The organism is Stenotrophomonas sp. UBA7606, from assembly GCF_002477705.1.
GTDB lineage: Bacteria > Pseudomonadota > Gammaproteobacteria > Xanthomonadales > Xanthomonadaceae > Stenotrophomonas.
This window is the reverse complement of record NZ_DLJW01000004.1, coordinates 1-40996: the sequence shown is the minus strand read 5'-3', so window position 1 is coordinate 40996 and position 40996 is coordinate 1. Positions and strand designations below refer to the sequence as shown.

30 protein-coding genes and 1 pseudogene are annotated in these 40996 nt (G+C 64.9%); 22 read left to right on the top strand and 9 right to left on the bottom strand.

Features of this window, described 5'->3' with window-relative positions:
• The 4 genes and pseudogenes from B2527_RS01220 to B2527_RS01205 all read right to left on the bottom strand — a co-directional run.
• Window positions 1-410: pseudogene (locus B2527_RS01220) on the bottom strand (hypothetical protein); the annotation flags it as partial.
• A gap of 16 nt (window positions 411-426) precedes the next feature.
• Entirely contained in the window at window positions 427-1275 is an 849-nt protein-coding gene (locus B2527_RS01215) for a MurR/RpiR family transcriptional regulator (protein ID WP_293705657.1), read from the bottom strand.
• Between the two features lie 559 nt (window positions 1276-1834).
• Entirely contained in the window at window positions 1835-2932 is a 1098-nt protein-coding gene (locus B2527_RS01210; protein WP_293705656.1) for a dipeptide epimerase, read from the bottom strand.
• Window positions 2929-4365, bottom strand: a complete 1437-nt coding sequence (locus B2527_RS01205) for an SH3 domain-containing protein (RefSeq protein WP_293705655.1) — start codon at window positions 4363-4365, stop codon at window positions 2929-2931. The genes B2527_RS01210 and B2527_RS01205 overlap by 4 nt, the downstream gene beginning before the upstream one ends.
• 138 nt (window positions 4366-4503) lie before the next feature.
• Here B2527_RS01205 and B2527_RS01200 point away from each other — a divergent pair, with 138 nt between their 5' ends.
• The 10 genes from B2527_RS01200 to B2527_RS01155 all read left to right on the top strand — a co-directional run bounded on the left by B2527_RS01200 (window position 4504) and on the right by B2527_RS01155 (window position 17043).
• The gene (locus B2527_RS01200) at window positions 4504-6003 is read left to right on the top strand and encodes a transglutaminase-like domain-containing protein (RefSeq protein ID WP_414716956.1); all 1500 of its coding nucleotides are present in this window, start codon (window positions 4504-4506) and stop codon (window positions 6001-6003) included.
• Between the two features lie 58 nt (window positions 6004-6061).
• Window positions 6062-9064 carry a TonB-dependent receptor gene (locus tag B2527_RS01195; protein WP_293705654.1) on the top strand — a complete coding sequence of 1001 codons (3003 nt, stop codon included), beginning with the start codon at window positions 6062-6064 and terminating at the stop codon, window positions 9062-9064.
• 61 nt (window positions 9065-9125) lie between these two features.
• Window positions 9126-10679 carry a serine hydrolase domain-containing protein gene (locus tag B2527_RS01190; protein WP_293705653.1) on the top strand — a complete coding sequence of 518 codons (1554 nt, stop codon included), beginning with the start codon at window positions 9126-9128 and terminating at the stop codon, window positions 10677-10679.
• A complete protein-coding gene (locus B2527_RS01185; RefSeq protein ID WP_293705652.1) occupies window positions 10663-11376 on the top strand; it encodes a M15 family metallopeptidase in 714 nt (237 codons plus the stop codon). Before B2527_RS01190 ends, B2527_RS01185 begins: the two co-directional genes overlap by 17 nt.
• Before the next feature lie 53 nt (window positions 11377-11429).
• Window positions 11430-11810: a hypothetical protein gene (locus B2527_RS01180; RefSeq protein WP_293705651.1), complete on the top strand. Its 381-nt coding sequence runs from the start codon at window positions 11430-11432 to the stop codon at window positions 11808-11810.
• 222 nt (window positions 11811-12032) lie between these two features.
• Complete coding sequence (locus tag B2527_RS01175) at window positions 12033-12395, top strand: EF-hand domain-containing protein (RefSeq protein WP_293705650.1); 363 nt, start codon at window positions 12033-12035, stop codon at window positions 12393-12395.
• 174 nt (window positions 12396-12569) lie between these two features.
• Window positions 12570-13316 carry an HAD family hydrolase gene (locus B2527_RS01170; protein ID WP_293705649.1) on the top strand — a complete coding sequence of 249 codons (747 nt, stop codon included), beginning with the start codon at window positions 12570-12572 and terminating at the stop codon, window positions 13314-13316.
• 1 nt (window position 13317) lies between these two features.
• Window positions 13318-13890: a hypothetical protein gene (locus tag B2527_RS01165; RefSeq protein ID WP_293705648.1), complete on the top strand. Its 573-nt coding sequence runs from the start codon at window positions 13318-13320 to the stop codon at window positions 13888-13890.
• 93 nt (window positions 13891-13983) lie between these two features.
• Window positions 13984-15342: a 2-oxoadipate dioxygenase/decarboxylase HglS gene (gene hglS / locus B2527_RS01160; RefSeq protein WP_293705647.1), complete on the top strand. Its 1359-nt coding sequence runs from the start codon at window positions 13984-13986 to the stop codon at window positions 15340-15342.
• 198 nt (window positions 15343-15540) lie between these two features.
• Entirely contained in the window at window positions 15541-17043 is a 1503-nt protein-coding gene (locus B2527_RS01155; protein WP_343124731.1) for a VWA domain-containing protein, read from the top strand.
• A gap of 361 nt (window positions 17044-17404) precedes the next feature.
• Here B2527_RS01155 and B2527_RS01150 read toward each other — a convergent pair whose 3' ends face one another.
• Genes B2527_RS01150 through B2527_RS01140 form a run of 3 tightly spaced genes read right to left on the bottom strand, consistent with a single transcriptional unit; the run spans window position 17405 to window position 25045 of the window.
• Window positions 17405-20524: an efflux RND transporter permease subunit gene (locus B2527_RS01150; protein WP_293705645.1), complete on the bottom strand. Its 3120-nt coding sequence runs from the start codon at window positions 20522-20524 to the stop codon at window positions 17405-17407.
• A 6-nt stretch (window positions 20525-20530) separates the two neighbouring features.
• A complete protein-coding gene (locus tag B2527_RS01145; protein ID WP_293705644.1) occupies window positions 20531-23755 on the bottom strand; it encodes an efflux RND transporter permease subunit in 3225 nt (1074 codons plus the stop codon).
• 48 nt (window positions 23756-23803) lie between these two features.
• Window positions 23804-25045, bottom strand: a complete 1242-nt coding sequence (locus tag B2527_RS01140; RefSeq protein WP_293705643.1) for an efflux RND transporter periplasmic adaptor subunit — start codon at window positions 25043-25045, stop codon at window positions 23804-23806.
• Window positions 25046-25485: 440 nt separating this feature from the next.
• Between B2527_RS01140 and B2527_RS01135 the strand changes: the two genes are divergently transcribed.
• The 11 genes from B2527_RS01135 (at window position 25486) to B2527_RS01085 (ending at window position 37495) form a co-directional block, all read left to right on the top strand.
• Window positions 25486-26805, top strand: coding sequence for an amidohydrolase (locus tag B2527_RS01135; protein ID WP_293705642.1), 1320 nt, complete (start codon window positions 25486-25488; stop codon window positions 26803-26805).
• Between the two features lie 45 nt (window positions 26806-26850).
• The gene (locus tag B2527_RS01130) at window positions 26851-27714 is read left to right on the top strand and encodes a DUF4261 domain-containing protein (RefSeq protein ID WP_293705641.1); all 864 of its coding nucleotides are present in this window, start codon (window positions 26851-26853) and stop codon (window positions 27712-27714) included.
• A gap of 82 nt (window positions 27715-27796) precedes the next feature.
• Entirely contained in the window at window positions 27797-28606 is an 810-nt protein-coding gene (gene queF / locus B2527_RS01125) for an NADPH-dependent 7-cyano-7-deazaguanine reductase QueF (protein WP_293705640.1), read from the top strand.
• A 95-nt stretch (window positions 28607-28701) separates the two neighbouring features.
• A complete protein-coding gene (locus tag B2527_RS01120) occupies window positions 28702-29004 on the top strand; it encodes a LysM peptidoglycan-binding domain-containing protein (protein ID WP_293705639.1) in 303 nt (100 codons plus the stop codon).
• A 50-nt stretch (window positions 29005-29054) separates the two neighbouring features.
• Entirely contained in the window at window positions 29055-29540 is a 486-nt protein-coding gene (locus B2527_RS01115; RefSeq protein ID WP_293705638.1) for a hypothetical protein, read from the top strand.
• 399 nt (window positions 29541-29939) lie between these two features.
• Window positions 29940-32171 (top strand): NADP-dependent isocitrate dehydrogenase, encoded by a 2232-nt coding sequence (locus B2527_RS01110; protein WP_293705637.1) that lies wholly within the window; start codon window positions 29940-29942, stop codon window positions 32169-32171.
• A 302-nt stretch (window positions 32172-32473) separates the two neighbouring features.
• Window positions 32474-33448, top strand: a complete 975-nt coding sequence (locus B2527_RS01105; RefSeq protein ID WP_293705636.1) for a hypothetical protein — start codon at window positions 32474-32476, stop codon at window positions 33446-33448.
• Window positions 33445-33993 carry a GTP-binding protein gene (locus B2527_RS01100; RefSeq protein ID WP_293705635.1) on the top strand — a complete coding sequence of 183 codons (549 nt, stop codon included), beginning with the start codon at window positions 33445-33447 and terminating at the stop codon, window positions 33991-33993. Before B2527_RS01105 ends, B2527_RS01100 begins: the two co-directional genes overlap by 4 nt.
• Window positions 33986-34402, top strand: a complete 417-nt coding sequence (locus B2527_RS01095) for a roadblock/LC7 domain-containing protein (protein WP_293705634.1) — start codon at window positions 33986-33988, stop codon at window positions 34400-34402. Before B2527_RS01100 ends, B2527_RS01095 begins: the two co-directional genes overlap by 8 nt.
• 420 nt (window positions 34403-34822) lie before the next feature.
• Window positions 34823-36553, top strand: a complete 1731-nt coding sequence (gene aceK / locus B2527_RS01090) for a bifunctional isocitrate dehydrogenase kinase/phosphatase (protein ID WP_293705633.1) — start codon at window positions 34823-34825, stop codon at window positions 36551-36553.
• Between the two features lie 60 nt (window positions 36554-36613).
• The gene (locus B2527_RS01085) at window positions 36614-37495 is read left to right on the top strand and encodes a protein tonB (RefSeq protein ID WP_293705631.1); all 882 of its coding nucleotides are present in this window, start codon (window positions 36614-36616) and stop codon (window positions 37493-37495) included.
• A gap of 313 nt (window positions 37496-37808) precedes the next feature.
• Here B2527_RS01085 and rho read toward each other — a convergent pair whose 3' ends face one another.
• Together rho and trxA are read right to left on the bottom strand one after the other, a co-directional pair.
• Window positions 37809-39572: a transcription termination factor Rho gene (rho, locus tag B2527_RS01080; protein ID WP_293705629.1), complete on the bottom strand. Its 1764-nt coding sequence runs from the start codon at window positions 39570-39572 to the stop codon at window positions 37809-37811.
• Window positions 39573-39802: 230 nt separating this feature from the next.
• Window positions 39803-40132, bottom strand: a complete 330-nt coding sequence (gene trxA / locus B2527_RS01075) for a thioredoxin TrxA (RefSeq protein WP_293705627.1) — start codon at window positions 40130-40132, stop codon at window positions 39803-39805.
• A gap of 196 nt (window positions 40133-40328) precedes the next feature.
• On the opposite strand from trxA, the gene B2527_RS01070 reads away from it, so the two are divergent.
• A partial coding sequence (locus B2527_RS01070; RefSeq protein WP_293705625.1) for a DEAD/DEAH box helicase occupies window positions 40329-40996 on the top strand: 668 nt, incomplete at its 3' end.

The window sequence follows — 40996 nt, the reverse complement described above, 5'->3', positions numbered from 1 at the left end:
GCCGGCACATCCATGCAGTAGCTGCTGGCCAGCATCGGCTGGTACGGCATCTGGCTGCGGATGTGGTCGGCATAGCCGAATGCCGGGCCGATGCCGAAGATGCCGGCCGGGCTGCGGCCATCGCCTTCCTGCTTGTGCGGGCCGGTCTGCTGCGCGGCATGCAGGCCGAGGCCCCAGGCACTGCCGTTGCGACCAAGGGCGACGGCGAAGCCCTCGCCATGCGGCTGCCAACCGTGTGCGCCGCGCTCAAAGGCCTGCAGGTTCCCCTGCGTTGCGTCCCAGCCGGGGGCGGTGACGACGATCAGCTGCTGAGCTTCCTGCAGCGGCGTGGTGGCTGCGGCGATGGGCGCGGCGATCAGCAGCAGGCAGCCGAGCAGGTGGCGGGGGTGGCGCTGGAGGAAGCGGGTCATGGCGAAGAGTCCTGGCTCAGTTGTCGATCAGTTGCTGGATGCGTTCCTGGTTCATGGCCAGCTGCCGCTGCCTGTCGGGGTTGGCCTGGCAGAGCAGCACGAACACGAAATCCAGCAGGTATTGCAGCGAGCTGCGGTAGAGCAGCTGGGCAATGGGCGGTTGCGGGTCATGCGCGCAGATGGCCAAGGCGGCATCTGCATGTGCGCGCAGCGGGTTGGCGGTGTGGCGGGTGATGGACACCACCTTGCCGCCCACCTCCTGGAACTGACGGGAGAGCTGCCACAGCTGCGGCAGCTTGCCGAACTCGGAAAACACTAACAGCACATCGCCGGGCCGCGCGGCGGCCAGGTTGGCGGTCATCAGGATGGGGTCGGCGTGCTGCACGGTAAGGATGCCCAGCAGCGACAGGCGCATGGCGAACTCACGGGCGTACAGGCCGTCGTCGCCCAGGCCATAGATGAAGACCTTGGGCGCGGTATCGACCAGGGCGATGACGGCTTCGACGTCGGCCTGCGCATTGGCGGCCATGGTTTCTTCTTCGGCGGCGAGTTTGGCACGGCGCAGGGTTTCGGCGACAAGCAGGTAGCCGCCGGGTTGGTCCTCGGGCGGCCAGCGCGTGCTTTCACCGTTACCGGCGGCGGCAACGGCGGCGCCGACCGAGTACTTCAGGTCGGGATAACCCTTGAAGCCCAGCTTCTGGCTGAACTTGACCACGCTGGACTGGCTGATATCCAGGGCGTTGGCCAGTTGCTGGGAGGAGTAGTCGCGCAGCAGGTGGGCGTTGTCGAGGATGAAATCGGCGATGCGACGTTCGATGGCCGACATCTGTTCGCGTTCAGAGCGGATTTTTACCAGAGGTGGCATGGGCGTAGGGATGGCTATCTGCCGAAGACTTTAAGGGATTGCGCAAGCAAGTGGAGCAGCACTGCTGTTTTCGCCGTTGCTCCATAGCCCCTCTCCTCCGAAGCAGAAGAGGGGTTGGGGTGAGGGCGCTTTGGGCTTTCGCCTGTGCCCGTGTCTTTGCTCCAGCCCCCTCCCTTGCACGAAGTGCAGGGGAGGGTTGGGGAGGGGTAGCTGTTGCCCTTGCCTTTGATCTGCCAGCTCCATCGCTGCGGAAGGGGACCCGGTGGGGCGAGAGCTTGAGCCACAGCAACAGCAACAGCCGAAACTACCTCTCCCCAACGTTCTCCTGCGCTGCGCGCAAGGGAGGGGGCTGGAGCAGAAGCAGAAGACAGAGCGATTCCCGCCTTCGCGGGAATGACGGTTTCTTGCTGCGTGAGAATGGTGGTGTCGTGTCGCGTGAGGTCGCGGGAACGCTTTTTCCAAAAAAAAACAGCACCGGGCTTTGCCGGTGCTGTTGTTTCCACCTGCGCGACCACGGCGGCGGCAACCGGGGAGAGAACGGTTGCCGCCGCCTGCGTGATCACGGCTTGATCATCTCCAGCCCGCGTACCTCGACGATGCCCAGGCCGGGGGCGTCGGTGATGCTGATCTCCGATTCGTTGAAGATCACACCGCCCACCACCGGGTTGAACTGGCTCAGCGAGGGGCCGTCCAGGTCCACCTTGCTGATCGCGCCGGACTTGGCCACGCCCAGGTGTACCGCCGCCGCAACGCTGATGCTGGATTCCAGCATGCAGCCGATCATGCACGGCACGCCGTACAACGAGGCGATATCGGCAATCTTGATCGCATTGGAAATGCCGCCGGTCTTCATCAGCTTGATGTTGATGATGTCGGCTGCGCCCTGCTGGATCAGGTCGAATACCTGGTGCGGACTGAACACGCTCTCATCGGCCATCACCGGCGTGTTGACGCGTTCGGTGACGTACTTCATGCCGGCGATGTCCGCCGCCTTCACGGGCTGTTCCAGCAGCTCCAGCACCACGCCGGCGTTCTCCAGCACGTTCATGGCATACACCGCCTGCTTGGCGGTCCAGCCCTGGTTGGCGTCCAGGCGCAGCAAGGCGCGGCCTTCGACCGCGGCATGGATGGCCTTGACCCGCTCGATGTCCAGGCCGATGTCCTTGCCGACCTTGATCTTCAGCGACTCGAAGCCGCGGTCCAGCGCCGACAGCGAATCGGCCACCATCTTGTCGATGTAGTCCACGCTGATGGTGATATCGGTGGTGATCACCGGGTCGCCACCGCCCAGCATCTGGTACAGCGGTGCCTTGTGCAGCTGCGCCCACAGGTCGTAGATGGCGATCTCCACCGCCGCCTTGGCGCTGGTATTGCGCTCCATCGCGCCCTGGATGAGCCCGCAGATGCGGTTGAGGTTGCTGATGTCCTCGCCAATCAGGCGCGGCTTGATGAAGGTGTTGATGGCTTCGATGATCGAGCCATGGGTGTCACCGGTGATCACCGCGGTGGCCGGCGCCTCGCCGTAGCCGGTATGGCCGGTGTCGGTGCGCACCAGCACCACGATGTCCTCCACCGTTTCCACGGTGCGCAGCGCGGTCTTGAACGGGGTTTTCAGCGGCACGCGGAGCATGCCCAGTTCGATGTCGGTGATCTTCATTTGGTGTCTTGCAGGCGGATGCGCTGGATGTTGGTCATGCGGTCGATGTAGCTGGCGGTGTCGCTGGCCATCATCGGCTGCAGCGGGGTCACCGAGACGCCGTTGAGGCTGGCATGCACGCGCTTGCCGCTGCCGTCGAACCAGCTGCCGCCGGAGGTGTCGTGGATCACCCAGGTCATGCCGTTGGCTTCGCCCAGCATCATCATCACGTGGCCGGGGATGTAGATCAGGTCGCCCACCTGCAGCTTGGCGATGGCCTCGTTGCGCTTGGCCTTGCCGTCCTTGTCGGTGAACGGCAGGCGGTCCAGCGCCGGGCTGATCGCCTGCGCGCTGGTATTGCGCGGCAGCAACACGCCGAAGCTGCGGTAGATCTCGGACACGAAGCCGCTGCAATCGCGGGTGTCATAGGAATGGCCCCAGCCATAGCGTTCGCCAAGGAACTTGAAGGCCTGGGTGATCAGGTTGGCCTGGGTCAGCGGCAGGTAATCGCTGGACGATTCCTGCGAGCGCGGCAGCAGGGCCGGCACCAGCGCCAGGCTGCCATCGTCATTGCGCACCGGCAGCTGGATCACGTGGCCGGCATGCGCCTGCTGGCCGTTGACTGGATCCATCACCGGCCAATCCGCCAGTACCGGTACGCGCACGCCCATTTCCAGCTGCAGGTCGGAGACGCGCGGTTCTTCCGGGGTATGTGCGGTGAACGCCTTGCCGGCGGTGATCACTCGGTACGGGCCGGTGGCACCGTAGCCGAACACCTGCTCGGCACTGCCGACGCCGACAAAGCGCTTTTCCATCCAGGCGGCGTAACGCTCACTGGCAACAAACACCCACTTGCCGTCGGCGCTCTCGTGCAGCACTGCTACCGCGTCACCGGGGAACAGTGCCGACTCCTGGAAACGGTCGATATCGGTATCGCCCTGGCTGCTGAACACGCGCAGCTCGGTGGGGAAGGCGCGCAGCGCGGCGCGGTGGACCACCAGGCCGTACTGGATCGGGCGCGTGGCCGGGATCGCATCCAGGCCCAGGTTGGCGGTCACCGCCTGCAGCTGGGCGGCGCTGACCTGCTTGCCCTGCACGTCGTACAGGGTGCGGGTGGGGGCCTTGGAAATGCCGGCGATGTGCTCGCGGACCAGTACTTGTGGCAGTAGTGCCGGCAAGGCGCGCAGATCGATGATGGAGCCGTCCAGCTGGCGCATGCGCGTGTTCTGCGCCTGGATCGCGGCACGGTCCAGGATCAGCGCGTTGGCATTGGGCAGCTTGGCGATCCAGGGCTGCGGTGCCAGCAGGGCATCTTCCAGGCCAATGATGCCGGCATAGCTGGCAGGTGCCGGGCTGGCCGGCGGGGACAGCGCAAACGCCGGGCCCGCGCACAGCGCGGCGGCGAGGATCAGCGCCCGGGACAACGGCGCTAGGCGCTGGGATGGCGACGGCATGGCAGGCATTGGGTAGCTCCCCTCAGTGATGCTCTGGAATATTTATTCCTTTCTTCCATTAAAGCAAGAATAAATTATTGACCGGGTGCTGGGTGCGTGTTACACAGCTGTAACCACCCTGCACGTGGAAGTGTTGCCGTGGCATCAACCGCCGATTCTGCCTGCTTTGCCCGTGTTCCGTCCGCCCGCAAGGTCCTGTGCGCTGCATTGTGCGTGGGGCTGGCTTGGGCCGTACATGCCGGTGAAGGCCCGTTGAAGCCGTTGCCCGAGCTTGTGGCGCGCGTGGATGGGGGTGACTTTGCTGGTGCCCAGACCGAGATCGACAAGGCGCTGAAGGCCCCCGGACTGGACGCCGATACGCGTGCGGCCTATCTGTTCCAGCAGGAGCGCATGCGTCGCATCCGCCTGGATTTCACTCTCGATGAGGCGCAGGCCAAGGCCGCCGTGCGCAAGTCGGTGCCGGATCTTCGCGAAGAGGAGTTCAAGGCCTGGGATGACGCGGGCCTGATCGAACACCTGGACATCGATGGCCAGCGTCGCTGGTTCAAGCGCGCGCCGAACAATCTGTTCCTGTTCAGTGCCGAGGCCTCCAATCGGCGGCCGCCGGACAAGCGTGTTTCCCGGCCCGGCCCCTACGAGCGACTGGGTTCGCACCATATCGAGGTGATCAAGGCATCCGAGCAGAGTGGCCAGACCAGCATCAGCCCGCGGCGCGTGCGTATCACACAGTCCATCAAGGTGGATGCCGATGCAGTCCCGGCGGGGGAAACGGTACGGGCCTGGCTGCCGTATCCGCGCTCGATACTTGGCCAGCAGGACAACATCCAATGGCTGGGCAGCGTGCCGCAGGGCGCGCGGATTGCGCCGGAAGATACCTTGCAGCGCACGGCCTATCTCGAACGCAAGGCCGTCGCCGGCACGCCGACCGAGTTCTCGGTGAGCTATGAGCTGACGATTTCCGCGCGTCGCTTCATCATCGATCCGGACAAGGTGCAGCCGACACCGCGGGATCCCGCGCTGGCCCCCTACCTGGCCGAGCGCGCCCCGCATGTGGTGTTCACCCCGGCCATGCGCGAATTCTCGCGCAGGGCGGTAGGCAATGAAACCAACCCTTACCGCATCGCCAAGAAGCTGTTCGATGCGGTGGATGCGATCCCGTGGGGCGGTGCCCGCGAATACTCGACGATCAGCAACATCTCCGACTACGCATTGCACGCAGGCCATGCCGATTGCGGGCAGCAGACCTTGCTGCTGATTTCGCTGCTGCGCATGAACGGCATCCCGGCGCGTTGGCAGTCGGGCATGGTGTATTCGGACAACGAGGTTGGCTACAACAACCTGCACGATTGGGGCGCGCTCTATCTTGCGCCCTACGGCTGGGTGCCGATGGATGTAAGCACGGGTGCTTTGGACAGCGATCAACCCGAGCAGCGCAATTTCTATTTCGGCGGGCTGGATGCCTACCGCATCGCGTTCAACGATGACTATTCCCGTGCGTTCGTGCCGGCCAAGCAGCACTTCCGCTCGGAGACCGTTGATCTGCAACGAGGTGAGGTTGAGTGGGAAGGGGGGAACCTTTACTTCAACCAGTGGCAATACGACTTCCAGTCGCAGGTTCTGGCGCCGGAGTCCAAGTAATAGCACGTGGTAACCGTTGTTTTACTTACCGATCTACATCTGCAGGAGAGAGCAGGGGATGAACAGGAAAATGTTGAAAAAGGCGGCGCTGACCGTCGCATTGGGTGCGTGTCTGGGCGTGATGGCGCCGAGCGTGATGGCACAGAGTGCGAGCGGTGCCATCGCCGGCCGCGCCAGTTCCGGTGACCAGATCACCATCGTGAACAAGTCCACCGGCCTGACCCGCAGCGTCACCGTCGGCAGCGATGGTTCCTATCGCTTGAGCCAGTTGCCGGTGGGCGACTACAGCCTGCAGGTGACGCGTGACGGACAGACCGACAAGGAACCGCTGGCCGTCAACGTGTCGCTGGGCGGTACCACCACGGTCAACCTCGGTGGCGGCGACAGCGGCGCGGTAACGCTGGATTCGGTGCAGGTGACCGGCTCCAAGATCGTCAACCGGGTTGATGTTTACTCCACCGAATCCTCGTTCAACATCAAGCGCGAAGAACTGGCGCGCATGCCGGTTGACCAGAGCGTTACAGCGGTCGCATTGCTGGCGCCGGGCGTAGTCGATTCCGGCTCGAGCTTTGGTGGCTTGAGCTTTGGCGGTTCGTCCGTGGCCGAGAACGTGGCCTACATCAACGGCCTGAACGTCACCGATCCGTACCGCCGCCAGGGTTTCTCCGAGGTCCCCTTCAATTTCTATGAAGAGTTCCAGATCAAGACCGGTGGTTACTCGGCCGAGTTCGGCCGCAGCACCGGTGGCGTCATCAATGCCATCACCCGTTCGGGCGGCAATGAATTCAAGGGCGGCGTGCAGGTCACCATGGAGCCGTCGGCATGGGCTTCGGACCGCAAGGATCATTTCCATAGCGATGGCACCATTGACGAGCGTGACCGTACCAGCCGCGATCGCGCCCCGCTGACCAAGACCAATGTGTGGGCGTCTGGTCCGATCATGCAGGACAAGTTGTTCTTCTTTGCGATGTACGAGAACCGCGACAGCAACTCGCAGGACATCGATACCAGTGAGGCGTGGAAGACCAAGAGCAATAACGATTTCTGGGGTACCAAGCTCGATTGGCGCATCAACGACAATCACCTGCTGGAGCTGCTTGCATTCTCCGACAAGACAGATTCGCTAAAAACCAGCTACGGCGGCGAGGAATACGACTGGAACACGCACAATCTGGGTGAGTCCACTGGCGAAAGTATCGGGTCCTCTGGCGGTGATAACTGGTCGTTGACGTATACCGGCCATCTGACTGATAACTTCGTCGCCAAGGCGATGTATGGCGTCAACAAGCGCAGCGTGGGTAACAGCAGCCCCATGGATGGTGAATGCAGCATCTTCACTGTGGCATCCAGCTACACCGAAGTATATGGTGATCAGAAAGGCGTGGGCTGCCATCCGACCAACGAAGCCATCGGCAACCGTGAAGACAAGCGTGAAGCGGCGCGCTTGGACTTTGAATGGACCCTTGGCGATCACCTGATTCGTTTCGGTCTGGACCAGGAGGTAATGGATTCCGTCAGCTCGGCGCGCTACCCGGGCGATGGATTTATGTATCAAGTGCTGCGGGTCGACGCGGGCAGTGCGGTGAACGGAACGGTGCTGCCTCCGGGTGTCACCGATTTCGTCGACGCGCGCTATAAGGTTACCGGTGCGCCGGTCAGCACAAAGGCGCAGGCCTTCTATCTGGAAGACAACTGGAACGTCACCCCGAACCTGTTGTTGAACCTCGGCGTGCGTTTCGACCAGTTCCACAACAAGTTGGCCTCGGGCGCCACCTTCGCCAAGTCCAAGTTCAACGACATGATCTCGCCGCGCCTGGGCTTCAGCTGGGACGTGAAGGGTGACGGTTCGATGAAGGTGTTCGGCAATGCGGGCCGTTATTACACGCCACTGACCAACAAGCTCACCGACTACTTCGGTGGCGGCACCACCGATGAACACACCTACTACGTGCTCGATGGCTGGGAGCAGAGGCAGGACTCCAACGGCAATACCTACAAGGTACCGGTACTCGGCCAGCAGATCGGGCCGGTTAACACCGATAACAATGCGCCGGCACCGACGGATATGCGTACCGCTGTCGCACGTGATCTGAAGCAGGTGTTCCAGGACGAGTACATCCTGGGCTTCCAGCAGGCAATCAACGAGGAATGGTCGTACGGTGTCAACGCAACCTACCGTCGTATGACACGTGCCGTGGAAGATGCTCGCATCAACCATGTGGAAGGCTGCGACTGGTATTCCTCGGGCAAGTGGCCAATCATCAACCCGGGTGAAACCAATGAGCTGTGGTGCCCGAGTACAAACAGCTGGATGACGCTGGACTCGTCCAAGGACGGCTACAAGGCCTCGGGTAGCGGCACCATCATGGGGTACAAGCGACCCAAGCGTACCTACAAGGCGCTTGAGTTCCAGATCGACCGCGCCTGGAATGACAAGTGGTCATTCAATGCCAGCTACCTGCTGTCCAAGAGCGAAGGCAACATCGAAGGGCCGGTCAATTCCGACACCGGCTACAACGACACCAACCTGGTGCAGTACTACGATCACCCGGCGGTCAACGAGCGCTTCGGCGTGACGTTCAATGACGCCCGCCACCAGTTCAAGCTGCGCGGTGCGTACAAGTTGAACGAGCAGTGGTCCTTCGGCAGCACGCTGACGGCCCGGTCGGGTGGCCCGATCACCGCGTTCGGCGTGGTGTGGCCCAACGACAACCGCAATGCCGGTGGCCCGGGTGAATACAGTGGTGGTGGCTCCGGTTGGCTGTGCAAGGCCAATTGTTCGGATTGGGCCAACCGTGAGCTGGAGTATTCCGGGCGGGGTGCATTTGGCCGTATGCCTTGGGTGATCGACCTCGGAGCCAGTGTGATGTGGACGTTGCCGGTGGAAGGTATCGATCTGACGGCGCGCCTGTCGGTCTATAACCTCCTCAACCGGCAGACGGTGGTCAATGTGCACTCCCGCTACGAGAGCACACCGGGTACGAAGATGTCTTACTTCGGTGAAGGCACCAATTGGCAGGCGCCGCGTTACACCAACCTGGTCGTGACCTGGAACTTCTGATGTAGCTTGTAAGGACGGCCCGCCTCGGCGGGCCGTCCGCGTTTGGGAAAGAGGAAACGGTATGAAACTGCGAAGCTTGTGGGTTGCAGCAGGCTTGCTGCTGACCGGCCCGGTCACTGCGGCGGAGGGCGACCAAGCACGCTTTGATGCCCTGCTCGACCAGGCCACGCAGCGCTATCACTTGCCCGGTATTGCCATGGGTGTGATCGACGATGGCAAGGTCATCTATCGCGGCACCCGCGGTGAACTGGCCGCTGGCGAGGGAGCAGCAGTCAACGACGACAGCCTGTTCAAGATCGCCTCCAACACCAAGGCGATGACCGCCGCGGTGCTGGCGCGCCTGGTACAGGCCGGCAAGCTGCGCTGGGAGGACCCGGTCACCAAGCATCTGCCGCAGTTCCGCATGCAGGACCCGTGGGTAACGCGCAACATGCAGGTGCGTGACCTGTTGATCCACAACAGCGGTCTGGGCCTGGGCGCAGGCGACCTGATGCTGTGGCCGGAGCCGAACAATTTTGATCGCAACGACATCATCGCCGGACTGGCCCACCTGAAGCCGGCCGGCAGTTTCCGCAGCGATTACGCCTACGACAATCTGTTGTACGTGGTCGCCGGTGAGGTCGCAGCGGCGGCAGCGGGCAAGCCGTATGCACAGCTGGTGCGCGAGGAGATTTTCCAGCCGCTGGGCATGCAGCGCTGCCAGGTAGGTGCATGGTCACCGGCGGCTGTGGGCAATATCGCCCGGCCGCATCAGCGCGATGGCAACCGCAATATCGCTGCCGAACGCGATCCTGCACAGGTCAGCGATTTCCCCTCGATGGCTGCCGGCGGTGTGCGCTGCAGCCTCAACGACATGTTGCGCTGGATGCAGGTGTTGCTGGACCCGGCGCAGGCCCCCGGCTGGCTGGATGCCACGCAACGCCAGGCACTGTGGACGGCGCATATGCCGATGCCGATCAGCCAACGCCTGCGCGATTGGGACAACACCCACTTCCATGCCTATGGGTATGGCTGGCGGCTGTCCGACATGGATGGCCAGTGGAAGGTGGCCCACACCGGCACACTGTCCGGCATGTACTCCTCGCTGGCGCTGCTGCCGGATATGAAAACCGGCGTGGTGATGTTGATCAATGGCGAAGGCGAGGAAGCCCGCACCGCCTTGATGCAGGCCATGCTCAAGCACTACACGGCGCCAGCGCAGCAGCATGATGTGCTGCACTACGCCGGGCTGATGGAGCAGGCCGCTGTACAACGGCGTTCGGCCGGCCATGTGCGGCCTTCCTTGCCCACGGCCCGTCCGGCAACTGTGGCCGAGTTCGGTGACAGGGCCGGCATCTGGCGCGATCCCTGGTTTGGTGAGGTGACGCTGTGCCCGCGTGATGGCAAGCTGCAGTTCGTGTCAGCCAGATCGCCGCGCATGAGCGGGCAGGTGATGCGTGCGGACGAGCGCTGGTATGTGGCCTGGCAGGGCCTGGGCGAGGATGCCGATGCCTGGCTGGAATTTGCAGGCGATGCACAGCACCCGTTGCTGCACCTTCGTGCTATCGACCCGGATATCGACTTCAGCTATGACTACCCCGACCTGGAATTCCAACGCCATGGCGACTGCCGCTAGCACCCTGCTTGGCCTGCTGGTCGCACTGCCGCTGCCGCTGCCACTGCTGGCGCAGCAGGTGCAGGTGTCGCCTGCAACGTCACCGGCACAGGCCGGCATCGTCGATGTCACCACCTTGGCGCCGGATATCGCGCTGGATATCCGCTATGCGGGCAGCGACAACTTCACCGGACGGGTAGTGCCCGGTTACGAAGCCCCGCGCTGCTACCTGCTGCAGCCGGTGGCGCAGGCATTGGCGCGGGTGCAACGCGGCCTGCGGGCGCAGGGTTACCGGCTGCAGGTGTTTGACTGCTATCGGCCGGTGCACGCGGTGCAGGCCTTCGTGGCCTGGGTGCACGACGCCAACGACCAGATTGCCAAGCCACGCTATTACCCCAACGTCGACAAGCGCCAGCTGCTGGACGGCTACATCGCTGAAACCTCGGGCCACAGCCGTGCGGCAACGGTGGATATTGGCGTGCTGGATTGCCGTGCGGGCAGCTGCACGGCGCTGGACATGGGCACCGGCTTCGACCGTTTCGATCCCATGGCGCATACCGCCAGCCCGCAGATCAGCAGCGTGCAGAAGCAGAATCGGCAGTTGCTGCTGGATGCCATGCAGGCACAGGGGTTTGCCAACTATCCGATGGAGTGGTGGCACTACACGTTCAAACCCGAACCCACGCCCGGTACGTCTTACGATTTCCCCGTGCGCTAGGCAGGGCAGGGGCAGGTAGACTGCGCTGCCCCATCAGGACTTCACCCGCGCCAATGAATCTGGTTCTGCATTACGGCCTGTTGGGCTCGCTGGAAGCGGGCCTCATCGCCTTGGCGATCGGCTTTGCCGTGTTTGCGCTGCTGTGGCAGCTGGGGCGGCGCGCTGGTCTGTCGCATGGCCACGTGATCGGCTTTGCCTGCCTGCTGGGCGCCGCCATCGGTGCCGGAGTGGACAGCTGGAAGCTGTTCTCGCTGGGCATGGTGCGGTTGGAGTCGCCGCTGTATGCGCGGTTGGCCTTGGCCAGCATCCATGATCCGGACCAGTTGGGCACCCGCGTGCTGCTGGAGTTGATCGGCGTGTTGAGTGGTGTCGGCCTGGGTTGGTGGTTGTTCAGTTCCAGGGAAGCAGGAAAAGACACCACCGGTGGTGCTTAATCACCGTTGTTCCTCGCAATAGTGGCGCTGGGCGGAACACTTGAATTCCGTGCTTACGATCACTTCACCCGTGGCTAACTGCCGCCTAGCGGGAGCGGGCGTGCAAGTGGTTAACACCTTGTTTGCCGCCGATCTGCGGCAGATGTGCGATTCAGTTGCAGCTTGTCAGGGTGGGGCCGTGCGGAAAACACCGCGCTTTCCACAACAGACGAGGAAGACCTGATGAGCATTCGTAATCGCACTCCGCTGTTCGCCCTGGTTGCCATTGTGGGTTCTGCCCTGGCCGCACCGGTCATGGCCCAGGACGCAACGGCGCAGGCGCAGGCACAGCAGGCCCAGCAGTCTGCAGCACAGGCGCAGGACGCCGCCGCCGATGCCTCGGCCAGCGCGGCGGAAGCCTCCGCAGCAGCCCAGGGTGGGCAGAGCTGGGCCAGCGTGGACACCGACGGTGACGGCAGCATCAGCAAGACCGAAGCCACTGCCAATGCAGGCCTGGCACAGGTGTTCGACCAGGCAGATGCCGACAAGGACGGCAAGCTGACCGTGGAGGAATACCGCGCCTTCGCGGCCACCCAGCAGAAATAAGCCATCACCGAGCGGGATGGGCGGGGCCGCTTGCCATGGGCCCCTCCCATCCCCTGTGCTCGGGCTGCGCTGCGGCCCTGGCCCAGTCCCGGCTCCCTGGCCTCACACTATCAGCTGCTGCATGACCGGCTCCGGCAATGTGTAAGCGCAGGGCAGGTTGCTATCCTGTGCGGCATGACTACCCAGACCTCCCCCTCCGCCATCGGCCTGGTCGGCTTTGACGGCGATGACACGCTCTGGAAGAGCGAAGACTATTACCAGAAGGCCGAGCACGAGTTTGGCCAGATCCTGGGCAACTACATCGACCTGCACGATGCAGGCACCGCCCAGCACCTGCTCAAGGTGCAGCGGCGCAATCTTGGTGTGTTTGGTTACGGCGCCAAGGGCATGACCCTGTCGATGCTGGAAGCGGCCATCGAGCTCACCGACGAAAAGATCTCCGCCCACGACCTGCGCCAGATCGTCGAGATCGGCCGGCGTACCCTGGAACACCCGGTGGATGTCATCGACGGTGTACGGGACGCGGTGGCCGCCATCGCCGCCGAGTTCCCGGTGGTGTTGATCACCAAGGGCGACCTGTTCCATCAGGAACAGAAGATCGAACGCTCCGGCCTGCTGGATCTATTCCCGCGCATCGAGATCGTCTCGGAGAAGGATCAGAACACCTATGCCAAGGTGCTGGCCGAGTTCAATATCCCGGCCGACCGTTTCATCATGGTGGGCAACTCGCTGCGGTCGGATATCGAGCCGGTGCTGGGCCTCGGCGGCTGGGGCATCCACACCCCCTATGCGATGACCTGGGCGCACGAAGCCGAGCACGGTGTGTCCGACAACGAACCCCGTCTGCACCATGCCGATACGGCCCACCAGTGGCCCGAAGCCGTGCGTGCGGTGGCGGCGCAGGCTGCGCAGGGTCACTGAGATGCCGCACCGGCTGCCGCCCGCGTGTTGCCTGCCGGCACGGCTTGGCCTGTTGGTCGGCGTGCTGCTGGCTGCCGGGCCGCTGCCGCTTGCCGCACAACCCCGGCCCGCTGCGGTGGCGGAAGCGCCGGCGGCAGATGCTGGCACCGGCGATGTCTGGGTGGACCGCCAGCTGGCGGATATCAATGCCTACGCAGCGCGCTACCCGGATGCCTTCATCGATGAGCTGACGCGCTATGCCGGCGCGCGGCCGGGCTATATGCAGGCCTTGATGGACAGCCATGGCTGGACGCCTGCGGACGTCTATTTCGCCTGCTTCTGGGGCCATGTCAGCAAGCAGGGCTGCCGGGCCTTGGTGCGCGCCCGCAGCCAGTTGCCCGGTGCGGGTTGGAAGGCGGTCGTCGACAGCCTGCAGCCACCGGCCGAAAACCTGCAGTGGCGCGCATTGCGCCACGCCATCGTCGCCAGCTACGACCACTGGGACCGGCCGATCAGCCTGGACGCTCTGCTGCAACGCCAGCTGGGCGACCGCGACAAGCGGGACGCAGCCGCGCGCCAGGCCGCTGGCGGCTGAACCCGGCAGGCAATTGCTGGTGATGGATAGGCGAGGCACCGGGTTCCGGGCGAGAATGGCGGCTCCTTCGATTCCGCGCCAGCGCGCCCTGTCATGACCGCCGACCGTTTCGTATCGCCCGACCATATCCGCAGCCTGTTCTCGCAGGCGATGTCGCACATGTACCGCACCGAAGTGCCGCTGTACGGCACCCTGGTGGAACTGGTGGGGGCGATCAACGAACAGGTGCTGGCCGCACAGCCGGCACTGGCCGAGCAGATGCAGCGCAGTGGTGAACGCGATCGCCTGGACGTGGAACGTCACGGCGCCATCCGCGTGGGTACCGCCGAGGAGCTGTCCACCCTGCGTCGCCTGTTCGCGGTGATGGGCATGCAGCCGGTGGGTTATTACGACCTGTCGGTGGCCGGCGTGCCGGTGCATTCCACCGCCTTCCGCCCGGTGGATGGGGAGTCGCTGAACCGCAATCCGTTCCGCGTGTTCACCTCGCTGCTGCGGCTGGAACTGATCGAGGATGCGGCGCTGCGCGCGCAGGCGGCCGAGATCCTGGCCCGGCGCAACATCTTCACCCCGGGCGCGCTGCAGTTGATCGACCAGTGCGAGCGCGAGGGCGGCTTGAGCGAGGACGATGCCTGGCGCTTTGTCGTCGAGTCGCTGGAAACCTTCCGCTGGCACAACGAGGCAACGGTGTCCTTGCAGACCTACCATGCGTTGCATGGCGCGCATCGGCTGGTGGCGGACGTGGTCAGCTTCCGCGGTCCGCACATCAACCACCTCACCCCGCGCACGCTGGACATCGATGCCGCACAGGCGGCAATGCATGAGCGTGGGCTGGCTGCGAAGGCGGTGATTGAAGGCCCGCCGCGCCGTGACTGCGCCATCCTGCTGCGCCAGACCAGCTTCAAGGCATTGGAGGAGATGGTGCACTTCCCCTCCGGCGCCGACAACGAAGCCGGCACCCATACCGCACGCTTTGGTGAGATCGAGCAGCGTGGCCTGGCGCTCACGCCCAAGGGGCGCGCACTGTACGACGCCCTGCTGGCCGAAGCCCGTGGCGGTGCCGGCAGCACCGGGGGCGATTACATGCAACGCCTGCAGGAGGCCTTTGCCGCATTCCCGGACACGCATGCGGTGCTGCGCCGCGAAGGCCTGGGCTACTACCGCTATCGCCTGACCGATGCCGGCCGCGCTGCCACTGCCCAGCAACGTGCGCTGCCTGCCGAGGTATTGATCGAACAGGGCCTGGCCACTGCAGACCCGATCATCTACGAGGACTTCCTGCCGGTCAGTGCCGCAGGCATCTTCCAGTCCAACCTCGGTGGCGATGAGCAGCGCGCCTATGCCGCACGTGCCAACCGCGATGCCTTCGAGCAGGCGCTGGGTGCCACCGTCAGCGATGAGTTCACCATCTACGAGCGCCTGCAGGCCGAGTCGTTGGACAGCCTGCGCGGCTGAGGCCGGCGCTTGCCGCAGGGAGGGGGCGGGGCGTTATGCTCCGCCCATCCCGAGGCAAGGAGTTGGCCCATGCGGTTGCAGGCTTGTGTAGTGCTGGTACTGATAACGGCGGTGTCGGCCGCTTGTTCCCACAAGGTGGCGCAGGCCCCGGCTTACGACTACGTAACACCCCCTTCGCCGCCCGCCCCGCAGGCACCCATGCTGTTTCGCAGTGCGGCCCCGGGGGCGGTGGTCGTCACCGGCAGTGTGTTGGCGCCGGACGTCAATACCGAGGTCTACGAGCGCCCGGCCGATAACCCGGTCAAGCGTACCACCGAGCAGCCGGTTTCAACGTTTTCGGTGGATGTGGATACCGGCAGTTACAGTAATGTGCGTCGCATGCTGGAAGCGGGCGTTCGCCCTCCGGCAGATGCGGTGCGTGCGGAAGAGTTCATCAACTACTTCAATTACGGCTATGCGGTCCCCCCCGACAAGTCGGTGCCGTTCCGTGTGCATACCGAACTTGCCAAGGCACCGTGGGATGCACGCAGGCAGGTGTTGATGATCGGCATCAAGGGCTATGAACAATCGCGCGCCAGTCTGCCCGCGATGAACCTCGTGTTCCTGATCGACACCTCGGGGTCGATGTACTCGCCGGACAAGCTGCCCCTGCTCAAGCGCGCCTTCGCCCAGCTGGTGCCACAGCTGCGCGCGCAGGACAAGGTGGCCATCGTCACCTATGCAGGCTCGGCAGGGCTGGTGCTGGAGCCCACCTCCGGCGACCAGCACGGCAAGATACTGGCGGCGCTGGAGAAGCTGCAGGCCGGTGGCAGCACCAATGGCGGCGCGGGCATCGAACTGGCCTATGCGATGGCGCGGCAATCCTTTGTCGAAGGCGGTGCCAACCGGGTGATTCTGGCCACCGATGGCGATTTCAACGTGGGCGTGGCCAACCGGCAAGCGCTGGAGACGCTGGTGGCGGACCGCCGCAAGAGTGGCATCGCGCTGACCACGCTGGGGTTTGGCGCCGGCAACTACAACGATGCGATGGCTGAGCGTCTGGCCGATGTTGGCGATGGCAACCATGCCTATATCGACAGCCTGTCCGAGGCGCGGCGGGTGCTGGTGCGGGAGATGGGCAGCACCTTGTTCACGATTGCGCGCGACGTGAAGATCCAGGTGGAGTTCAATCCGGCGCGGGTGGCCGAGTACCGTTTGATCGGTTATGAGAACCGTGTGCTCAACAACGAGGATTTCGCCAACGACAAGGTGGACGCCGGTGACATCGGTCCCGGCCATGAAGTGACGGCGTTGTACGAGATCGTGCCGGTGGGCAGCGGTGCCGAGCAGCTGCCGGCCTTGCGCTATGGCGACAAGCCGGCGCCGACGTCGGCCCATGCCGATGAAGTGGCCGATGTGCGCCTGCGCTACAAGCTGCCGGGGCAGGACAACAGTGCGTTGATCCGCCAGCCGGTGCTGGCCAGCACATTGCGGGCGACGCCGGGTGAGTCGTTGAGGTTTGCCTCGGCAGTGGCAGGTTTCGCCGATGCATTGCGTGGCGGTGAGCGGATGCCGGGTTGGAGCTGGGAACAGATCATCCTGACGGCCCGCGACGCGCGCGGTGACGATCCGGAAGGGGAGCGGGCGCAGTTCATCCAGTTGGTGAAGGCAGGGCAGGGACTGGTGGAGTCACCGGCCCGCGATGCATCAGCATTGGATTGATGTGCTGTGATGGGTGCTGCCTGTTCTGACAGCGATGGTCGGCCACGGATGTGATTTCTTCTTCCCCATTGCGATAGGCAAGGGAGGGCGGGTTTAGTACTACCGTGCTCTGCCGAATTCCCTGCCTGTGGCAGAGGAAGGGCGTTCCTGCCTGCTTCGGGGCGCATGTTGTGAGTTGCATGGGCAAGCAGCATCCGCGTAGCCCGGGTAAGCGCAGCGCACCCGGGCGCACGGTAACCGGGATGCTGCCGATTGTGCGCCGACAGCCCCGGGTGCGCTGCGCTTACCCGGGCTACCTGGTGGCCGACGGCATGTCGGCAGAAGTACCGCAAGCACCGACCGCCCCGGCCGGTGCCAGCCGTCAAGCGCGCGCCAGCTTGCGCAGCCGCTTGCGTTCCTTGCTGCGCGCACGCCAGTTGCGCCAATGCTGCTGCAGGCAGGAGAAGATCACGTACAGGGCCGGTGTGCTCAACAGGGTCAGGCTCTGCGAGATCAACAGGCCGCCAATCATCGCGATGCCCAGCGGACGGCGCAGCTCGGAACCTTCGCCCAGGCCGATCGCCAACGGCAAGGCGGCCAGGATCGCCACCATCGTCGTCATCATGATCGGCCGGAAGCGCACCACGCAGGCCTCGCGCGCGGCTTCGGCGGGTGACTTGCCGTGCTCGCGCTGCGCCACCAGCGCGAAGTCGATCATCATGATGGCGTTCTTCTTGACGATGCCGATCAGCAACACCAGCGCGATCATCGAGATCACCGACAGGTCGGTGTTGGTGATCCACAGCGCCAGCAACGCACCCATGCCTGCTGCTGGCAGCGTCGACAGGATCGTCACCGGGTGCACCAGGTTTTCGTACAGCATGCCCAGCACGATATAGACCGTGGCGATCGCGGCGATGATCAGCATCAGCATCGCACTCGGGTCCATTGCCTGGCGGAAGCCACCTGGCGCGGCCTGGCGGATATCGCCGGGCAGGCGCATGCCATCGATCACCGATTTGACGATGGCATCACCCTCGCCACTGCTCACACCCGGTGCCAGGTTGTAGCTCAGGTCCATCACCGTGTACTGGTTCTGGTGCGTCACCTGCGACGGTGCCAGGCCGGGCTCCTGATGCGCCAGCGCGGTGAGCGGGATCATCTGCCCGCTCTTGGAGGGCACGTACAGATCCTCGATCGCCGCCGGGCTGCCGGTCTGGCTTGGCAGGGCATTGACCACCACCCCGTACTGGTTGAGGTCGGCATAGATGGTGGAGATCTGGCGTTGGCCGGAGGCGCCGTACAGCGCGCCGTCGATCGCGCCGATGGTGACGCCCAGGCGCGAAGCCTTCTCGCGGTCGATGACGATCTTCTGCATCAACCCGCCCTTGTCCACGTCCGAGCCCACGTCTCGCAGCTGCGGGTGCTGTTTCAACGCGGTCACCACCTTGGGCAACCACTCGGCCAACTGGCTGGCGTCGTTGCCCTGCAGGGTGACGCGGTTCTGTGCGCCCTGCGAGCCGCCACCGCCGCCATCGGAGGGCAGGTCCTGGATGGCCCGCAGGCGTACGTCCAGGTCGGGGAACTGTGCGGCCTTGGTGCTGAGCCGTGTCACCACCACGTTGGTGGGCTCGCGGCGGCCTTCCTTCTCGGTGCGCAGCTCGATGTTGAACTGGGCGCTGCTGCCCTGGCGGCTGGAGCCCAGCCGCGCGCCCACCATCTTCACCGCCGGGTCGGCCAGGAACATGTCGCTGAGACGGCGCTGGCGCTCGGTCATTTCCTGGAAGGACACGGTGGCGCTGGAGCTGGCACGGCCCCAGATCAGGCCGGTGTCCTGCTCCGGGAACGAGCCCTTGCCCACCGCGCCGGCCAGGAAGAAGGTCGCCACGATCAACAGCAACGGCGTCAGCGACAGCAGCAGCGCGTGCCGCAGCGAGAAATCCAGCGCTACCGTGTAGACCCGCAGCATGCCTTCGTGCAGGCGATCCAGCACGCGGTTGGTGCGGGTGTCGCGGGCGCCTTCGGCATGCGGGTGCAGGAAGCGCGCGCACAATGCCGGGGTAAGGGTCAGCGAAACCACCGCCGACACCACGATTGCCGCCACCAGGGTGAGGGTGAACTCGCGGAAGAACGCACCCAGCATGCCCTGGGCAAAGATGATCGGCAGGAACACCGCGATCAGCGAGGCGGTGATCGAGACGATGGTGAAGCCGATCTCGCGTGCGCCGGCCATCGCCGCCTGCTTGCGCGGCATGCCTTCGTCCAGGTGGCGCATGATGTTCTCGATCACCACGATGGCGTCGTCGACGACGAAGCCAATCGCGATCACCAGCGCCAGCAGGGTGAGGTTGTTGAGGGTGAAGCCCAGCCAGGTCATCACCAGTGCGGCGCCGGCCAGCGACAACGGCACCGTCACCGCCGCGATCAGGGTGGGTGCCAGCCGGCGCAGGAACAGGGCCATGGTCAGGATCACCATGGCCAGGCTGATCACCAGGGTGATCTGCACCTCGGCCAGTGAGGCGCGGATGGTCGGGGTGCGGTCGAAGTACGGGGTCAGCGTGGTGCCGGCATCCAGATAGCCCGACAGCGACGGTATGGCTGCCTTCACCCGGTCCACCGTGGCCACCAGGTTGTCGCCGCTGCGCAGGTAGACATACATCAGCACGCCGCGTTTGCCGTTGAACCAGGCGGCCTGGTAGGCATCCTGCTGGCCGTCATAGACCTCGGCCACATCCTTCAGCCGCACCACCGCGCCATCGTGGGTGGAAATGGCCACGTTGGCGAAATCCGCGGCCTTGCGGATCTGGTCGTTGAGGACGATGGCGGTCTGGCTGCGGCCATCACTGAGGAAACCCAACGGCGAGGCGACATTGGCCGCGCGCATGGCGTTGCGCAGGTCGTCCGGGCTCAGCCCCAAAGCGGTCATCGCGCGCAGGTTGAGGTCCACCCGCACCGCCGGGGTGGAGGCGCCGGCGATATCCACCTGCGACACACCGGGCAGCTGCCGCAGGCGCTGCGCCAGCAGCGAGTCGGCGGTGTTGTACAGCTCGGCCACCGACTGCGTGTCCGAGGTCAGCGCCAGGGCGATGACCGGGTCATCGTTGGGGTTGGCCTTCTGGTAGGTGGGCGTGTTGATGCCCGCTGGCAGATCGGCCATGGCCGCGTTGATCGCGGCCTGCACGTCCTGGGCGGCGGCATCGATGTCGCGGCTGGTGTTGAACATCAGGAACACCATGCTGCGACCGTCACTGCTGCTCGAACGCATGGTGTCGATGCCCGGCACCTGGCCGAGGTGGCGCTCCAGCGGTGCGGTGACCGTGGATGCCATGGTGTCGGCATCGGCACCGGTGTTGGACGCCTGCACGAAGATCACCGGGATCGACAGGTTGGGCAGCGCGGCAACGCCCAGCCGCAGGTAGCAGACCAGGCCGGCGAAGAACAGGCCGATGGCCAGCAGGGTGATGCCGATGGGGCGTTTGATGAAAGGCGCGGAGATGTTCATCCGCGCTTACCGTGCCGTCTGCAGGCGGGCGGCCGCACGTTGCTCGCGGCGCTTGGCCGCCCACTGCGACATGCGCTCGAAGTACAGGTAGATCACCGGCGTGGTGTACAGGGTGACCAGTTGCGACAGCAGCAGGCCGCCGACGATGGCCACGCCCAGCGGCCGCCGCAGTTCCGAGCCAATGCCGGTGCCCAGTGCCAGCGGCAGCGCGCCCAGCATGGCCGCCGCGGTGGTCATCATGATCGGGCGGAAGCGCAGCAGGCAGGCACGGCGGATCGCCTCATGGGCGTTGGCGCCCGCACGCTGCGCATCCAGCGCGAAGTCGATCATCATGATCGCGTTCTTCTTGACGATGCCGATCAGCAGCACGATGCCGACGATGCCGTCCACCGACAGGCTCATGCCACACAGGTACAGCGCCAGCAGCGCGCCCACGCCCGCCGGCGGCAGGGTCGAGATGATGGTCAGCGGGTGGATCCAGCTTTCGTACAGCACGCCCAGCACGATGTAGATCACCGCGATGGCGGCCAGCAGCAACAGGATCACGTCGGTCTGGCTGCTGGAGAACTCGGCTGCCGTGCCGATGAACTGTGCCTGCATCTGATCGGGCAGCTGCAGCTCGGCCACGGCCTTGTTGATGGCGTCCACGCCTTCGGACAGCGAGTAACCCGGGGCCAGGTTGAACGAGATGGTCGCCGACGGCAGCTGCTGCTGGTGGCTGACGATCAACGGTGCGCTGCCCTGGGTGGCGGTGGCGATGGCCGACAGCGGGATGCTGCCGCCACCGCCCAGGGCGATGCCGGTATTGCTGTTGCCGATGCCGGTGGCGGTGGACGAGTTGCTGGAGCTCACCTGGCCCAGAGTGGTGGCATTGCTGCCGCTGAGCGTGCCGCTGCCGTTGCTGCCGATCGCCAGCTGGTTCATCAGCGCATCGGCGGTACGGAACTCCGGTGCCACTTCCAGCACCACGCGGTACTGGTTGAGCTGGGTGAAGATGGTCGAGATCTGGCGCTGCCCATAGGCGTCGTACAGCGTGTCGTCGATGGTCTGCATCGGCACGCCGTAACGGCTGGCCTTGTCGCGGTCCACTTCCACGTGCAGGGCGCGGCCGTGATTTGCCAGGTTGTTGTCGACGTCGGCCAGCTCGGGCAGGCGGCGCAGCGCATCGGTGACGCGCTCGGTCTGCGCGGCCAGCTCGGTGCTGTCCATGTCCGACAGCGAGAACTGGTAGGCGGTGGCGGCCACGCGGGTGTCCAGGGTCACGTCCTGCACCGGTTTCAGGTACAGGGCGATGCCGGGGATATGCGCGGCGGCGGCCTGCAGGCGCGGCAGGATCACGTCCAGCCCGTCGCGATCACCGCGGTCCTTGAGCACGATGCTCAGCTGGCCCTGGTTGAGGGTGGGGTTCATGCTGCCAGCGCCGATATAGGCGGCAATGCCGCTGACCGCGGCGTCGCCCTGCAGTGCGGCGGCTACCGCCTGGGTGCGCTGCTGCATCTGGTCGAAGGCCACGTTCTGGTCGGCGATGACCACGCCGGTGACCATGCCGGTGTCCTGGTCGGGCAGCAGGCCCTTGGGGATCAGCATGTACAGCAGCACGGTCAGCGCGACCGAGGCCAGGGCGATGGTCAAGGTCAGCGGCTGGTGCTCCAGCACCCAGTCCAGGGTGCGCTCGTACAGGTGCACGATGCGCGTCCACAGGTTGCTGCGGCCTTCGGCCGCGGCCCGTTCGTGCGCGTCGTCGCCCTCGGGCAGGGCGTCGGGCTTGAGCAGGTAGGCGCACATCATCGGGGTGAGTGTCAGCGAGATCAGCATCGAGATCGACACGGCGATCGTCAGCACCCAGGCGAATTCGTGGAACAGGCGGCCGGTGACGCCGGGCATCAGGATCAGCGGCAGGAACACCGCGATCAGTGACACGGTCAGCGACAGCACGGTGAAGCCGATCTCGCGCGAGCCGATCTCAGCCGCCTCCGGGCCGTCCTTGCCCTTCTCGATGTAGCGCACGATGTTCTCGATCATCACGATCGCATCGTCGACCACGAAGCCGGTGGCCACGGTCAGTGCCATCAGCGACAGGTTGTCCAGCGACATGCCGGCGAAGGCCATCACCCCGAAGGTGCCCATCAGCGACAACGGCACCGCCACCGACGGGATCACCGTGGCCCACAAGCGGCGCAGGAACACGAAGATCACCGCCACCACCAGGCAGATGGTGAGCACCAGGGTGAACTGCACGTCATGCACCGAGGCGCGGATGGTGACGGTGCGGTCGGAGAACACGTCCAGCTTGACGTCGGCCGGCAGCATGCCCTGCAGGCTGGGCAGCAGCTGGCGGATGTTCTCCACCGTCTTGACGATGTTGGCGCCGGGTTGGCGGCGCACTTCCAGCAGCACCGCCGGCTTGCCATCGGCCCAGGCCGCGATCTGGTCGTTCTCCACGCCGTCAACCACGCTGGCCACATCGCGCAACCGCACCGGCGCGCCGTTCTGGTAGCGCACGATCACATCGTTGTAGTCGGCCGCGTCACTGAGCTGGTCATTGGTGGACAGCGTGTAGCTCTGGGTCTTGCCGTTGAGCGACCCCTTGGGCGCGTTGACGTTGGCCTGGGTGAGCGCGCTGCGCAGGTCTTCCAGGGTCATGCCCATGTTGGCCAGTTGCGCCGGGTTTACCTGGATGCGCACGGCCGGGCGCACGTTGCCGGCAATGGAGACCAGGCCCACACCGTCGGTCTGCGACAGGCGCTGGGCCAGGATCGAATCGGCCAGGTCGTTGACCTCGCGCAGGGCCCGCGTGTCGGAGGACAGCTTGAGGGTCAGGATCGGCGCATCGGCCGGGTTCACCCGGTTGTAGACCGGCTGGTAGGGCAGCGAGCTGGGCAGGGTGGCCTGGCGGATCGCCGCCTGCACGTCCTGCGCGGCGGTGTCGATGTCACGTTCCATCGAGAACTGCAGCACGATGCTGGACAGGCCCGCCGAGGAGTCGGAGGTCATCATGTCCAGGCCCGAGATCTGGCCCAGCTGCCGCTCCAGCGGCGTGGTCACCAGTGACGCCATGGTCTGCGCGCTGGCACCCGGGTACTGGGTGGTCACCACCAGGCTGGGCGCCTCGATCTCGGGCAGGGCCGCTACCGGCAGACGCTGGTAGCCAAGGATGCCCAGCAGCATCAACCCGACCATCAACAGCGAGGTGGCGATCGGGCGGCGGATGAAAAGAGTCGAGAAGCCCACGGTGTATTCCTGGTGCGGGGGGAGGGGAGGCGGGTGGCAGCCTGCGCGTCAGCGCGGCGGGCCACCGCGTCCACCACGGCTGCCCTTCTGGCTGGCCGCCTTGAGCTGTTCCTCGGTCGGTGCCGGCGGTGCCTGACCCGGTGCCAGGGCGTTGACCTTGCTGCCTTCCTTCAACCGGAACTGACCTTCCGTGACCACCTTGTCGCCGGCCTGCAGGCCCTTGCCGATCACCACATGGGTGTCATCCACCTGACCGCTCTGCACCACATCGCGCAGGGTCACGGTGTTGTCGGCTTTGATCAGGTAGACGAAATCACCGTTGCTGCCACGTTGCACGGCTTCGGCCGGTACCACCACGGCGCCGGGCAGCTCGTTGAGCTTCATCCGTACGTTGACGAACTGGCCGGGCCACAATGCCGCGTCGGCATTGGGGAACTCGGCGCGCAGGCGGAAGGTGCCGCTGCTGCTGCTGATCTGGTTGTCCACCACCTGCAGCCTGCCCTCGTCGTTGACCACGCTGCCGCCGGCGCGGTCCAGGGTGGCGGTCTGCAACGGCCCTGCAGCCTGCGCGCTGCGCACGGCATCCAGCTGCTGCTCGGGCAGGTTGAACAGCACGTAGACCGGCTGCAGCTGGGTGATGGTGACGATCTGGCTGCCGGCACTGACCACATTGCCCGGGTCAACCGCGCGGATGCCGGTGGTACCGCTGATCGGCGAGGTGATGCGGGTGTAGTCCAACTGCACCTTGGCCTGGTCGGCCGAGGCCTGTGCCGCGGCGACGGCGGCCTGGTACTGGGTGACCTGGTTGCGCAGGGTGGTCAGGTCGGTCTGTGCCACGAACTGCCGGTACTCGGGCGAGTTGGAACGTTCGTAGTTGGACTGGGCGGTGGCCAGCAGTGCCTGGTTCTGGCGCTTGCTGGCCACGGCCTGGTCATAGGCCGCCTGGAAGGTGCGCGGGTCGATCTGCGCCAGCAGCTCGCCCTTCTTGACGGCCTGCCCTTCGCGGAAGTTGACGCTCAGCAGTTCGCCGCCGACCTGTGGGCTGACGGTGACAGTGTTGAAGGCGGTGACCGTGCCCTGTGCAGTCACATAGACCGGTACATCCTTCTGTTCGGCCGCCACGGCGGTGACCGGTACCGGGTCCTTGTCGGCATCTGCCCCGCGCCCCTGTCCCTGACCACTGGCGGGGTTGCCACCCGCCTGTTTGCCCCCGCCCATCACCCGGTAGCCGATGAGGGCCACAAGCAGCACTGCGATGACCAGCAGTACGATCTTCCAGAAACGCGACATGCGGAAACTCCTGAGCAACCGGTAGGGGAGGGCAAGCAAGGCGCAGAGGATACCTCTGCACCTGTAGTCATGGAGGCATGACCGATGGGCCACGCATACAGACCCGTGCAGGTGATGAACGTTCCATCGACGCATCGGTTGACTCGGTTTCGTAGTGCCGAGCCCTGCTCGGCAAGGGGCGTCCCCGTGACTACATCAACCCACGGGAATGTTGTGGGCGCGGCATCAACCGCGCCGGCAAGCCCGTCGGAACGACCGCCGGCCCCCGCTCCGATGGTGCACGCACATGGGGTGCGGGGACAGCCCTTGCCGAGCATGGCTCGGCACTACCTAAGCGGGCGGTTCCGCTTTACCTGCAGCGCGCCTGTCCACCGCTGCTGGCTGCTTACCCCACGATTGGCCTACATTCTCTCCATCCACGATAGGAAGGAGCGTTGCCGATGGCCCGCAAGACCGTGTTGCTGACTGCCATGCTTTGCGCACTTGCCCCGTTGGCGCAGGGCCAGGATGCCGCACAGCGGCCGGAGGTGGCGGCAGCCGCCACTCGCCTGCAGCAGCAGGTGGTGGATTGGCGTCGCGACTTCCACGCTCATCCGGAACTCTCCAATCGCGAAGAACGCACCGCGGCCAAGGTCGCTGAGCGCCTGCGCGCGATGGGTCTGAGTCCGAAGACCGGCGTGGCGGTGCACGGCGTGGTCGCCATCATCAAGGGCGGCCTGCCCGGCCCGAAGATCGCCCTGCGCGCGGACATGGACGCATTGCCGGTCACCGAACAGACCGGCCTGCCGTTCGCCTCCAAGGCCACCGCCGAATACCGCGGCGAGCAGGTCGGGGTGATGCATGCCTGTGGCCACGATGCGCACACCGCAACCCTGCTGGGCGTGGCCGACGCTTTGGTCGCGATGCGCGACAAGCTGCCCGGGGAAGTGATGCTGATCTTCCAGCCGGCCGAGGAAGGCGCGCCGCCGCCGGAGCAGGGCGGTGCCGACCTGATGCTGAAGGAAGGCCTGTTCAAGGACTTCAAGCCGGAGGCGGTGTTTGGCCTGCACGTGTTCTCCAGTGTGCAGGCGGGCCAGATCGCCGTGCGCGGCGGGCCGCTGATGGCGGCTTCCGATCGCTTCGGCATCACCGTCAACGGTCGCCAGACGCATGGCTCGGCACCGTGGAACGGCGTTGATCCGATTGTTGCGGCCTCCGATCTGATAGGGACCGCGCAGACCATCGTCAGCCGTCGCGCCAACCTGTCCAAGCAGCCGGCAGTGCTGACATTCGGGGCGATCAAGGGTGGTATCCGCTACAACATCATTCCCGATTCGGTGGAGATGGTGGGCACCATCCGCACCTTCGACCCGGACATGCGCAAGCAGATCTTTGCCGACCTGCGCAATGTCGCCGAACACACCGCTGCCGCCCACGGTGCCACCGCCGTCACCGACATCTACGAGAACGATGGCAATCCGGCGACCGTCAACGATCCTGCACTGACTGCGCGCATGCTGCCCAGCCTGCAGGCGGTGGTGGGCAAGACCAATGTCTATGAGCCGCCACTGCAGATGGGCTCGGAGGACTTCTCGCTGTACGCACAGCAGGTGCCGGCGATGTTCTTCTTCGTCGGCTCCACCGGTGCCGGCATCGACCCGGCCACCGCGCCCAGCAACCACTCGCCCAAGTTCCTGCTGGACGAAAAGGCACTGGACGTGGGCTTGCGCGCGCTGCTGCAGGTCTCGCTCGATTACCTGCACGGTGGCAAGGCGGGTTGAGTCCCGGTAGTGTCACGGGCCCCTGCAAGGAAGAAGGACAGCCCCATGGGCGCCAGCTTGGCCATGTTGCTGCAATCGCAGCTCGACCCCGCGTTCACCGCCGAAACCCTGCTGGCGCAGATGCACAGCGACTGGCCCGACCTGGACCCGTCGTTGCTGCGGTTGGGCGACGCACGCGCCGAAGCCGGCACGGCCGCGGATGCCGACGATGACGATTCGCCGATGCAGTGCCTGGAGTACGGGGATTACCTGATCGCATTGATGCCGATCCCGGTGCAGATCGGCGGTGACATTGACCAGATCTGCGCGCATAGCCGGCTATGGCCGGAGGCCACGCCGGCCCCGGTGGATTACGCAGCGCATACCATTGTCACGGTGATGCGGTTCAGTGATGACGGTCAGGACACCGATCTGGTCGCCCAGGCCGCACTGCTCAGCCGCGTGCTGGCCTCGGCGGTGGCCGTGTCCGGCAGCATCCAGGCGGTCTACCTGGGCAGCGCCAACCATGTGGTGTTGCCGGCCCTGTTCCGTGAGTTGGCCCAGGCCAGCCTGCCCGGACCGATGCCGATTGCCTGGGTGGCGATCAACGTGGGTGCACGCCCGGACGGCGTGATGACCGGCCACACCCGCGGCATGGACATGCTGGGGTTGATGGACATCGAAATCCCCGAAACCGCGGACGGTGCGCAGGAGGTGTTCAGCCGCCTCACCGGCATCGTTGATTACCTGATCGAGAACGGCATGGTGATCGCTGATGGCGACACCCTCGGCGCGACCGCTGAAGAGCGGATCCGGGTGGTCTATGGTCGCTCGGCGCTCGATCCGGAACGTCAGGTGATGCGCCTGCAGACGGAAGAATTCCCGCAGGCCAGATCGGGCAGGTCGTGGTGGTCGCGACTGCTGAACTGAAGCCGCCTGCAGCCCCGGCGCACTGTCGAAAGGCAGTTCTGGTATATCCGGCGCTCAAGCAGGGGCAATTACAATTGCCTCGATGAACACTCCCCAAGATTCCAGCCTCGGCCGCGAGGTCGATTACCCCCGCCAGTACGACGCCAGTCTGCTGTTCCCCATTCCCCGCGCCGGCGCCCGCGCCGAGATCGGGCTGGACGGCGAGCTGCCGTTCGTCGGTGAGGACCGCTGGCATGCCTATGAGCTGGGGTGGTTGGACGCGCGCGGCAAGCCCTGCGTGGCGACCGCCACCATCCGGGTGCCGGCGACCTCACCGAACCTGATCGAGTCCAAGTCGCTCAAGCTGTACCTGAATTCGCTCAACAGCAGCCGTTTCAACCGCCCCGAGGCGGTGCGCGAGCGTATCGCCACCGACCTGTCGGCCTGTGCCGGTGCCGATGTAGCGATCGAGTTTGGCCTGCCGCCGATGCTGCCCGCTCCGGGCCAGTCCATCGACCACCTGGACGTGGACATCGACTGTTACGGCCCGCCCGACGCCGGCTATCTGCTGGCCGATGGCGGCGGCGAAGTGGCCGAAACCCTGCATTCGGCCCTGCTCAAGTCCAACTGCCCGGTGACCGGCCAGCCTGACTGGGCCAGCGTCAGCATCCGCTACCGGGGGCCGCGCATCGATCGCGAGGGCCTGCTGCGCTACCTGGTCAGCTACCGAGACCACGCCGAGTTCCACGAGCAGTGCGTGGAGCGGATCTTCAATGAGCTGTTGCAGTGCTGCCGGCCTACCCAGCTGGAGGTGGAGGCGCGTTATACCCGCCGCGGCGGCCTGGACATCAATCCGCGCCGGGCGACCCCGGGTTTCGGCGCCAGCCCGGCAATCCGCGATCTGCGTCAATAAACATTCAGCTGCGTACGCCGGTTTTTACGTTGGCGCGATGAAACCTTAACAGGCGTCGTGCCATCGTTGCTGTCAGCCACGGAGGAGCAACCTGGATGAGCAGTACCGACAAGAAGGCAGATTTTTCGGATGTGACTTCCAAGGTGGATACCACCGCCGAGGTTGCGCCGAAGGCAGATTTTTCCGACGTCACGGCCAAGGTGGATACCACTGCGGAGATCGTCGGCGAACAGCAGTACACGGTGCAGAAGGGCGACAACCTGTCGAAGATCGCCAAGAACCTGCTTGGCGATGCCAATGCGTGGAAGCAGATCTTCGAGGCCAACCGGGATGTGCTCGATGACCCGGACAAGATTTTCCCGGGGCAGAGCCTGAAGATTCCCGCGCGCCAGGGTTGATCCCTTTCGGAAGCTGCGCTGTTCATTCCCAACTTTTACCGGAGCAATCCATGAAGAAGACTTCGCTCAGCAGTGCCCTGATGATCGCCGTAGTGGGCGCCGTCGCCCTGGTCGGCTGCAAGAAGAAGGAAGAGGCGGTGACCACCCCGCCGCCGGCCGCCAGCACCCCGGCCCCGGCCCCGGTTCCGGAGCCGACTCCGGCAGCGCCGGCCGTGACCGTGACCTCGGTGACCGTGGGCAACACTGCCGCCGCCGACAAGACGGTGGCGCCGGTTGCCACCTTGGCTGCCAAGGACAAGATCATCGTTTCGATCAAGACCGATGGCACCGCCACCAATGCGAACGTGGCAGCCAAGCTGACCTATCAGGATGGCCAGGTTGCTGGCGAACAGTCGGTCGCGCTCAACACCACGGCGGCGGAAACCACCAACATCGAATTCACCAAGCCCTCGGGTTGGCCGGCCGGCAAGTACACCGCCGAGGTCACCGTCGACGGCAAGGCGGCTGGCATGCCGCAGCAGTTCGAGGTCAAGTGAGGTAGGGCGTCCACTGGCGCAACTCTCTCCCGCCGGTGAAACGCATGGGCGCAGCCGCGAGGCTGCGCCTTTTTTATGTCTGCTGCGCCGGTTTTGCGCAGTGTCGGGCGGGTGTTGGTGACAGCAGCAACCGTTGCAGTTGAGACTGGCAACGGGCGTGCCGCCGCCAGCCAAGCCAGCACAAGGCCTGCGCCGTTCTGCGGCAGGCTGGCACGCACTGTTCCCTACCTTTGCGTATGGTTTTTTTTGCCCGCCCCGCCTGAAAACGCGACAATGCAGAGGTTTCCCACTCGGCAGCCGGGTAGGGACGAGTGCGCTGGCCCACTGGATGGCCGACTGCCTGCTTCAACGCCGCTGCCATCCTGTCACGCATCCGTCAGCAAGAGAGTTTTTGCCCCCATGTCGAATACGCCGAAGATCATCTACACGCTCACCGACGAAGCTCCGTTCCTGGCCACGCAGTCGCTGCTGCCGATCGTCGATGCCTTTACCGCGACCGCCGGCATTGCCGTCGAAACCCGCGACATCTCGCTGTCCGGTCGCATCCTGTCGCAGTTCCCGGATTTCCTGAAGGACGACCAGAAGATCAGCGATGACCTGGCCGAACTGGGCGAGCTGGCGACCAAGCCGGAAGCCAACATCATCAAGCTGCCGAACGTGTCGGCCTCGGTGCCGCAGCTCAAGGCCGCGATCAAGGAACTGCAGGACCAGGGTTTCATCCTGCCGAACTATCCGGACGCACCCACCGACGACGTCTCGCGCGACATCAAGGCGCGCTACGACAAGATCAAGGGCAGCGCGGTCAACCCGGTGCTGCGCGAAGGCAACTCCGACCGTCGCGCACCGCTGTCGGTGAAGAACTACGCGCGCAAGCACCCGCACCGCATGGGCGCCTGGACCGCCGACTCCAAGTCGCATGTCGCGCACATGGACGGCGGTGACTTCTACGGCAGCGAGAAGTCGGCCACCATCGCCAACGCCGGCAGCCTGAAGATCGCGCTGGTGCAGAACGACGGCAACACCGTCGTGCTGAAGGAAAAGACCGCGGTCAAGGCCGGCGAGATCGTCGATGCCGCGGTGATGAACCGCAAGGCGCTGGCTGCCTTCGTCGATGCACAGATTGCTGATGCCAAGGCGCAGGGCGTGCTGTTCTCGCTGCACCTGAAGGCGACCATGATGAAGGTCTCCGATCCGATCATGTTCGGCGTCGTGGTCGAGGAGTTCTACAAGGACGTGCTGGCCAAGCACGCCGATACGCTCAAGCAGGTGGGTTTTGATGCCAACAACGGCATCGGCGACCTGTACGCACGCCTGTCGCAGCTGCCGGAAGCCGAGCAGGAAGCGATCAAGGCCGACATCGCCGCCGAGTACGCCAAGCGCCCGGCCGTGGCCATGGTCAACTCGGACAAGGGCATCACCAACCTGCACGTGCCGTCGGACGTGATCGTCGACGCCTCGATGCCGGCGATGATCCGTGACTCCGGCAAGATGTGGAACGCCGAAGGCAAGCTGCAGGACACCAAGGCCATCATTCCCGACCGCTGCTACGCCGGCGTGTACCAGGCCGTCATCGACGACTGCAAGGCACACGGCGCGTTCAACCCGGCCACCATGGGCTCGGTGCCGAACGTTGGCCTGATGGCGCAGAAGGCTGAGGAATACGGCTCGCACGACAAGACCTTCCAGATCGCTGCCGATGGCGTGGTCAAGGTCACCGACGAGGCCGGCAATGTCGTGTTCGAACACGCTGTCGAAGCCGGTGACATCTGGCGCATGTGCCAGACCAAGGACGCGCCGATCCAGGACTGGGTGAAGCTGGCCGTCAGCCGCGCCCGCCTGAGCAATACCCCGGCGCTGTTCTGGCTGGACAGCAAGCGCGCCCACGATGCGCAGGTGATCGCCAAGGTCGAGAAGTACCTCAAGGACCACGACACCAACGGCCTGGACATCCGCATCCTGTCGCCGGAAGAAGCTACCGCGGTGTCGCTGGAGCGCATCCGCAAGGGCCAGGACACCATCTCGGTGACCGGCAACGTGCTGCGTGACTACCTCACCGACCTGTTCCCGATCCTGGAGCTGGGCACCAGCGCCAAGATGCTGTCGATCGTGCCGCTGATGGCCGGTGGCGGCCTGTTCGAGACCGGTGCCGGCGGCTCGGCCCCGAAGCACGTGCAGCAGTTCGTCGAAGAGGATTACCTGCGCTGGGATTCGCTGGGTGAGTTCCTGGCCCTGGCCGCCTCGCTGGAGCACCTGGGCCAGCGTTACGACAACAAGGGTGCCAGCGTGCTGGCCAATGCGCTGGACGCGGCCAACGGCAAGTTCCTGGACAACGACAAGTCGCCCTCGCGCAAGCTCGGTGGCATCGACAACCGTGGGAGCCACTTCTACCTGGCCATGTACTGGGCACAGGCGCTGGCCGAGCAGAATGACGATGCCGCGCTGAAGGCCAAGTTCGCACCGCTGGCCGAGGCATTGACCAGCAACGAGCAGAAGATCGTCGACGAGCTGGCGGCGGTGCAGGGCAAGGCCGTGGACATCGGCGGCTACTACCGCCCGGACCTGGCCAAGGCCGGCCCGGCGATGCGCCCGAGCGCCACGCTCAACGCCGCCATTGCCAGCCTGAAGGCCTGAGCAAAGCAAGCAACGGCGTAGCGCTGGACAATCGTCGTTACACAATCAAGCCTGCATCCGGATGACGGATGCAGGCTTTTCTGTTGCAGGGTGAATGGCTGTTACGACCAGGCCGGGGACGACTGGGGAAAACGCCTGTGCTGTTCGCTTACCGCATGCCACTAAGACCAAGGTCGTGTGTGAAAACAGCACTGACAAATCGAACTGTGGGAGCAATCACCCTTTCACAGCGGGCTTCTGGACTAGCCTGATTCGACACGCAGGGAATTGCATGACGCAAGCGCGTCCAAAGGGGAAACGGCATGACCAGAGTGCTGGTAGTAGGCTCGGACACGCGTGAAGAGCAGGTTCTGCTGGGACGTCTGCGGCAGGTTGCCGGGTTGCCACCGGAAGCGTTGCAGCGTTGTGTGGATCTTGACCAGTGCGACCTGCTGCTGGTGCGGGACACGCCCGCACTGCGTAGTGCGGCCCAGCACATGGCCAGCAAACGGCCGGGCATGCGCCTGTGGATGCACGACGATGCCGGCGTCGTACATGATGGCCGCGCCGCCCACCTGGTCTACCTTGATGATGCGCAGATCCAGCGCGCACTGGCGCCGCAACCGCCGGCTCAGGCAGTCACCACCGATGGTCTGTTCCTTGCCAGCGGCGCAAAACAGGTGACCCGCCTGCTGCGCCAGCGGCTGCAGGAGAAGGCCGGCCGTGCGTTGCTCACCCTGCAGGGGCAGCCGCAGCTGCTGATCGATTTCGAGCACGACCAGGCGGTGCCGCTGTACCTGCACCCACAGCAAGGGCCGGGGCTGGCCCAGCAGTTGGGTGAGGTATTCGAACTGCTGGCCTTGCAGGAGTTGTCCATCGCCCGTTTTCAGGCGCTGGCCGAAACCCTGCCGCGGCAGCCGCTGCGGCCCTTGCTGTGGCAGTTGGCGCAGCATGGTGACCATTGGACCGATTTCGATCGGCGCCTGCAGCAACAGGCCACGGTCAGCCTGCTGCGCTGGCCGGACTTCCGCGTGCTGGCGCACCAGCACGATGGTTTCCGGCTGTGCTCGTTGCTGTTGAAAAAGCCCTGCTCCCTGCAGGAATGCACCCGCTTGCTGGAACTGGATGTGGATGCCACGCGTGGGTTCATGCGCTCGGCCTACCTGTGCGGTTATGCCGAAGTGCGGGTGCCGGAGCAGGCGCCTGCGCCGGTAGCAGCTCCCAGCAAACACAATGCCAGCACCCTGCTGGCACGGATGTGGCGCAGCGTGCGCCAACGCACGGGTATCAATGCATGAATGAACACAAGGTCGTGATCCTGGGGGCCATGGGGGCCGGCAAGTCCACGTTGGTAAGGGCGGTGGCGGGTGGCACGGTGGTCGACACCGATGTCGTCAATACCGATGCCAGCTCCTCCAAATTGGCTACCACCGTGGCCATGGACTATGCCGACGTCAACCTGCCCAACGGTGACCGGCTGCGCCTGTATGGCACACCGGGGCAACAGCGTTTTTCCTTCATCTGGCCGGTATTGCTGCAGGGCGCGCGCGGCGTGGTGATCCTGGCCGATGCCTCCAGCCCGGACGTTGTACAGGAACTGCAGAGCTACCTGTTGGCGGTGCGTGAGCATGCCCAGGGCGTGCCTGTCGTGGTGGGCGTGTCCAAGTTCGACATGGCGCCGGAGGTGGATCTGGACAGTTGTCAGCTCAAGGTCCAGGAGATCGCTGGCCGGCCCTTGCCGCTGGTGCCCATCGATGCACGCTCGGAACAGGCGGTGATGCTGTTGATGGATGTGTTGATGGGCGAAGTGGAAGCCGCTGCCTTGGTGGATGACCATGCCTGAAGCAAGGGGGATCGCTGTGCTGGAAGATTGGGAGATAGCGGTGGTGGATGCGCGTCTGCAGGAATTCACCGCATCGGTGGACGCCGTGCGGGCCGCAGTGGTGGCCAGTGTCGATGGTTTTGCGCTGGCGCATTCGGCCACCGAGCAGACCAGTGGCGAACGCCTTGCCGAGATGACCAGCGCGATGCTGGCATTGGCCACCGCGGTGGGCCGCGAGCTTTCGCTGGGCACGATGGAAGTACTGATGCTGGAGGCCAGCGAGGGCAAGGTGTTGATGCAGTCCATACCCTTGCCACGTGGCTCGTTGTTGCTGATGGCCGCCTGCGGCCAGCGCAGCGTGATCGGCCACGTGCTGTGGAGCGCCCGCGAATGCGGGCGCAAGATCCAGGCGGAGTTGTCCGGGCAGTGAGGCGGTTGGCTGTGGCGGAAAAGGCAGAGCCAAAGCCAAAGCCAAAGCCAAAGCCAAAAGCAAAGCCAAAAGCAAAGCCAAAAGCAAAGCACCCCTCCCAACCTTCCCCTGCGCTGCGCGCAAGGGAGAGGGCGAATCATGCCTGCCACCTGCCACCTGCCACCTGCCACCTGCCCGTTACCCGTTACCCGTTACCGGCGAACGCCCGCTTCGCTCCCTCCCTTTTGCGTAGCAAAGGGGAGGGTTGGGGAGGGGGGCCTTTGGCGTGAAGCGCGCAATCCACGTCCAGCGTCGCGTCCAACACTGTCCCGAACCGCAGCCAGTGGCGTATGGTCAGTGCAACTCCCTGGTGATCTCCCGCATGCGCTTGCCCCGTACCTGCATTGATCCAGCATCTCGGCAACATCAGGTCATGCCGTCATGACCGAATCGGCTTCAGACAGCGCATTGGCCGCCAGCCTTGCCAGTTGCATCGCGCAGGGCTTCGAGGATTACCACCATGGCTTCGCCCAGATCAGCCGGCGTGCCCGCGAGCGCTTCCAGCACCGTGATTGGGCCGCCGCCAAAACCGACGCAGTCGCGCGTATTGAACTGTATGACCTCAGCGTGGGCCAGTGCCGTACACGGCTGCAGCAATTGCTGTCCGGCACGGGTGATGCCAGGCTGCTCTGGCCGCAGGTCAAACGCGATTTCGCCGCCTTGATCGATGGCCGTATCGATGGTGAGTTGTACAAGACGTTCTACAACACCCTGACCCGGCGCCTGTTCGCCACCCACGGCGTGGATGACAGCATCGAATTCATGGCGCTGGATATCGAGCCCTCCGACGCCATCACCCATCCGGTGGCGCGGCACGTCTATGCGGTTTCCGAGGCGCGACCGGCCGAGGCGTTCTCGCGTCTGTTGGCGGATTTCGCCTTCGATGTGCCGTACCAGCACCAGCTGCGCTGTGCGGCGGCCATCGCGGTGCGGCTGCAGGACGACCTGGCCGCATGGGGGCCTTACCCGGTACGTGCCATCGAACTGCTGCAGACCGTGTTCTATCGCGAGCGTCGCGCCTACCTGGTGGGGCGCGTGTTCGGCGAGCATCGCTTCTCGCCCTGCGTGATTGCCCTGGTCAATGATGGCGACGGCATCCGCGTGGAAGTCGTGCTCAGCCGGCGGCGGGACGTGGCGCATCTGTTTGGCGTGTCGCGCAGTTATTTCCAGGCCGACCTGCCGACCGTGGCTGACGCGGTGGTGTTCCTGCGCAGCATCCTGCCCGGCAAGCCGGTGGATGAGATCTACACGGTGCTGGGCCGCGCCAAGCAGGGCAAGACCGAACGTTACCGCACCTTCTTCAGCCACTTCCAGCAGCACCCCAGTGAGTACCTGGTGCATGCCGAAGGCACGCCGGGCATGGTGATGGCGGTGTTCACCCTGCCCAGCTACCCGCTGGTGTTCAAGTTGATACGCGACCGCTTTGCCTGGCCCAAGACCATGAGCCGCCAGGACGTCGCAGACAAGTACGCACTGGTGTTCAACCTGGACCGCATTGGCCGCCTGCTGGATGCGCAGCCCTACCGGCACCTGCGGTTCCCGGCCAGCCGGTTTGCGCCGGCGCTGCTGGATGAGCTGCTCAACCAGTGCAGCCAGAGCGTGCAGCGCGACGGCGAGGATGTGGTGATAACACTTTGCTATGTGCAGCGCCGTTTCCGGCCGCTGAATCTGTACCTGCGCGAGCAGGGCACCGACGCCGCGCGCGCAGCCGCGCTGGACTACGCGCAGGCCATCCGCGACATGGCCTGCAACAACATCTTCCCCGGCGACATGCTGTTGAAGAACTTTGGTGTGTCACGCCACGGACGGGCGGTGTTCTACGACTATGACGAGTTGTGCCTGGTCACCGACTGCAATTTCCGCCATTGGCCGCAGCCGCGCAGCGAGGAGGAGGCGATGGCGGCCGAGCCCTGGTTCCATGTCGCGCCTAATGATGTCTTCCCCGAGCGCTTCGGGCTGTTCATGGGTTTGCCGCGGTCGTCGCTGGAGCTGGTGCAGGAAAATTTTGCGGAGCTGTTCGATCCAGCATGGTGGCAGGCTCTGCAGGCTGGGTTCCGGAAAGGCCTGTACCAGGACACCCCGCCGTACCCGCGCACGCTGCGCCTGGCCTGAGGCTTGTGGGGATCCACGGACCGCGCTTTAATCCTCTTTCCGGACACAAGGAGAGGTGGGATGCAGAAGGTATTTGCGGCCATGGCGTTTGGCGCGCTGCTTATGACTACGATACCGGTGCCCGCCAGCGCAGGGAGTGGCGGTGGTATAGCGGCGGTTCGTGAGCGGGTTGAAAGCAGCATGGTGATCCGAGGCGAAGTCAGTATCGAGACCGACGGCTCGGTATCAGCAGTGCAGCTGGCCAACGAGGGCAAGCTGCCCGTTGGCGTGGTGAGCATGGTGCGCGATTCGGGGCTGAAGTGGCGCTTCGAACCTGTGCTCAGGGATGGCGTCGCAGTTCGTGCGCTGGCACCGATGAGCCTGCGCGTCATCGCCCGCAAACTGGAGGGTGATCGCTATGAAATCAGCCTGCGCGGCATCAATTTCGCGCGGCTCGATGCCGATGATCCGGAGAACATCGCGCGTATCTCGCTGAAACCGCCGCGTTATCCCGAACAAGCCTTCCGTGCCGGTGTTTCCGGCAGCGTCTACCTGCTGGTCAAGGTCGGCAGGGACGGCAAGGTCGAAGATGCGTTTGCCGAGCAGGTGAACCTTACCTTCCTCAGCCGGGAGAATGATCAACGACGTGCGCGCGAGCTGTTGGCCAAGAGCGCCGTGGCCGGCGCCAGGCAGTGGACCTTCCGGGTTCCGACACAAGGTCCTGGTGCTGCTCAACCGTTCTGGAATGTGCGTGTGCCGGTCAGCTACTCGCTGGACAACGGTGGTGCCGAGGGCCAGGATCAAGGGCGCTGGGTGAGTTATGTGCCGGGTCCGCGTGAGCGTGCGCCGTGGCGCGAAGACAGCGAGCAGCCTGGCTTCTCACCGGACGCGCTTGCCGATGGCAGCGTCAATCTGGTCGACAACAATGGCCCGCAGTTGCTGACCCCGCTGCAAGGCAGCTGACCTGGCGGGTGGTGCCGAGCCATGCTCGGCAGGGGGGGGGGCGCGCGCGTGGAGCGGCGCAGGCCGTGAACCCAGTGTTGCCTCCTTCAGCGGAAAGCCGACCCCTCCCCAGTCCTCTCCTTGGCCTATAGCCAAAGGGAGGGGGCGTAGAGCCGAGGCATGCTCGGCAGGCTCCAACAGGAACCCCCAGCCGAGCATGGCTTGGCTCTGCAGATGGAGCGCAAGCTACAAAGCCTGCACCGCTGGCCCAAATGACGTCAAACAAAAACCCCGCTTTCGCGGGGCTTTTGCTTGCAGCCGATTCCGGCAGGAATCAGCGCTTCATCGAACCGAAGAACTCGTCGTTGGACTTGGTGTTCTTCATCTTGTCCAGCAGGAATTCCATGGCGGCCATTTCATCCATCGGATGCAACAGCTTGCGCAGGATCCAGATCTTCTGCAGCAGTTCCGGTTCGATCAGCAGGTCTTCGCGGCGGGTGCCGGAACGGTTGATGTCGATGGCCGGGAACACGCGCTTTTCGGCGATGCGGCGGCTCAGGTGCACTTCGCTGTTGCCGGTGCCCTTGAACTCTTCGTAGATCACCTCGTCCATCTTCGAGCCGGTATCAACCAGCGCGGTGGCGATGATGGTCAGCGAACCGCCTTCTTCAACGTTGCGTGCGGCACCGAAGAAGCGCTTCGGGCGGTGCAGGGCGTTGGCATCCACACCACCGGTGAGCACCTTGCCGGAGCTGGGCACCACATTGTTGTAGGCGCGGGCCAGGCGGGTGATCGAGTCCAGCAGGATCACCACGTCCTTCTTGTGCTCGACCAGGCGCTTGGCGCGCTCGATCACCATTTCGGCAACCTGCACGTGACGCGCGGCCGGCTCGTCGAAGGTCGAGGAGACCACTTCGCCGCGCACGGTGCGCTGCATTTCGGTCACTTCTTCCGGGCGCTCGTCCACCAGCAGCACGATCAGGTGCACGTCCGGGTGGTTGGTGGTGATGGCGGTGGCCACCTGCTGCATCATCATCGTCTTGCCGGCCTTGGGCTGGGAGACGATGAGCGAGCGCTGGCCCTTGCCCTGCGGTGCCATCAGGTCGAGGATGCGGCCGGTGATGTCCTCGGACGAACCATTGCCACGCTCAAGGGTGAAGCGGCGGCGCGGGAACAGCGGGGTCAGGTTCTCGAACAGCACCTTGTTCTTGGATGCTTCCAGCGGCTCGCCGTTGATCGTGTCGATCGTGGACAGCGCGAAATAGCGCTCGCCGTCCTTCGGGAAGCGGATGCGGCCGGAGAGGTAGTCACCGGTGCGCAGGTTGAAGCGGCGGATCTGGCTGGGCGAGATGTAGGTGTCGTCCGGGCCGGCCAGGTAGCTGGCCTCGGCCGCGCGCAGGAAGCCGAAGCCGTCGGGCAGGATTTCCAGCACGCCGTCAGCGGCGACGCCGTCACCGTGGCGGGTCAGCACCTTGAGCAGGGCGAAGATCACGTCCTGCTTGCGGGCACGCGCCACGCCTTCGGAGATCTGCAGCTGCTCGGCGATCTCCAGCAGCTTCTGCGCCGGCATCTTCTTCAGGTCGCTCAGCGAATAGACCGGGAAACCTTCCGGCACGCTCGGCATCTGGCGCGGGACGAAGTTCTCGTTGCCGCCGTCGTTGCCCATGCCGTTGTCGTCGCGCTGACGGTTGCGGTCGCGGTCACGACGGTTGCGGAAACGGTCGCGGCGGTTGCCCTGGCCCTGCTGGCCCTGGCCACCCTGCGGGTTGTTGTAGCGCTGCTGCGGGTTGTTGCCGTCGGCGCGGGATTCGCCGCCGTCCTGGGCATTGCCTGCCGCCGGAGCGTCATTGTTGGCGTTACCTGCTGCCGGAGCGGGCGCCGATTCGGCAGCCGGTGCCGGCGTGGCCGCCAGAGCGGGGGCAGGGGCAGGGGCGGGCGCAGCGGTGGCCGGAGCGGCGGGCAGCGGCAGTGCCGGCTGGGCCGGGGCGCTGGCGGTGGTATCGCCGGTGTCTGCGGTCTTGGCTACACGCGGCTTGCGCACGCGCTTCTCGACAGGAGCGTCGGTGCTCCCGGTTTCGGAAGGAGTGTTCTCGGACAAGTGCTTGATTCCTCTCGCTTGGATGTGCGAGCGCCCAGGCAGGGCGGCGAACTGGTTGGGAGTAATCCGGACGAGAACCCGCCCGGGGGTGCGGCACGCGAATGCTGCCGGATGCAATGACACTATCATCGCGACGCGCGGGCGCGCAAGCGCCCGGAAAACCTTGTTGGGCCACGGTAAGGCAGGCGGCCCGGGGGGGCCGGCGGCGCGGGGCCGCCGGACCGGATCGGTCAGGCCAGGGCCTTGTCGATCATCTGGCTCAGCTGGCCCTTGCCGACCGCGCCGATCTGGGTGGCCTGGATCTGGCCATCCTTGAACAGCAGCAGCATCGGGATCGAGCGCACGTGGTACTTCACCGCGGTGGCGCGGTTTTCGTCCACATTGACCTTGGCGATCTTCAGCTTGCCGTCGTAGGCGTCAGCCAGTTCGTCCAAAACCGGGGAAATCATTTTGCACGGGCCGCACCATTCGGCCCAGAAATCCACCAGGACCGGTTCGCCGGACTGCAGGACGGCGCTATCGAAGTCGGCATCGCCGACGTGTAAAACCTTATCGCTCACTTGGAGTCTCCTGGTGCAATGCGACTGCCCATGCCGGGTTGGCGGCCGCATTGCGGTAAACTGGGGCATTGCGCGGACAAAAGGGTACAGCCCAACGTCGCGCGACCCGGCGCAGGGGCCGCAGTGTGCGACGGTGCCCGAATCGATGCAAGCTGCCCGGCCACACTGACCGGCTGGCACTACAAAGACGAAATCAATGAGCGACAAACCGCTAACCGACGTGACTTTTTCCTCCTTCGAGCTGCAGCCGACCTTGCTGGCAGGCCTTGAAGGTGCGGGTTTCACCCGCTGCACTCCCATTCAGGCACTGACCCTGCCGGTGGCCCTGCCGGGCGGCGATGTCGCCGGCCAGGCGCAGACCGGTACCGGCAAGACGCTGGCCTTCCTGGTCGCCGTCGCCAACCGCCTGCTGACCCGCCCGGCGCTGGCCGACCGCAAGCCGGAGGACCCGCGTGCGCTGATCCTGGCACCGACCCGCGAGCTGGCCATCCAGATCCACAAGGACGCGATGAAGTTCGCCGCCGACACTGGCCTGCGCTTCGCGCTGGTCTACGGTGGCGTGGATTACGACAAGCAGCGCGAGCTGCTGCAGCAGGGCGTGGACGTGATCATCGCCACCCCCGGCCGCCTGATCGACTACGTCAAGCAGCACAAGGTGGTGTCGCTGCACGCCTGCGAAATCTGCGTGCTGGACGAAGCCGACCGCATGTTCGACCTGGGCTTCATCAAGGACATCCGCTTCCTGCTGCGGCGCATGCCCGAGCGCACCACGCGCCAGACCCTGCTGTTCAGCGCCACCCTCAGCCACCGCGTGCTGGAGCTGGCCTACGAGCACATGAACGAGCCGCAGAAGCTGGTGGTGGA

What these genes read in the sequence shown, in the direction of transcription:
- B2527_RS01105 (WP_293705636.1), top strand. Translation starts at nt 32,474, where the DNA reads ATGACCAGAGTGCTGGTAGTAGGCTCGGACACGCGTGAAGAGCAGGTT.
- B2527_RS01165 (WP_293705648.1), top strand. Translation starts at nt 13,318, where the DNA reads ATGCCGCACCGGCTGCCGCCCGCGTGTTGCCTGCCGGCACGGCTTGGC.
- B2527_RS01100 (WP_293705635.1), top strand. Translation starts at nt 33,445, where the DNA reads ATGAATGAACACAAGGTCGTGATCCTGGGGGCCATGGGGGCCGGCAAG.
- B2527_RS01110 (WP_293705637.1), top strand. Translation starts at nt 29,940, where the DNA reads ATGTCGAATACGCCGAAGATCATCTACACGCTCACCGACGAAGCTCCG.
- B2527_RS01120 (WP_293705639.1), top strand. Translation starts at nt 28,702, where the DNA reads ATGAGCAGTACCGACAAGAAGGCAGATTTTTCGGATGTGACTTCCAAG.
- B2527_RS01180 (WP_293705651.1), top strand. Translation starts at nt 11,430, where the DNA reads ATGAATCTGGTTCTGCATTACGGCCTGTTGGGCTCGCTGGAAGCGGGC.
- B2527_RS01155 (WP_343124731.1), top strand. Translation starts at nt 15,541, where the DNA reads ATGCTGTTTCGCAGTGCGGCCCCGGGGGCGGTGGTCGTCACCGGCAGT.
- hglS (WP_293705647.1), top strand. Translation starts at nt 13,984, where the DNA reads ATGACCGCCGACCGTTTCGTATCGCCCGACCATATCCGCAGCCTGTTC.
- B2527_RS01190 (WP_293705653.1), top strand. Translation starts at nt 9,126, where the DNA reads ATGAAACTGCGAAGCTTGTGGGTTGCAGCAGGCTTGCTGCTGACCGGC.
- B2527_RS01115 (WP_293705638.1), top strand. Translation starts at nt 29,055, where the DNA reads ATGAAGAAGACTTCGCTCAGCAGTGCCCTGATGATCGCCGTAGTGGGC.
- queF (WP_293705640.1), top strand. Translation starts at nt 27,797, where the DNA reads ATGAACACTCCCCAAGATTCCAGCCTCGGCCGCGAGGTCGATTACCCC.
- aceK (WP_293705633.1), top strand. Translation starts at nt 34,823, where the DNA reads ATGACCGAATCGGCTTCAGACAGCGCATTGGCCGCCAGCCTTGCCAGT.
- B2527_RS01085 (WP_293705631.1), top strand. Translation starts at nt 36,614, where the DNA reads ATGCAGAAGGTATTTGCGGCCATGGCGTTTGGCGCGCTGCTTATGACT.
- B2527_RS01150 (WP_293705645.1), bottom strand. Translation starts at nt 20,524, where the DNA reads ATGAACATCTCCGCGCCTTTCATCAAACGCCCCATCGGCATCACCCTG.
- B2527_RS01205 (WP_293705655.1), bottom strand. Translation starts at nt 4,365, where the DNA reads ATGCCGTCGCCATCCCAGCGCCTAGCGCCGTTGTCCCGGGCGCTGATC.
- B2527_RS01140 (WP_293705643.1), bottom strand. Translation starts at nt 25,045, where the DNA reads ATGTCGCGTTTCTGGAAGATCGTACTGCTGGTCATCGCAGTGCTGCTT.
- B2527_RS01210 (WP_293705656.1), bottom strand. Translation starts at nt 2,932, where the DNA reads ATGAAGATCACCGACATCGAACTGGGCATGCTCCGCGTGCCGCTGAAA.
- B2527_RS01130 (WP_293705641.1), top strand. Translation starts at nt 26,851, where the DNA reads ATGGGCGCCAGCTTGGCCATGTTGCTGCAATCGCAGCTCGACCCCGCG.
- B2527_RS01215 (WP_293705657.1), bottom strand. Translation starts at nt 1,275, where the DNA reads ATGCCACCTCTGGTAAAAATCCGCTCTGAACGCGAACAGATGTCGGCC.
- B2527_RS01185 (WP_293705652.1), top strand. Translation starts at nt 10,663, where the DNA reads ATGGCGACTGCCGCTAGCACCCTGCTTGGCCTGCTGGTCGCACTGCCG.
- B2527_RS01095 (WP_293705634.1), top strand. Translation starts at nt 33,986, where the DNA reads ATGCCTGAAGCAAGGGGGATCGCTGTGCTGGAAGATTGGGAGATAGCG.
- B2527_RS01175 (WP_293705650.1), top strand. Translation starts at nt 12,033, where the DNA reads ATGAGCATTCGTAATCGCACTCCGCTGTTCGCCCTGGTTGCCATTGTG.
- B2527_RS01170 (WP_293705649.1), top strand. Translation starts at nt 12,570, where the DNA reads ATGACTACCCAGACCTCCCCCTCCGCCATCGGCCTGGTCGGCTTTGAC.
- B2527_RS01135 (WP_293705642.1), top strand. Translation starts at nt 25,486, where the DNA reads ATGGCCCGCAAGACCGTGTTGCTGACTGCCATGCTTTGCGCACTTGCC.
- B2527_RS01195 (WP_293705654.1), top strand. Translation starts at nt 6,062, where the DNA reads ATGAACAGGAAAATGTTGAAAAAGGCGGCGCTGACCGTCGCATTGGGT.